This window comes from Nonomuraea sp. NPDC049421 (genome assembly GCF_040677005.1).
Taxonomy (GTDB): Bacteria; Actinomycetota; Actinomycetes; order Streptosporangiales; family Streptosporangiaceae; genus Nonomuraea; species Nonomuraea salmonea.
The window spans coordinates 224,915-281,869 of sequence record NZ_JBFAQA010000009.1 but is presented as its reverse complement, the minus strand read 5'-3'; the positions used below and the strand labels follow the sequence as shown (position 1 = coordinate 281,869).

Sequence of the window (56,955 nt, the reverse complement as noted above, 5' to 3'; positions counted from 1 at the left end):
CGTGCACGTCATCGGGGCCGACCCGATGTGCGCGATCGCGGTACGCGACCCGGCGCTCGCGCCCGAGGCGGTCACCGTACGCGTGCGGCCCGAGTCGATCACCGTCGAGCCGGCCTGGCGGCCGCCCGGCGAGGCGCCGAAGCTGAAGCTCAAGGGACGCTGGGCCGAGGAGGTCGCCGAGCTCACCGCGCGGACCGCGGAGCGGCGGGCGGCGGAGCTGTCGGCCGGCTACGGCGAGGTGCCCGAGCTGGACGGCAGGCCGGTCACCGACCCCGTCGAGTGGCCCGACCAGGCCGTGCTGACCTGCGGCTCCTCGGTGTTCGTGCTCACCTCGATCGAGCCGAAGGACGCGCACCTGGCGCCGCGCACCGAGGGCGGCGTGGCCTACAACCGGCCGCCCCGGCTGCGCAGGCCGGAGCCGCAGCGCACGTTCGTCAAGCCGAAGGCGCCCACCAGGAACGAGGGCATGCGGCTGCAGCTGCTCGCCGCGTGCCTGCCCGCCGTGCTCGGGCTGACGCTGGCGATCGCGCTCAAGCAGTGGTACTACCTGCTCGTCGCCTTCATGACGCCGATCATCATGATCGGCCAGTGGTGGAGCGACCGGCGGCACGGCAAGAAGCAGTACAAGAAGGCGGTCAAGGAGCACCAGGAGGAGGTGCGGGCGTACGACGAGGCCGTCGAGCGGGCCCGAGCCGCCGACGAGGCGGCTCGCCGGGCCGACGCGCCCGACCCGGCCCAGGTCCTGCTGACCGCGACGGGGCCGCGCCGGCGGCTGTGGGAGCGCAGGATCCACGACTCCGACGCGCTGCGGCTGCGCGTGGGCCTCGCCGACCTGCCGGCCGACCTGGAGCTGTCGGAGGAGCAGGGCGGGCCCATCGACCCGCCCGTCTGCCGCTCCGTGCCGGTGGCGCTGCCGATGCGCCGGCTGGGCGTGGCGGGCGTGACGGGCCCGCGTACGGCGGCGACCGGCCTGGCCGGCTGGCTGATCGCGCAGGCGGCGACCCTGCACAGCCCGCGCGACCTGGCCATCGTGGTGGTGTCGGCGCACGCGGACGCCGAGCGGCGCTGGGGCTGGCTGCGCTGGCTGCCGCACTGCACGCCGCAGGCAGGTCAGGAGTGCGTGGCGCTGGTGGGCACCGACCCCGAGTCGGCCGCGCGCCGGGTCTCGGAGCTGGCCGCGCTCATCGACGAGCGCCAGAACACCGCGATCCCCGAGCTGGGCAAGGTCCCGACCGGCTGGGACGACCTCGGCGGGCCCGAGAAGCCCACGTTCTCCTCCTACGACGTGCGCCCGTACGACGTGCTGGTGATCCTCGACGGCGCCCAGGTGCTGCGCGGCCTGCCGAACATGCCGCAGGTGCTGCGGCAGGGGCCGCGCGCCGGGGTGTTCACGCTGGCCATCGACGAGGACCAGCGGCTGCTGCCCGAGGAGTGCCAGACGGTGGCCGCGTGCGGCGACGACGGGCTCGTCCATCTGCGCGGCGGCGGCCTCGACGTGATCGGTCCCGTCCTGTCCGACCGGGTCTCGCCCGCCTGGTGCGACCGGCTGGCCAGGGCCCTCGCCCCCATCCGCGACGTGAGCAGGGACGACCCCGGCGGCAACCTGCCCGACGCGGCCCGCCTGCTCGACCTGATGGCCATGCCGGCGCCCTCGGCCGTGGAGCTGGCCGCCAGGTGGGGGAAGCGGGGCAGCACGAAGGCGCTGATCGGGGTGGGCCCCGACGGCCCCTTCTCGGTGGACCTCAAGCTCGACGGCCCGCACGGGCTGATCGCCGGCACCACAGGCGCGGGCAAGTCGGAGCTGCTGCAGACGCTGATCTGCTCGCTGGCCGTGGCCAACAGGCCCGACCAGCTCACGTTCGTGCTCATCGACTACAAGGGCGGGGCGGCCTTCAAGGAGTGCGTACGCCTCCCGCACACGGTCGGCATGGTCAGCGACCTGGACGGCCACCTGACCCAGCGGGCCCTCGACTCGCTGGCCGCCGAGATCAGGCGCAGGGAGCGCCTGCTGCTGTCGGCGGGGGCCAAGGACATCGACGACTACGAGGGGCCGGGGCTGCCCCGGCTGGTGCTGATCATCGACGAGTTCGCCGCGCTGGTGGCCGAGCTGCCCGACTTCGTGACGGGCCTGGTGGACATCGCCCGCAGGGGCCGCTCGCTCGGCATCCACCTGATCCTGGCCACCCAGCGGCCGGCCGGCGTGGTGACGGCCGACATCCAGGCCAACACCTCGCTGCGGATCGCGCTGCGGGTGACGGAGCCGGCCGAGTCGGCCGACGTCATCGACCAGCCGGACGCGGCGCACATCTCCAAGAACACGCCGGGCCGGTGTTACGTGCGCTCGGGCGCGGGGGCGGCGGTGGCCGTCCAGACCGCCAGGGTGGGCGGGCGCGGCCCGGTGGCGGGCGGTGAGCGTGAGGCGGCCCGCGTACGGGTGCTCGACGTGGGCTGGCGCGCCCTCGGCAGGCCGCTGCCGCCGCCCCCTCAGGGTGACGAGGAGGACGCCGCCACCACGGACCTCACGCTGGTCGCCGACGCGCTCATCGAGGCCGCCGAGCTGGCGGGCGTGCCCGCGCAGCCGAGCCCGTGGCTGGAGCCGCTCCCCGACCGCCTCGTCCTCGACCTTCCCGCAGGCCCGCCGGCGCAGGACGAGGAGGTGCGGCCGCTGCCGTTCGGGATCACCGACCGGCCGTGGTCGCAGGACCGCAGCCCGCTGGCGCTCGACGTGGCGCACGGCGGTCACCTGCTCGTGGCGGGGGCGGCGCGCAGCGGGCGTTCGACGGTGCTGCGCACGATCGCGGGCTCGATCGCCGCCCGCACCTCCCCCGACGACGTGCACGTGCACGCGGTGGACTGCGGCTCAGGCGCGCTGCTGCCGCTGGTGGCGATGCCGCACTGCGGCGCGGTCATCACCCGCGACCAGCTCGACCGCATGGAACGGCTGCTGAACCGGCTGAAGACCGAGGTGGGCCGGCGCCAGCAGCTGCTGGCCGAGGCCGGGCACGCCTCGCTGGCGGAGTACCGGCAGGCGGGGCACCGGCTGCCGTGGCTGGTGTTCATGCTGGACCGCTGGGAGGGCTTCGTGGCCGCGTTCGAGGGCTACGACTACGGCAGGCTCATCGAGTCGCTGCTGCAGTTGCTGCGCGAGGGCCCCGCCGTGGGGCTGCGCGCGGTGGTCACCAGCGACCGGTCGGGGCTGCTCGGCCAGGTGTCCACGGTCTTCGACGACCGGCTGCTGCTGCGGCTGTCCGACGCCGCCGACTACGGCCTCGCGGGGTTCCCGCTCAAGGGCCTGCCGTCGGTGCTGCCGCCGGGCCGGGCGCTGTCGATGGGCGAGCACGGCATCGTCGAGCACCAGATCGCGCTGCTCGCCGCCGACCCGGCGGGTCCCGCGCAGGTGGCGGCGCTGCAGGGGCTGGCCCGCGAGGCGGGCCCGGCCGCAGGACGGCGTTGGGGTGCGGGCGGTCCGCCGCTGCGGGTGGACGCGCTGCCGCTGCGGATCACCGCCACGCAGGCGATGGAGCTGGAGCCCGGCTTCAGCCGGCCGTCGCCGCTGTGGGCGCTGATCGGCGCGGGCGGCGACGCGCTCGCGCCGCTGGGCCTCGACCTGCTGGCCCAGGGCCCCGGCGCGGTGGTCGCCGGGCCGTCCCGCTCGGGGCGCTCGTCGGTGCTGGTGACGGCCGCCCGGTCGCTGATCGCGCAGGGCACGCCGGTGGTCGCCGTCGTGCCCAGGCGCAGCCCGCTGCGGGACCTGGAGGGGGCCGTGGCGGTGCTGGACGGCGAGGCCACCGACCTGGCGGAGCTGGTGGCCGACCTGCGCGACTACGTGGTGCTGGTGGACGACGCCGAGCTGATCAACCCGGACGGGCCGCTCGGCACGGCGCTGGAGGAGGTGCTGCGTTCCGGGCGGGACGGCGACCACGGGCTGCTGATCGCGGGGACGACAGGGGACCTCGCGGTGGCGTACCGGGGGTTCGTGGCGGAGACGCGCAAGGCGCGTACGGGGGTGCTGCTCGCGGTGCAGGGGCAGACCGACGGGGACCTGTTCACGATCCGGCTGCCGCGCGGCGCGACGGGCGGGCCGCAGGGCCGCGGCTTCCTGGTGACGGCCGGGACGATCACCCCGATCCAGGCGGCCCTGCCCGACGAGTGACCCCGCCGGTGCGCCCTCTATATCGACAAAAATCGACTCATTCGGGTTAACATCCTGCGAAACCGCTAGCCGGGTCGATCATCGAACTGGCAGGCTTCGGTGCCGTGCGTAAGAAGATCCTCATCGCGAGCGCGTGTGCCACCGCGGCACTCCCCCTCCTCTGGACGACCCCCGCCTCGGCCGTCTCCACGGCGAGCGCGGCCGCCGCCGGCGTCACCTACCAGCTTCCCTTCCCCTGTGGGGAGAAGTGGGTGGGCAGCAGCAAGAGCTCCGCCCACACCGCCGGTTACGAGATCGACTTCAACGGCAGCGCGACGGACGGGGACGCCGACCTCGGCCGTACCGTGGTCGCGGCGGCCGCCGGCAAGGTCGTGATGTCGGAGTACCGGACCGCCGACGGCTTCGGCAACGTCATCAAGATCCAGCACTCCGACGGCACGGTCACGCTGTACGCCCACCTCAACAGCCGCTCGGTCGCCAAGGGCGCGAGCGTCAAGCAGGGGCAGAAGATCGGCACGCTGGGCAAGTCGTCGGCCAAGTACAAGATGGCCGCGCACCTCCACTTCGAGGTGCGCACCTCCGCCGGCAAGATCGTTCCGGCCACCTTCAACGGCAGCAGGTTCGGCTACCCGAACGCGACCGTGACCTCGAAGAACTGCGGCGGCGGCAGCGCGCCGACCACGGGCAACAAGACCGGCGGCGGCGGTAACCCGTACACGGCGCCCCAGGTCTGCGGCTCGGGCTTCAAGCAGATCGACTCGGCCTCGCTGGGCAGCCAGGGCCGGGTGGCGCTGCTCTACAACGCCTCCAACGGCCAGAACTGCGTGGTCGCGCTGCGCAACAGCTCATCGGGCAAGGCGTCCATGACCGCCTACCTGGAGGTCAAGGGCAAGAAGCGGGCGATCGACAAGGGCAGCTTCCAGTACTACGCGGGCCCGGTCCGCGCCAAGGCGCTGCGCACCTGCGTCAAGTGGGGCGGCTCGATCGGCTCCGCCAAGTACGACAGCCCGTTCGAGCACTGCTCCTGACATCCACGTTCATAGGGATGTTCACGGCAGTGTTTGCTACAGGGCCCTGCCGTCTCAGCGATACCTGAGGGGCTGCTGAGACGGCAGGGCCTTTATGCTGATGCGCGGGTTTCGTCGCAGGGAGGTGCCGTGCAGACCAAGAAGGACCTCTACCAGGCCCACCGGCTGCAGCAGCAGCGGCTCGGCATGGCCCTGTTGCAGGCCGAGCCCGACGTGGCCGAGCCGCCCACCCGGCGGCAGAACGTCGCCACCTTCGGCGGCATCCTGGTCGCGGTGCTGATCATGGCGGTGTTCGGGATCTGGGGATTGATCAAGCCGGGCAACGCCACCGATCTCACCGACCCCGGGCAGCTGCTGGTCGAGGAGGAGAGCGGCGCCAAGTACATCTACAGCGAGCAGCAGCGGCGGATGCTGCCGGTCGCCAACTACGTCTCGGCGCGGCTGGTGCTCGACTCCGCCGAGATCACGACCAAGACCGTGAGCGCGGCCTCCCTGGCCGACTACGCGCGCGGGCCGCTCATCGGCATCTCCGGGGCCCCCGACTCGCTGCCGGTCAAGGAGAAGCTGGTCAAGGCGCCCTGGTCGGTGTGCGTGGTGGAGGGGCCCGACAAGCTCGTCGGGAGCAAGTCGTACACGAGCCTGGTGGGCGGGCAGGACGTCGGCGGGCGGCCGATCGGCGGGGACGCGATGGTGGTCTCCGACGGCCGCCAGAACTGGCTCATCTGGGGCGAGCGCCGCATGCGCGTGCCCGCGCACGGCGTGCGCGCGCTCAACGCGCAGCCCCGGCAGGTGCCGGCGGCCTGGCTCAACGCACTGCCCGTCGGCCACGACTTCGACGGCCCGCGGGTGCAGCAGCGCGGCAAGAAGATCCGCAGCGGCGGCAAGGTGGCCGCGACGGTCGGCCAGGTGTTCACGGTGCCGGCCGCGCAGGGCACGCCGGCCCGCTACTACGTGCTGCTCGCCGACGGTCTCGCCCCCATCTCCCCCGTGCAGGCCACGCTCCTGCTGGAGAACCCCGAGAGCAAGAAGGCGTACGGCAGGGCCGCCGTCCGGGCCATCCCGATCGACGCCGCCTCCGCCAACGCCTCACCCTCGAAGACGAACGTCATGGACACCTCGCTGCCGCAGACCATGCCCAAGGTGATGGGCGTCAACGGCTCGGTGCCGCTGTGCATCGTGTACGGCGCCACGCAGGCCGGCTCGCTGGCCACGAAGGTGACGGCGGGCAGCAAGATCCCGATTCCCACCCCGGCGAGCTCGGCCGTGCAGGGCCAGTACGACCAGATCCTGCTGCCGCCGGGCAGCGCCGTCGTGGCCGGGCTGCTGCCGGGCGAGGGCCAGATCAACGCGGTGACCAACGCGCTGTCCCTGATCACCGACCAGGGCGTGCGCCACCCGCTGCCGTCGGGCGACGTGCTGGCCAAGCTGGGCTACGACGCGGGCGACGTCGCGCCGGTGCCGGCGAGCATCATGCACGCGATCCCGCAGGGCCCCGCCCTGGACCCGGCCGCCGCCTGGACGCCGCTGACGGCCGGAAGCAAGTGACGCGGGCCCGGCTCAGACGCCCACGTTCCCGAGCATGCCCAGGTCGGGCTTGGTGGCGCCCGCCTTGGCGAGCGGGGACTCGGTGAAGTCCACCTCTTCCACGTCGTACTGGATGGCTCCGTCGATCAGGTCCGGCGTCTTGGTGGGGACGGCGTTCATGGCCAGCAGATCCTTGCTGGCCTGGTTATAGACCACACCCGCCGCGCCCACCGCCATCGCGACCCTCAAGATGACCTTGCGGTGTTGCGTGAAGATCCTCAAAGCCGTCGCGTGGATCTTCACCACGGCCTTCAAGACGCTTTGCATGACGGCGATGCGGGCGGCCGGATTGAATGTGGAGGCGACCACGAGCGCCGCGAACCCGGCAAGAGCGCGGGCGATCCACTTGAAGAACTGCAGCACCCAGTGGGAGATATGGGCCGACGCCTTGAGCGTCTGGCCGCAACCCTCCCTGTTCCTGTCGAGCGTCTCCAGCTTTCGATCGAGCTCTTCCGCCCTCTTCTGGAACGTCGTGTAGGCCTGGCCCTTCCAGTCCTGCTTGCCGATCTCCGCGACCATCCGCTTCAGCTCCGAGCGCAGGACCGCGAGGTCGCCGGCGCCGCCGGCAGCGCTCGGCGACCCCTTCGAGTCGGCGACGGGTTTCACGCCGACCGGGGTCGCGTCGAGCCACTGGTCCGCGGCCCGGTCCTGCTCGGCCGGGTCCATCGTGACCATGGCCATGAGGGCGACCAGCGGCCGCGCGTACGGCATGACTGTCGACGCCACTCCAGCCATGCCCAGGGCGACCAGGTACTCGTTGCGATCCGACTCATAGGCCATGCGCTGCTACACCTCCTCGTTGCGGATGACGGCCGGGCCGTGTTCCTCGTCGAAGCCCCAGGCGCTCTCTTCCTCGCTGAGGTACGGGCCGCCCTCGCCGTTCTTCTCGTCCCGGTTCATGGCACCGGCGCCGCCGCCCATGGGCGGCGGGTAGAGCGGCATGCCGGAGTTGAGCGCCTTGGAGATGCTGCCGGGCGGCGCGCCGCCCAGGGCGCCGCCGACGCCACCGCCGCCGCCTATGCCGCTCTCGGGAACCAGGCTCGTCCGCGGCATGGTGTTCGTGGTGCGCGGGTCGAAGGCGTTGGGGTCGGGGATCCGGGTCTGCGGGATCTGGTTGGCGAGGTTGCGGTCGATCCCGGCGAGGTCCGAGGTCGCGGGCTGGTCGAGACCCTTGAGGTCGGGGTCCGGGATGTTCGGGTCCGGCACGTTCGGATTAGGGATGTTCGGGTTCTGCGCGTTGGGGTCCGGCAGGTTCGGGTCCGGGACGTTCGGGTTGGGTATGTCCGGGTTCTGCGCGTTGGGGTCCGGCAGGTTCGGGTCCGGCACGTCCGGGTTAGGTATATCCGGATTCTGCGCGTCCGGGCCTCCGGGGCCGGGGATGTCCACACCAGGGGTGCCGGGGCCGTTGATGTCATCCATGCCCGGCACGTCCGGGCCGCCGGGTGTCTTCAGGTTCGGGTCCAGCGGGCCGATGTTCTTCATGTCACCGGGGCCCTGGGGCATCTTGATGTCCCCCGGGCCACCGGGGTTCTTGTTCTTGGCCTTGCTGGCCTGCTCCGCGGCGTCGACGTTCTCCGCGATCTGGTTGATCGCGGCCTCCCAGGACTCCAGCACCTGCCGGCCGCTCGCCAGCGCGTCGGCGGCGCCGTCGCGGACGTTGCGGTGCACGACGTTGAGGCCGCCCCCGATCACGCCGAACGTCAACGGGCTCATGTCGATGGCGCGGGTCTTCTCGCTCAGGTCGCCCATGGCGGGGGCGTAGCTCCCGACGTTCTTGCCGAGGCTGCGCACCTTCTCCGGCTTCATGTCGAGCTCGGGATCCTTCTTGAAAGGATCGACGGCACTCCCGAAGCTGCTCAGAGCCGAGGAGAACGGGTCACTAGCGGCCGATGGATTCGCCATACGCCCCCCTTGTCACATCAAGCACATACGTTATCTGGCAAACCGGCACCATCCACCCCATTGATATGGAAAATTGACGTGATCACGTGCGACCCTAGTGATCGATGTTCACTACTGTGACGACCATGCCGACAGTGCGCGGTCGGCGGTAGTAAGCCGACCAGCAAGGAAGGAGAGCCTGTGGGCGCCGAACCGCAGACTCAAGTAAGCCAAGCCGATCTCGTCGCGGCGGTGCAGCGTATCGAGGACGCGGCCATCCGGCTGCGTACCATCCAGCGCAACCTCGACACCGCGGGCGTGGAACTCAAGCACAACTGGGTCGGCCAGTCGGAGGCGGCGTTCGACGCCGTGCACAAGATCTGGCACCAGCGCATGGACAGGGTGCTGCAGAGCCTGAAGACCCTGGCCGAGAACATCACGACGAGCAACAGGAACTACGTCCAGTTCAACCAGGAGCGCGAGGAGGCGACCAACAGGATCGCCGCCGCGATCAACGCTGGATTCAACGGCCGGACCTGACGCACTCCAGGAGGACAGCATGCCTGCAGACGACATCTTCGACGTCACAAAGGTCAATTTCCAGGGCCTGGGCAAGGGCGAGGAAGCCTTCGCCAAGGCGTTCAACGACATGGTCACCTGCCTCGACGAGCTCGAGCGCGACCTGCTGGCCAAGAGCGCGATCTGGCAGGGCCAGACCAAGACCGTCTTCGACGAGGTCCGCAAGCTCTGGGAGCTCGAGGCCAGGGACATGTCGCAGTTCGTGGAAGCGCTGAAGTCGAACATCAACGTCACGAACATGAACATGCAGCAGGTCGAGATGATCAACAGCCGGATCTTCGACCACAAGTAAGACCCAGGCGATCTCGCCGGGGCCCTGACAAAGGGGGAGCATGGGCACCGATCGTGGAGTGGACCTCAGCAAGGAAGCGATCAAGGCGGCACGGAGAGACCTGCTCGAGGCCCTCAAGCAGCTGGCCCCGGAGAAGGCCGGCGATGGCGTGTCGCCGGCCTTCGCGCCGCAAGGGGGCGTCAACCAACTGACCACCGACTCTCAGGCCATGTACGGATTCTGGCCGGCCGCGATGGGTTTCCAGGCGAGCGCCAACAACGGCATCGCCGCGGTCACCACCTCGTACGACAACATCGTCACGCAGCTGAAGAACGCCATCGACCTCCTGGAGGAGGCTGTGGGCGGCTACGACGAGGTCGAGAAGGACAGCTCCGAGCGCTCGAACACGATGCGGGTCTGATGGCCGAGCAACAGCAACCGATCAGGACGCAGATCGATCAGTCCGAGTTCGAGGGCGCGACCACGCAGCTGGTGCGTGAGACGCTCACCGCCAACAAGCCGGAGCTGCTCCGCACGGCGGCGGGTGAGCTGATGACCGCCAAGAAGCGCCTCGACAACCTGGTCGAGGTGCTCGACAAGCACCTGCGGGCGCTGGACGCGCGCTGGACCGAGGGCGATGACGCCAAGATCGTCAAGAAGGCGCTGCGCAAGCTGCGCGACTCGGCCGCCGACGTCTCCACGACGATCAGCGCCCAGCCCGCGGACGCCAAGCAGTGCCCCACGAACCCCTCAGGCGTCGCCCCCGCCCTCCTGCTGCAGGCCCACACGCTGGCCGCCTACAGCGGGAGCAAGCTGCCCGAGACGCCCGACAGAGACGTCTCCTTCCTGGAGGCCGCCTTCCAGGGAGGGACGACGGGAGCGGGCGTGGGTGCAATCGGCGGCGCGTTCTTCGGCGGCGTGGGCGCGGGACCCGGCGCGGTGATCGGCGCCGTGTTCGGCACGGTCGCGGGCGGCGTCACGTCCCTCTTCACCGACGGGCCCTTCGCCAACCTCGTCGGCGAGTCCAAGGACGAGAAGGACAGGCGGCTCGCCAAGGAGCACATCCGGCTGCTCAGCCAGGCCACCGCGGCGAACAACCAGGTCTTCCCCGCCCAGTTGCGGACCGACATCCCGCTGTTCGGCCTGGGTCCGGGCGACATGCCCAAGACGCCCTATGGCGCCGGCCCCGACATCCGCAACGTCGGTTACAACCCGAAGGACACTGACCTGGGCGAGTTCGCTCCGCCCAACCAGGACGGCCTCTACGACCCGAGCCAGCACCAGATCCCCGGACTCGGCGGCGTGGGCGGCCTCGGCGACGGCCAGAACGGCACGGGCCAGAACGGCACGGGCCAGAACGGGACCGGGCTCGACGGCATCGGCTCCGACGGCGCGGGACCCGGCGGCGCGGGACCCGGCGGCACCGGCCTCGACGGCGCGGGCCAGGACGGCACCGGGCTCGACGCCACCAACGGCGCGAACATCCCCAGCGGCACCGGAGTCGACGGAGCCGACCTCAAGGGCCCCGGCACCCCGAGCGGCACCACGCTGGCCGGCCTGCCCGACCCGTCCCAGCTCGGCGGCCTCCCGAACCCCAACACCGGCCTCAACCCGCCCACATCCACCGGGATCGGCACCGGCTACGCCGGCGGCCCTGGCGGAGGCGGCGCCGGTGGTTACGGCGCCGTGGGCGGCGCCCTCGGCGGACCGGCCGGTGCGGCCGCCATGCGCGGGCTGGGCGGAGCCGGCCTCCCGATGGTGCCGATGATCCCGCCGAGCGGCCAAAAGCAGGAGGAGAAAAGGAGCGAGATGGGGCGCAGCGCGTACGTGTGGGACGAAGAGGACTACTTCACCAGCGACGTGCCGACCATCGACGCCAACATCGACGGCGGTACGAAAGGCAGAGCATGAGACCGGCTGAGAACAGCTCTCCGGTGCCCGAACTGGAGCTGGCCAAGGACTTCCCCGGGCTGGAGGACGACGGGCGCGGCCCGTACATCGACCACTCGGAGGTCAGGGCCGTCGTCTCGCGGCTGCGCGAGCAGCTCGGCTCGCTGTACGGGAACCAGCCGGCCAGCATGAGCGCCACCTGGAGCGGCCCCGGCACGGTCGGTGAGGTGGCCGGGCTGGGCAACGTCGGGCCGGGCGAGACCGGGCCCTGGGAGGTGGCCAGCAGCTTCGGCTACAACACCGCCCGCGCGTACGAGGTGTTCGGCGACAGCTACACCAAGCTCGTCGACTACGTCGAGAAGTGGGCGGAGGCGGTCGAGCGGGCCGTCTCGAACTACGAGAAGGGTCACGCCGACAGCAGTGCGTGAGAAGCGGCAGGGATGAGAGATGGCCGATCAGTGGGAGCCCATCAGGATCTACAGCTACCTCGGTGAGAGCAGGCCGGACCTGAGCGTCACCAGGGAGCGGGTGGTCAGCTATCTGAACGGCGCCGACCCGGACAGCGTCGAGAGGGCGGGCAAGAGCTACGTCGAGGCGGCCAAGCTGATCAAGGGCGAGGGCGGTGTCCAGGGCGCGCTGATGAAGGCGGCCAAGGACCTGTCCGAGGTCTGGAGCGGCGACGGCGCCAAGCAGGCGCTGAAGGCCCTGCGGCTGCTGCACGCCAGCGCGGGAGCGCTGGGCGAGGCCATGCAGAAGACCGGCGAGCCGATGCAGAAGTACGCCGAGCGGGTCCGGCACTACCGCTCGACCGTGCCCGCCCCCGCGGGCAACCCGGAGCAGAACTCCGGCGGCGGCATGACGAACGGCGGGCCCAGCGGCGAACCCAGTGGTGAGACGGCGCCCCCGGTGATCCAGGGCGGCGGCGACGGCGGTGGCTCCGGCCGCACGGGCTACGCCCCCCTGGACGCCGACGCCGACGAGCGGGCCAGGAAGCACCTGGAGAGCCTGAACAACGAGATCGCCGACATCAACGCGCGGATCGCCGACGGGCTCGCGTTCGAGATGCCGACGATCAACCCGCTGACCGTGGACACCCAGCCGGCGAACAAGCTGACCGCGCCCACGGTCACCGACCTGTCCAACGGCAACGGCGACGGGCGCTGGAACGGCGGCACGTCCGATCCCGACGTCACGGCGGGCTCCGGCGACAGGACCGGCTCAGGCTCGACCGGCAACGGCACCGGACCCGGCTCCGACGGCACCGGCGACGGCTCAGACGGCACGGGCAAGGGCGACGGCACCGGCAAGGGCGACCAGGGTGACGGCACGACCCAGCCGCAGGATCCGGGCGGGCAGGGCCAGGACGACCCGTCCACGGGCGACGACCCGGCGAGCCAGCAGCCGGGCACGGAGACCCCGCAGCAGGACCAGCCGGGCGGCCAGGACCAGGACCAGCAGCAGGACGTGCCCCCCGTCATCACCGCCGAGGACTCGGGGACGGATCTGGCCCAGACCACGACCCAGCCGCCGGCCACGACCACCACCCCGAACCCGTACGCCACGACGCCGAACCCCTACACCGCGACGCCGCCAGGGGTCCTGCCGACCACCCAGCCGCCCGGCGGCGCCCCGTTCACCGGCGGCGGTCCCACGGCCGGCGGCCCCTGGTACGGCGCCGGCGGGTCCGCCGCCACCAGCCCCGCCGTGCTGCGCGGCACCGGCCATTCCGGTCCCGGCCTCGTGGGTTTCCCGCCGGGCGCCATCGGCGCGCAGGGACAGGACGACAGCGGCGAGCAAGTCAGGGAGTACTACGACTCCGAGACCGACATCTGGTTGCCTCCGGTGCCTCCCGGCCCGGAGAAGCTCGGCTGAGGAGCCGGCCGGGTCCCGCGAAGGGACCCGGTCAGCCCTCCATCCGGTTGCGGATGCGGACCAGCTCGCCCATGACGTCCTCGAAGGTGCGGTTGTAGGCGGACTCGGCCCGATGGATCATCTCCATCGCGCCGTTGGGGTCACCGGCCCAGCGCATCGGGTTGTCCTCGCCGAACAGGTCCTCCATCACCTCCGAGGTCTTCCGCTGCAGATCGGCGGCGGCCTCCGTGAACGCCTGCTTGATGCGCGCGGCCAGCTCGCCCGAGGACAGGCGCATGGCCTTGGGATGCAGGATCACGTCCTTCAGCCCCGCGGCGACGAACTCCACCGTCACCAGGCCGTCCTCGTCCTGCCCCGTGCCGACGATCTCCTCCATCGCGGGCCCCAGCTCGGCGATGCGGGCCATCTGGGCCTCGTTCTTCTTCAGCAGCTCGTCGACGTCGACGCCGCTGAAGTCGAAGTCACGATCCATCATGCTCTCCCAACTCTCGGTACGGTGCTCAGCCGGACAGGCCGCGAATCCAGACGTAGACGTCGAGCACGCCCAGCGCGAGCGGGAACAGCGCGACGAGCAGGATGACGTCCACGATCTCGCCCGCCCGGCCCCAGAACGGCGACAGCCGCCCCGACGGCAGCCACAGCCCCAGCCCGACGACCAGCATCGACAGCCACAGCAGCGCCATCACCACGGCCGCCGCCGCCACGGTGCCCGAGCCCGCGCTGAGCATGACGGCCATCGTGCCCAGCCCCCCGAGCCCCGAGCACAGCAGCCAGAGCCGCTGCCCGAGCCCGCCGAAGACGCGGGCGCGCAGCAGCAGCACCAGGCAGAGCACGGCGGCCATCGAGCCGGACATCCAGCCGGGCTCGGCGACCAGGAAGGCGAGCGCGCCGATCGCGGTCATGGCGATGCCGGCCACCATGCCGGTGGCGTACCTGCTGGCCTGGGCGGTGCGGGCGAGGATGCCGTCGCTGTCGATGCGCTGGTTGTCGGCGCGCAGCTCGTCGGCGTTGGTGGGCAGCGGAGGCAGCGGCACTCTGGCGATCTTGAACGACAGCGTGGGGATGAGCGGGCTGAGCGCGATGAGCACGGTCACGGTCATCGCGGCGGTGCCCGCGGCTGGCACGCCGAACACCATCACCATGCCGGCCGCGATCGCGCCCGCCACGGTCGCGATGGCGGTGCCGAGGAAGCCGGCCACGCCGTCGGCGACGACCGTGCCGCCGATCGTGGCCACCAGCGCCGTACACGTCAGGGCGGCCAGCAGGTGGGGTGCGCCGACCCCGGCCAGCGTGGAGCCGCTCATGAGGCCGTACAGGCCCGCGAGGAAGGCGTACGGGAGCGCCGCGTAACCGATCAGGGCGCCGGCCGAGGAGTCGCCCACGGCCCTGGACAGGGCCGCGCTGACGCCGATCAGCAGCAGCGCGAGCATGCCCGCCACGACGGTCACGCCGAGCGGCTCGCTGCCCGACAGGGCCAGCGCGGGGACGCCGAGCACGAGCAGCACGGAGGCGGCCCCCGCGCCCAGCGTCCTGGTGTGGCGGCCCTCCCACTTGCCGGTGTTCTCCGAGACGCCGGTGGCGACCACGTCGGCCACGTCGTCGTAGAGCGCGGGCGGCAGCTGGGCCTCGCGCGGGCGCAGGTAGAGGATCTCGCCGTCCAGCACGCCCAGCGCGGTCAGCGTCTGCCCGAGGTCGAACGGCGCCCCGCCGAGCCGCTGCAGCACCCATCCCGGCGCGCCCGCCGCGTCGCCGCCCGCCTCGCCGACCGCGCGCAGCAGGCCGGGCAGAACGTGCGGCAGCGGTACGTCGGCCGGCAGCGCCAGGTCCACCCTGCGGCGCGGCGCGACGATCGTGACGTGGCACAACGGCGCCAGCGGCATGTGCGGCCGCGGCTGCCCGCCCTGCCCGGCGGGGGGCGCGGGCGGTATGGGCTGCATCGGCTGCATCGGCTGGTGGGCGAGGGAGGTCACGACCACTCCAATGACTGGCTGGCTAAATCCGACATGGCGAACATATAGGGACGGTGTGTCTGGTAAGAAAGTGTCTCAGGTGACAGGAGGGTTGTCCGCCCAGTGAGCATCGTTGTCGTACGGCGGCCGGAACGCCGCCCGAGTCCTCAGCCACCGCGCGGAGAGATCCTGCTGGAGTCGCCGCCCGAGATCCCAGAGGTGCAGCCGGCCGGACTCACCGGAATCCTGATGTACGTGCCCATGCTGGCCGGCGGCGCCGCCATGGGCCTGATGTTCACCGCGGGCGGCAACTCCAACCCCATCATGTACGTGGCCAGCGGCCTGTTCGCGGTCTCCATGCTCGGCATGACGGTCGGCCAGCTCGGCCGCAACTCGGGCGAGCGCAAGAACCGGCTGAACGGCCTGCGCCGCGACTACTTCCGCTACCTGGGCCAGATCCGCAAGCGCGTCCGCAAGGCCGCGATCCAGCAGCGCGAGGCCCTGGAGTGGAGCGGCCCGGCACCCGACACGCTGTGGTGGGTGGCGATGGGCCCGCGCCTGTGGGAGCGCAGGCCGCGCGACGACGACTTCGGCACCGTACGGCTCGGCACCGGCGTGCAGAAGCTGGCCGTGCAGCTCGTCCCGCCCGACACCAAGCCCGTCGAGGACCTCGACGCGCTGACCGCGGGCGCGCTGCGCCGCTTCGTCAGGGCGCACTCCACGGTGGCCGGGCTGCCGGTCGCGGTGGCGCTCAACTCGTTCGCCAGGATCCGGCTCACCGGCGACCAGCGGGCGATGCGCTCGCTGGTCAGGGCCATGATCGCGCAGCTGGTCACCTTCCACTCCCCCGACGACATGCGGGTGCTGGTGTGCGCGAGCGGCGAGTGGATGCCGCACTGGGACTGGGTGAAGTGGCTGCCGCACGCGCTGCACCCCGACGAGGTGGACGCGGCGGGCAAGGTGCGGCTCATGGCCGAGAACATGATCCACCTCGACCAGCTCGTGGGCGACGAGCTGAAGGAGCGGGCCAGGTTCCGGCCGAACACGGCGGCCGACGCGCTGCCGTACCACGTGGTGATCGTGGACGGCGGGCACGTGCCGCACGACTCTCAGCTCGGCACCGACGCCATCCAGGGCGTCACCGTCATCGACCTGTCGGACGCGACGGGACCGGTCGAGGAGGCCGCCACGCTGCGGCTGGACATCCAGCCCGACGGCTTCCACATGGTGAAGCTCGACCACGCGGGCAAGCGCTCCACGACCCGGCTGGGCGACCCCGACCGGCTCGACTACGCCAGGGCCGAGGGGCTGGCCAGGCAGCTCGCGCCGCTGCGGGCCTCGGCCGGCTCCGACGGCGACGCCCAGGACGTGCTGGGCAGCAGCATGACGCTCACCGACCTGCTCGGCGTCGGCGACCCCGCGGTGCTGCAACCCGCCGTCACCTGGCAGCCGAGGGCGGGGCGCAACCGGCTGCGGGTGCCGATCGGGCTCGGCGCCGACGGCCGCGTGGTCGAGCTGGACATCAAGGAGTCGGCGCAGGGCGGCATGGGCCCGCACGGGCTGGTCATCGGCGCCACCGGCTCCGGCAAGTCGGAGCTGCTGCGCACGCTCGTGCTCGGCCTGGCGGTCACGCACTCGTCCGAGATACTCAACTTCGTGCTCGTCGACTTCAAGGGCGGCGCGACGTTCCTCGGCCTGGAGACGCTCTCGCACGTCTCGGCCGTCATCACCAACCTCGAAGACGAGCTGCCGCTGGTCGACCGCATGCACGACGCGCTGCACGGCGAGATGGTGCGGCGCCAGGAGCTGCTGCGCGCGGCCGGCAACTACGCCTCGCTGCGCGACTACGAGCGGGCCCGCGAGCAGGGCGCCGACCTGCGGCCGATGCCGACGCTGTTCATCGTGCTGGACGAGTTCAGCGAGCTGCTGGCGGCCAAGCCGGAGTTCATCGACCTGTTCGTGATGATCGGCCGGCTGGGCCGCTCGCTGGGCGTGCACCTGCTGCTCGCCTCGCAGCGGCTTGAGGAGGGGCGGCTGCGCGGCCTGGACACGCACCTGTCGTACCGGATCGGCCTGCGCACGTTCTCGGCTATGGAGAGCCGGGTCGTGCTGGGCGTGGCGGACGCGTACGAGCTGCCGTCCGCGCCGGGCAACGGCTACCTGAAGTTCGACACGACCGGCATGACCAGGTTCAAGGCCGCGTACGTGTCGGGCGCCCACCAGTCCGACCCCGCCACGTCGGGCGCCGCCGACGGCCAGGCCCCGATCCGCGAGGTCGTCGAGTACGGCCCCGCCTACCTGCCGCTGCCCGAGATCCCCGAGCCGGAGGAGCCCGAGGAGGACGAGGAGCCGGAGCCGGCGGCCGCCGGTCAGCGCAGCCTGCTCGACGTCGTCGTCTCCCGCCTGTCCGGGCACGGCCCGGCCGCGCACCGCATCTGGCTGCCGCCGCTGTCCGAGCCGCCCACGCTGGCCCACCTGCTGCCGCCGCTGTCCGTCACCCCCGAGCACGGCCTGTCCACGACCGGCTGGCAGGGGCGTGGCAAGCTGCACGCCGTCGTCGGCATCGTGGACAAGCCGTTCGAGCAGCGGCGCGACCCGTACTGGCTGGACATCTCCGGCGCGGCGGGACACGTCGGCGTGGCGGGCGGCACGCAGAGCGGCAAGAGCACCGTGGTCCGCACCCTGGTGACCGGCATGGCGCTCATGCACACCCCGCGCGAGGTGCAGTTCTACTGCCTCGACTTCGGTGGTGGCGCGCTCGCCTCGCTGGAGGGCCTGCCGCACGTCGGCAGCGTGGCCACCCGGCTCGACGGCGAGCGGGTCCGGCGTACGGTCGCCGAGATCGCCGGCATCCTGGAGCGGCGCGAGCGCGAGTTCGGCGAGCAGGGCATCGAGTCGATGGCCGCCTACCGCCGCATGCTCCAGGAGGGCACGATCGAGGGCGACGGCTGGGGCGACGTGTTCCTGGTCGTGGACGGCTGGCTGACGCTCAGGCAGGAGTTCGACTCGCTGGAGCCGACCATCACCGACATCGCGGGCCGCGGCCTCGGCTACGGCATCCACCTGGTGGCCGCGACCAACAAGTGGTCGGAGTTCCGGCCCAGCATCCGCGACCTGTTCGGCACCAAGATCGAGCTGAAGCTGGGCGACGCGTACGAGTCGGAGGTCAGCAGGAAGCAGGCGATGGCGGTGCCGGAGAGCACGCCGGGCCGCGGCCTGACCAAGGACGGCTTCCACTTCCTGTCGGCGCTGCCCAGGATCGACGGGGTCCAGAACTCCTCCGACCTGGCCGCCGGGGTCAGGGCGCTGGTGCAGGCCGTACGCGAGTCGTGGCAGGGCCCGGTCGCGCCGCCCGTACGGCTGCTGCCCGCCGTCCTGCCGGTCTCGGCACTGCCCGAGGACCCCGACCGCATCCCGATCGGCATCGACGAGGCGTCGCTGTCGCCGATGGCGCTCGACTTCGACTCCGACCCGCACTTCGTGGTGTTCGGCGAGAACGAGAGCGGCAAGTCCAACCTGCTGCGGCTCATCTCCGAGGGCCTGGTCAGCAGGAAGGAGCCCAGCGAGGCGATGCTGATCGTGATCGACTACCGGCGCTCGCTGCTCGACTCGGCCGTCACCCCGCACCGCATCGGCTACGCCGCCTCCAGCGCCGCCGCCGCCAGCCTCATCAACGACGCCAAGGAGGCGCTGCTCAGCCGCCTCCCTCCGGCCGACCTGACGCCCGAGCAGCTGCGCGACAGGAGCTGGTGGCAGGGCTCCGACCTGTACCTCATCGTGGACGACTACGACCTCGTCGCCACCTCGGCCAACCCGCTGCACCCGCTGGTCGACCTGCTGCCGCAGGCCCGCGACATCGGCCTGCACCTGGTGCTGTCGCGCCAGATGGGCGGCGCCAGCCGGGCCATGTTCGACCCGGTCATCCAGCGGCTGAAGGACATGGCGACGCCCGCGCTGCTCATGTCGGGCAGCAAGGACGAGGGTTACCTGTTCGGCAACGTACGCCCGCAGCCGCTCCCGCCCGGCCGCGGGCACCTGGTGGACCGCCGCTACGGCTCGCGCCTGATGCAGACGGCGTTCCTGGACGCAGAAAGGGGGACCGACCTTGGCCGACCTTGACATCCATCTCTCCGCGCTCGACCGGTGCCGCACCGCCATCAAGAAGGCGGCGGGCCAGTACCAGGAGACGCTGACCGAGCGCAATCCCGGCGAGCTGACGTACGACGCGGACGGTGAGGTGCGCAACAATCGCACCCCGGTCAGCGCCGACACGTTCGGCCACCTGCCCGGCTCGGCGGAGCTCGCGTCGGCGGCGAACAGCGTCTGGTCGGCGCTCATCGGCGAGATGGACGAGGCGCGCAAGAAGCTCCAGGGCACCGAGCGCGGCCTGAGCGACGTCGAGGAGAACATCCGCGCGGCCCACCGGGCCACGTCGTGAGCGTCGCGCACCTGCCGGGCGGCGCCGCGCTCGACGAGATGCTCCGCAAGGTGACCGGCAAGCCCGGCGGAATCGACAAGATCGCCGAGCAGTGGACGGCGTCGTCGGGCGACATCGCCGAGTTCGCCGGAGCGCTGTCCTCTGCGGTCAGGAACGTGGACGCCGCCTGGAACGGCCGCTCGGCCAAGAGCTTCGACGACTACATGCGCAAGTACGGCACCGCCGCCGAGAGCCTCAAGACGGCACTGAACGACTGCGCCGCCGCGCTCGAGTCCGCCGCGTCCGCGCTGCGCGAGTCGCACACCGAGATCTCCTCGATCTGCCGCGACCTCAGCACGAACGCCGCGAGCTACCGCACCCGGTACATGAACGAGCACCCCGACGCCACCGAGGCGGACGTGCGGCCCGGGCTCGCCGCGCTGGTGGAGCAGGCCAAGAAGGACGCCAAGCCGTGGGTGGACGCCGCCGAGACGGCCGTCTCCAAGGCCAAGAAGAACATCGACGAGCACCTGAAGAACCGCCGGCTGACCTTCCACGCCATCCCGGACGTGACCACCCAGACCTTCACCCCCGAGAAGGGGCGCAAGCTCGACTGGGTGCCCGACCCCGACTACCAGACGGAGGGCACCTCCGTGCAGGGCGGGCGCGGCAAGGAGCTCGGCGCCGGCGCGCCTTCCGGCGGCTTCGGCGGTTACGGCCCCAGCGGCGCGCCACCGTCCGGCGGTGCGACGGCGCCGCCCGAGCGGGTCAAGGCGTGGATCGAGGAGGCCGTGAAGATCCTCGCCGACGCCGGCGTGCCCGCCTCCAAGATGAACGTCGACGACATCTGGCGGATCATCCAGCACGAGTCCGGCGGGAACCCGCACGCCATCAACACCTGGGACTCCAACGCGGCCAACGGCACCCCGTCCAAGGGCCTCATGCAGACGATCGACCCCACGTTCAACGCCTACGCCATGGACGGGCACCGCGACATCTACGATCCGGTGGACAACATCATCGCCGGCGTCCGGTACGCGATCTCCCGCTACGGCTCCGTCTCGAACGTGCCCGGCCTCGTCGGCACGACCTACGTCGGCTACTGACGCGGACGCCCCCGGGGCCGCAGGGGCTCCGGGGGCGTCGTCGTCAGGCGGGGCGGGTCAGCCGCAGTTGGCCCAGCCGGTGCTCGTGCTGCCCGAGCCGACGTAGCCGGAGATGCGCACGCACTTGCCCTTGGCGCTCACCTTCACCGGGCCGGCGTAGTACTCGAAGCTGCCGTTGTCGGACTGGCTGCCGCCGCCCTGCGCCTCAAGGGTGACGCCCATCGACGTGCTCTTGCCGACGTCCGCCGTCTTGATGGTGACCGCGCAGTTCTGGCCGGTGCTGTTGTTCCACAGCTGGTACGTCACCCCGCCCGAGAACGAGGCGGACCGCTGCACCGAGAAGCCGGAGCCGCACACCTGCGTGGCCGTGTACGGGTTCTTGACCGGCGCGGCCGGCTTGGCCGTGGTCTTCGTCGGCTGGGGCTTGGCCGTCGTCTTCGTCGGCTGCGGCTCCTGCGTGGGCGTCGGGTCGGGCCGCTTCGTCGGCGTCTTGACCGGCGCCTTGGGGGTGGTCTTGGTCGGCTTCGGCGTCGGCTGCACCGTCTTGGTGACGGTCGCCTTCGGCTTCGGCGCCTGCGTCTTCTGCTGCTTCTTGGTGGGCTGTGCCCGCTTCGTCACGGTCGCCGGCGGCTGCGTCGGCACCACGACCGGCGTCGTCGGCAGCGCCGACGGGGTGGTGGGCGCCGTGGTCAGCTCGGGTACGTCGGGCGTCGCCGACGACCACTCGGTGGGCAGCACCAGCGGCCCCACGTCGTTGGTGTCGTTGCTGGCCGCCCACGGGACGGTGGCCTCGGCGGTCGCCTGCGGGTTCGCCGGGTCGGTGCCCTGCGGCGCCGGGCCCGTGGCGGTGCCGCTGGGCGTGGGAATGCCGTCGGTGTTCTCCTGCGCCACCGAAGCGGGTTCGACCTGCTGGAGGCGTACGTAGCGGTTGGCGCCCCACAGGCCCACGGCGGCGACGAGCGCGACCGTGGCGACGGCGGCGATCAACGCCAGTGGCAGCCCCCTGCGGGGCGCGGGCGACGACGACCGCTCGATCCTGATCTGCGCGGGCGGCTGCGGCGGGTCCGCCTCAGGCGGCCCCCACATGGTGCTCTCCGGCATCACGGGCCGCCCCTGCAACTGCGGGGGCGCCTGCGACTCGGGCCCGCCCTGCTGATGCGGTACGGGCACATTCGCCCCCGGCCCCTGCGAGCCAGGCCCCTGCGGCCCCGGCCCTTGCGGCCCCTGCATCCCAGGGCCGTGCATGCCAGGACTCTGCATCCCAGGACCCGGCACGGGCGTCCCCTGAAGCGGCGGCCCAGGAACGTGCGGCGGCGGCACGTGCGGCCCCGAAGGCGGACCCTGCGGGGGCAGATTCGGCCCGGAGAGCGGCCCATGCGGCGGCCCTTGAGGCGGCCCTTGCATCGGCACGCCCCCCTGAGGCATCCCCTGAAGGGGACCCCCCTGAGCGGGCACCGACGGATGGGGCCCCTGCGGCGGCACATGAGGACCGAACGGCGGCCCCTGCGGAGGTCCCTGAGGCGGGCCCTGAAGCGGCCCCTGCATCGGCGGCCCTTGCGGCGGCCCACCCGGCATCGGCAGCCGCGCGATCGTCACGCCTTCCAGCGGCGGCCCCTCAGGCGCACTCCGCGGCGCAGGCCCCTCACCCCCAGCCCCACCGGACCGGGGTCCGGGCGCACCGGCCTTGGACTCAGCCGCAACAGGCGCGCCGGCCTTGGACTCAGCCACCACTGGCGCGCCGGCCTTGGACTCACCTGCCACGGGCTCCTTGGGCTTAGGCCCATCCGCCACGGGCTTATCGGGCTTGGGCGCATCCTCTCCGGGCTTGGGCGCGTCCGCGACAGGCCCATCCGGTTTCTGCTCACCCGACTCGGACTGACCGGACTCCGCCGGCTGCGCCACCGGCTCGCCGGGCTTCGGCCCATCTGCGGCCGGCTTACCGGGCTCGCTGGGGTGCGCCGCGTCCGCCACCGGCTCGCCTGGCTTCGGCCCGTCCGCGGCCGGCTTCGGCGCTTCTGGGGTGGGGGCGTCCGTCTTCGAGCTGTCCGCGGCCGACGCGGCCACAGCCGGGGCCGGGACGACGGCTGCCGCGGCTGCTTCGGGCCTTGCCTCGGGCGTCTTCGGGGCGTCGCCGAGGACCTGCATCAAGGCGCTGTAGGTCGTCGGGCGGGAGCCGACCTCCCTGGTCAGGGCCGACAGCAGGACGCGGCGGAGTGGCTCGGCCGTGATGCCGACGTCGGGGTCGCCGTTCAGGGCGGCTTCACGGTCGGCGAACGGCGGGTGGCCGGTGCCCGCGTACACGATGGTGGCGGCCCAGGCGAAGACGTCGGCGTAGGGGCCGTACGGGCGGCCCTCCAGTTGCTCGGGCGCCTGGTAGGCGGCGTCGCCGACCGGGTCGCCGATGGCCGCGTCGGTGACGCGCGGGCCGTCGGGCCCGAGGATCACGTTGTGCGGGGTGAGCGAGCGGTGGGCCAGCCCGGCGAGGTGCACGGCGGACAGCGCGGTCAGCACGCCGACGGCCACGCGTTCGAGCGCGTCCCCGGTCAGCGGCTCGCCGTCGGCGACGGTTTCGGCCAGGCTCTTGCCCTCGACGTACTCGCGCACGACGTACGGCCGGTCGCCGTGGTGGCCGGCGTCGAGGACGCGGGCTACGTACGAGCTGGAGACCCGCTTGGCCCCCAGGTACCGATCAGGCTCACGCTCGGACTCCGGCTCGGCGGGGAGCAGCTTGATGGCCACCTTGGGCGCGTCCTCGGACTCGCGCCCGAGGAAGACTGCCCCTCTCGGCCCCTCTCCCAGCAGCCCGACAATGCTGAAAGCGCCGATCCGCTCTGGATCCCCAGGGCGCAAAGGGTGCATGCCCAAACCTTTCACCAGCAAAGCATGAATTGATCACATTCAACCAGATCTGTCACATCAGCATCAGGCGTTTCGGACGGCCGTCAACAAATCGTTGTGCCGTTTCCTTGCACCCGTAGTTACGGCGCCGTACAGATCAGCTGGACAGATCAGGTCGGCCGCCCGGGACGCCAGCCCCTCCGCCGGCCCATCGGGATCACCACGCGCATCGCCACCACCAGCAGCGCCAGCCCGATCGCGCAGGCCGCGACGAGCACGGCCAGATCGATGGCCTTCTCGTCCACGGGCGGGGCCTTGGTCACGGCGCTGCGCGGCAGCGGGGTCGGAGGGGGCGGCGCGACCACGGGCGCGTTGGCGGGCTCGAACGGCAGGATCGCGCTCACCGCCAGCATCGGGTTCACCATGCCCGCCCCCTTGCCCGCGCCGGTGGCGCCGTCGGCGGTGGCGATGATGCGCCGGCGTACCTGCGCCTGGTCGAGGCTGGGATGGCGGGCCCTGACGAGCGCGGCGACGCCCGCCACGTACGGCGCCGCGTAGCTGGTGCCGTCGAGCCCCTTGGCGTAGGCGCCGCCCGGCCAGGTCGAGGTGACGTCCTGGCCAGGCCCGATCACCGACACGGGCGTCTTGGTGTTGGAGAACTCGGCCAGCGTGCCTTGCGGCCCGGCCGCGCCCACCGCGAGCACGCCGTCGTAGCTGGCCGGGTAGGCGGGCGACGGGGTGCCGTCCTGGCGGGAGATGTTGCCGGCGGCGGCGACGATGACCGCGTCCTTGGCGAGCGCGTACCGTACGGCCGTTTCGAGCGCGGGGTGGTCGAGCGTCCTGCTCGACACGTTGATGACCTTGGCGCCCTGGTCGGCGGCGGCCTTGATGGCCTTGATGAGCAGCTGCGTGTCACCGTTCTGCTCGGTGTCGGTGAACTTGTACGACAGCAGCCGCGCCCCCGGCGCGACGCCGTGGAACAGCACGCCCTTGACGTATTGGGCGCCGATGATGCCCGCGACGGCGGTGCCGTGACCGACGCAGTCGCGGTAGCCGGAGCCGACGAGGTCGGCCTTGCCGCCCAGGCGGAGCTGCGGATGAGTGAGGTCGACACCGGTGTCGATGACCGCGACTGGTACGCCCGCGCCGGTCGACAGCGACCAGACGCCCTTGGGGTCGAGCCGCTTCTGCGCCCATGACTCGCCGACCTCCAGCTGCCCCCTGGGCGGATTGCAGTCGGGGGCGGCCCCAGCGGCGGCCCCAGCGGCGGCCCCTTGGACGGCTGGGGCGAGGGGAGCCTGCAAGGCGAGCACGCTGGCCAGGAGGACGCGACCAATCATGGAGAAAAAGGGTAGCCCGCCCGATTCGCCGCAAAGTTACGTTCGGCCAGAGTCCCTTTCACGGCGGGTCCCACGGGTCAACGGTAAGAAGCCCCGGCCGCTTCGCCAGGGCCTCTTCCGTTGATCATTTCGTGGCGGACTCGATGTTCTGCCGGTAGGTCCCGATGACCCGCGAAGCCTCCTGAAGCTCCTCGGTCATCCGCTGGAATGCCGTGCGGTAGTTCTGCCACGCCTGCTGGAAGCGCTGCGCCCCAGGACCCGTCCACGCCGTGCCGACCTTCGCGGCCTCGCGGTCGAGCGCGGTCATCGTCGTACGGACCGCCTCCGACTGCTGCGTGAACTGGCTGGACATCTGCTGCATTTCCGCGGGGTCGCCGCCGAGCATGCTCTGGCTCATGCATACCTCCTGGAACTTGTGAAAGCGCCCTCACACTAAGGAAGGGCCACCGCCCGTCGCCGGAGATATGCCGAGCGGCTATGGTCTACCCGAGGATTGTTCGGATCGAAAGGGAGGCCGCCAGCGCCTCCGAGAAGCCGGGACGACCAGCGGCGATAGGGTTCTCTTCCCGGCCGACCGGGAGCCGGGCGCGTCCCGGGGCAGCTGCTCGACGCGAACGACGGCAGGCACGTGGAGCCGCCGAACCTAGCAGGAAGGACGAAGGCCGGTGCGGAAGGTTCTGATCGCCAACCGCGGCGAGATCGCCGTACGAGTGGCCCGCGCGTGCGAGGACGCCGGCATCACCAGCGTGGCCGTCTACGCCGACCAGGACCTCGACGCCCTGCACGCCAAGGTCGCCGACGAGGCGTACGCGCTGCACGGGCAGACCCCGGCCGAGACCTACCTCGACGTGGACAAGCTCCTCGACATCGCCCGCCGCAGCGGTGCCGACGCCGTCCATCCCGGCTACGGCTTCCTCTCCGAGAACGCCGCCTTCGCCCAGGCCGTCATCGACGCGGGGCTGGTCTGGATCGGCCCGCCGCCCGCCGCGATCGCCGCGCTCGGCGACAAGGTGCAGGCCAGGCACATCGCGCAGAAGGTCGGCGCGCCGCTGGTCGCGGGCACCAAAGACCCGGTGAGCGGGGCCGCCGAGGTGGTGGCGTTCGCCGAGGAGCACGGGCTGCCGATCGCCATCAAGGCCGCGTACGGCGGCGGCGGGCGCGGCATCAAGGTCGCCCGCCGGCTCGAAGAGGTCGGCGAGCTGTACGAGTCGGCCGTCCGCGAGGCCGTGGCCGCGTTCGGGCGGGGCGAGTGCTTCGTCGAGCGCTACCTCGACCGGCCCCGCCACGTCGAGACGCAGTGCCTGGCCGACGCCCACGGCGACGTCGTCGTGGTCAGCACCCGCGACTGCTCGCTGCAGCGCCGCCACCAGAAGCTCGTGGAGGAGGCGCCCGCGCCGTTCCTCACCGCCGAGCAGGTCGAGGTCCTCTACGCCAGTTCCAAGGCCATCCTGAAGGAGGCGGGCTACGTCGGGGCCGGCACCTGCGAGTTCCTCGTCGGCCAGGACGGCACGATCTCCTTCCTGGAGGTCAACACCAGGCTTCAGGTCGAGCACCCGGTCAGCGAGGAAGTCGCGGGCATCGACCTCGTACGCGAGATGTTCCGCATCGCCGACGGAGAGCCGCTCGGCTACGACGACCCCGCGCTGCGCGGCCACTCGATCGAGTTCCGGGTCAACGCCGAGGACGCCGGCCGCAACTTCCTGCCCGCCCCCGGCACGCTGACCACGCTGCGCGCGCCGTCGGGGCCGGGGGTGCGGCTCGACTCCGGCTACGAGGCGGGCATGACGGTGCCGGGGACGTTCGACTCGCTGGTGGCCAAGCTGATCGTCACCGGCCGCACCCGTCAGGAGGCGCTCGAACGCTCCCGGCGGGCGCTGGCGGAGTTCGAGATCACCGGCATGCCGACCGTGCTGCCTTTCCACCGGGCCGTGGTGACGGATCCGGCGTTCGTGTCGGAGCCGTTCTCGGTGCACACGCGGTGGATCGAGACGGAGTGGGACAACCCGGTGGCGCCGTACGACGGGGACGTCGCGGCCGGCGAGGAGCCCGCCAGGGAGACGGTCACGGTCGAGGTCGGCGGCAAGCGGCTGGAGGTCGTGCTGCCCGCCGGGCTGGGCGCCGGGCTGGGCGACGCGGCCCCCGCGCAGGCCGCTCGCGGCAAGGCGCCGAGGCGCGCGGGCGGCGGCTCGAAGAAGCCGGCGGCCGGCGGCGACGCCCTGGTCAGCCCCATGCAGGGCACGATCGTCAAGGTCGTGGCCGGCGACGGCGACACCGTGAACGAGGGTGACACCGTGGTGGTGCTCGAAGCCATGAAGATGGAGCAGCCGCTGACGGCCCACAAGTCGGGCACCGTCACCGGGCTGACGGCGGCGGTCGGGCAGACCGTCACCTCCGGCGCGACGATCTGCGAGATCAAGGACTCCTGACGGTCCCTGATGGGGGCTTGGCCGGAGATCGACCCGACCGGGACCCAACCGGTGCCAGGCTGTTGCGCCACGGAGTGCTCCTGTGCGGCCCCGGACGGGTAGCGTGCCTCTTGAGGAACTTTGCCGACCGCCCATTCGTCCTCAAGGGCGAAGGAGGCTTGCTGCCCATGACCCACTCGCTGCGCCGAGCAGGGGCCGCGTTCGCGGCTCTGATCGCCGGTCTTATCGTCGTTCTTGCGCTGTCCCCTGCCGCCAACGCGGCGGCGCCACCGGATGCCGACACGGTCGTGTCCAACTGGAAGAAGGCGCCGCTCTATGTGGTGGCCGGCTCTGCCTTGTCGTCCGGTCAGGAGAGCGAGATCAACGACGCGCTCAAGGGCGCGGACACCAAGATCTACGCTGTGGCACTGCCCGACGGCACGATTGACCAGTCCAACATTGCGCCCTACATGAGCCAGCTCAGCTCCGCGCTGAGCAAGGCGGGCCGTCCTCGTGCGACCATCGCCGTCATCGACGGCCAGACCCTTTTCGCCGGATCCAACGCTCTGAGCAAGGGCCTGGCGGGCAACCTGGCCACCCGCGCGGTCAACGCCAACTCGGGCGACATCGTGGCCGGCATGAAGGACTTCACCAACCGCGTCGACATGGCCGCCAAGGGCGACCGTTCCGCGCTCGACTCCGGCAGCCAGGCCAACCCGGGCGCCGGCGGCACCGGGGCGCTGATCGCTCTCGGCGCGCTGGTCCTGGTCGGCGGTGGCGGCTACTTCCTCTACTCCAACAACAAGAAGAAGAAGCGGGCCATCCAGGAGGCCAAGGACCTCGCCGCGGTCAAGCAGACCGTCGAGGAGGACGTCACCAAGCTCGGCGAGGAGATCACCGCCGTCGACACCGACGTCACCCTGGCCGGCGAGGGCGGCAAGCACATCGAGGAGTGGCAGACCGCCCTCGACTCCTACGAGAAGGCCAAGACGCAGCTCGCCGCCGTGCAGCACGCCGACCAGGTCCGCGAGGTCACCCAGACCCTCGAAGACGGCCGCTACGCGCTCGCCGTGGTCAAGGCCAAGGTCAGCAACGAGCCGATCCCCGAGCGGCGTGCTCCCTGCTTCTTCAACCCGCAGCACGGCCCGTCCGTCCGCGACGTCCGCTGGGCCCCGCCCGGTGGCGCCGTCCGCGACGTGCCCGCCTGCAAGATGGACGCCGAGGCGATCGAGCGGGGCTTCGACCCGCAGATGCGTGAGGTCATGGTCGACGGCCAGCGGCGGCCCTACTACGACGCGGGTCCCGCCTACCAGCCCTACGCCTACGGCTACTACGGCGGCTTCGGCGACATCATGACCGGCATGTTCATCGGCACCATGATGGGCAGCATGCTCAGCGGCGGCTGGGGCATGGGCGGCTACGGCGCCGGCTACGCCGAGGGCTACTCCGACGCGGGCGGCGGCGGAGACTTCGGCGGCGGCGACTCCGGTGGCTGGGGTGACTTCGGCGGCGGAGGCGACTTCGGCGGCGGAGACTTCGGCGGCGGCGACTGGTGACCACCGGTCCCTGACCACAACCGAGAAGCCCCGGACCAGGTTTCCTGGCCGGGGCTTCTCGCTTTCCCAGGCCTGTTTTCTGGCCGGGGCTTCGTGCTTCCCGCGGACCGGTGGCCCGGCCGCCGGTTCTCGTTCGCGGTGGCCCTCCTCTACGGGGGCCCGGGTCACCCCTTCAGGGGCTGGTGGAAACGGACTGTGTTGCCCGCCGGGTCGCGGAAGGCGGCGTCGCGGACGCCGTAGGGCCGGTCGATGGGCTCCTGGAGGACCTCGGCGCCGGTGGCACGGACCCGTTCGAAGTCGGCGTCGAGGTCGTCACTGCTGAAGACGATCATCGGCAGCAGGCCCTTGACGAGCAGCTCGCGCAGCGCGTCACCTTCGGCCTCCGAGCGCCCCGCGTACGCGCTGGAGAGCACGATCTCGGGACCGCCGTGCACCGGGTCGCCCAGGGTCACCCACTGCTGCTGTCCGTCCCCGACGTCGCTGCGTACCTCGAAGCCGAGCCCGTCGCGGTAGAACGCGACCGCCTCGTTCATGTCGTCGACCGTGATGTGGCAGTACTGAAGTGCGAAAGTCATGACTGTCACGCTAGGCCGCACCACCCCGGCCGGGCTTCTCGAAACCTGACCGGTTGACGATCACCGAGGAAGGCACTTCCATGAACCCTGCAGACGTGGCGCTCGTCGTCATGGGCGGCCTGCCCGCCACCGGCAAGACCACGCTGTCGCGGCTGCTGGCCGGGCGGCTGCGTGCGGTGCATGTGCGGGTCGACACCATCGAGCAGGCGATCGTCCGTTCGGGCCTCGCCGAGCACCCGATCGGGCCCGCCGGGTACGTCGTCGCGTACGCGCTGGCCGAGGACCACCTGCGGCAGGGCCTCACGGTGGTGGCCGAGTCGGTGAACCCGCTGGCCGTCACCAGGGACGCGTGGCGTGAGGTGGGCGTACGCGCCGGGGTGCCGGTCACGGAGGTGGAGGTGGTCTGCTCCGACCAGGACGAGCACCGGCGGCGGGCGGAGTCGCGCCGGCTCGACATCCCGGGCCTGCGCCCGCCGAGCTGGCGGGAGATCGTGGAGCGCGCGTACGAACCGTGGGCCCGCGCCCACGTGACGATCGACACCGCGGGCCGCGGCCCCGAGGAGTCGGCGGGCGAGCTGCTGCGCGCGTTCGGGCGCGGCTGAGCCATCTCGGAATCGCTGTCAACCGTACGGGCCTCCCGGCCGGTATTCATCAGCGGAGGCGACGAGATGGAGACGCTGCATGGACGAGGGATTCGAGGAGTACGTGGCACACCGGCACGCACGCCTGTGCCGGATGGCCTACCTCCTGTGCCGGGACTGGGGCGCGGCGGAGGACCTCGTACAGACCGCGCTGGCGCGGGCCTGGCTGGCGTGGCGGCGCGTCGAGGGCGACCCCGACCCGTACGTCTACCGCATCATCGTCAACACGCACGCCACCTGGTGGCGGCGGCGCCGGCGCGGCGAGGTGCCCGCGGAGAGCCTGCCGGAGACGGCGGACCCGCGTGACCGCGCCGCGGAGGCGGACGACCAGGCGGCGTTGTGGGGCGCGATCGGCGCGCTGTCGCCGCGCCAGCGGGCGGTGGTCGTCCTGCACTACTTCGAGGGGCACACGCTGACCCAGGTCGCCGGCATCATCGGCTGCTCGCCGGGGGCGGTGAAGAGCCAGCTCAACCGGGCGCTCAACAAGCTCCGGATCGATCCTGACGTACGAAGCGTGCACGTGGAAGGGGCGCGGCGATGAGGCACACGGAGAGCGAGTTGGAGCGGCTGCTGGACGAGCGGAGCCGCAGCGCGCCGCCGTCCCCGGACCTGGGGGCGATCGTGCGGCGCGGCAGGCGGATCCGGCGCGGCAGGCGGGCGGCGTCGGCGGGCGCGGCGCTCGCGGTCGCTGCGGTCGCCCTCATGTACGGCCTCCCGTCTGCCCCGTCGCCGGCGCCGGTCGCGCGCCAGCCCACGGACACGGTCAGTCTCCAGCCGGAGCTCCCGCTGCCGGAGACGTTCCGGGTGAAGCTGGGCGACAAGGACTTCACCCTGCCCCTCCTCCACTCCGAGCGGTACGAGACCATGGGCGTCCCCCGGACGGTGACCTTCTCGCCGACCAGCAAGGACACCGCGCACATGGTGGTCTGCGACGACCCGCGGGCGTGGGTCGTCACCAGGAGCTCGCTCAAGGGCGGGGAGATGGGTGGCGGCGCCGGCAGGTGCGGCAAGGGATCGGGCGGGCATCACGACAAGCTGTCGGCCCCCGAAGGCTGGCTCGAACGCCCGCAGAAGATGCAGATCTGGGTCTTCCCCGCGGACGCCCCCATCGAGCGCGTGGCCGGCGAGGTCAAGGCGTGCCGGCCGGACATGAGCGAGGACGTCTGCGCGCGGCTGCGCGAGATGTCCCCGCTGATGTTCCCCGAGGTGCTCGAGCGGCTGTCGGCCGAGGTCGGCGAGCGCCCCGGCCGCTGGGCCGTCGGCATCTACGACCGCGCGGAGGAGGGCGAGTGAGCGTGCGCCTGTGGTGCCTGCGGCACGCCGAGTCGGAGAACGTCGTCACCCGCACGTCCGGCGCCCAGCCGCACGCCGAGCTGACCCCGCGGGGCCGCGACCAGGCGGCCGAGGCGGGCCGCCGGCTGCGCGGCGCGGGGATCTCGCACGTGTACGCGAGCAGCGCCGTCCGCGCCGCCACCACCGCCGGCATCGTCGCGGTGGTCGGCCACGTCGCCAGTCTGACCGCCGGGCTCGCCGTGCTGTGCGGGCTGGGCGGGCGCGTGTGGGGGGCGCCGCTGCCGCACGCGGAGCCGTTCGCCGTCGAGTGGGACGGAACCGCCTGGCGCTGCGGGAGCTGGCCTGCAGAATGTCTGATGTGATCTATCTTGCCGAGGCGGACCGGGTGGCCCTGCGGTACCTGTGCCTCCAGGACTTCGAGGAGCTCACGGCCCTGCACCGGGAGAGCGCCGACCTGCTCGCCCGGTGGATGCCGGGGCCGCCCATCGTCACGTACGCGGCCTTCGAGGCGTACGTGGCCAGGTTCGACGAGCCCGTGCACGAGGGATTCCTGATCTGCCGGCGCGACACGGGCGCGATCGTCGGCCGGGTCAACGTCAACAACATCGTCCGCGGCACCCACCAGTGCGGCACCATCGGCTACTCGGCGTTCGCCTCGACGACCGGGCGCGGCTACCTGACCGAGGGGCTGCGGCTGCTGGTGGGGCACGCGTTCGGGGACATGGGGCTGCACCGGCTGGAGGCCAACATCCAGCCGCACAACCAGCCGTCCATCGACCTGATCAAGAGGGTGGGGTTCCAGCGCGAGGGGTTCTCACCGAACTTCCAGTACATCGACGGTGCCTGGCGCGACCACGAGCGGTGGGCGATCACCGTGGAGATGACGTGAGGGAGACGGCGCGTGTCCTGCTGCTCGACGGGGCGGACAGAATCCTGCTGTACCGGGGGCTGCTGCTGCAGGTGGACGAGCCCTCGTACGCGTGGTTCACGCCCGGCGGCGGCATCGACCCCGGCGAGAGCCCGAGCGAGGCCGCCGCCCGCGAGCTGCGCGAGGAGCTGGGCCACGTGGTGCCGCCCGGGGCGCTCGGGCTGGTGGTGGCGACCAGCGAGGGCGGCTGGACGGTGGGCGGCCGCCGGCACCACGCCCGCGACCACTACTTCCTGCTGCGGGTGGACGGGCTTGAGGTGGACGACTCCGGCATGGACGACGACGAGCGCGCCTCGACCGACCGGTTCCAGTGGTGGACGGCGGCCGAGCTGGCCCGCGCCGACGAGCCCGTCGTCCCGTCGGGGCTCGCGCCCCTGGTCGAACGCCTCGCCGCCGGCGACCGCCCGGCCGCGCCGATCGTCCTGCCCTGGCACCTGCTCTCAGGGTGATGGGGGTTGATCACGTGAAGGGGCGGCGTGGCAGGATCGGTGCGTGACCTTCGCGCCGCTGCCCGAGACCGCCGCCTGGCGGCACGTGACCGCCCGTACCGGCTTCGAGGTCGCGTACTTCCGCCCGCATGAGGGCGGGCATCGCATCGAGGGCTGTACGACCGCCGTCGAGGACGGCCGTACGTGGGCGGTCGACTACACGATCGAGGTCGACACCTCGTGGACCACCCGCCTGGCCAGGGTCACCAGCCGCACGGTGACCGGCACCCGCCGCACGTTCCTGGAGTCCGACGGCAGGGGCCGCTGGCAGGTGGACGGCTCCCCCGCCCCCGACCTGGACGGCTGCCTCGACGTCGACCTGGAGTCCTCGGCGATGACCAACACGTTCCCTGTGCACCGCCTCCGCCTGGCGACGGGCTCAGGCGCCCCGGCCCCGGCCGCGTACGTCCGCGCCCTGGACCTGTCCGCGGAACGCCTCGATCAGCACTACACCCGCGCGGGCGACGACACCTACGATTACGCGGCACCGGCCTTCGAGGTCGCCTGCCGCCTCCACTACGACCCTTCGGCCCTCGTGCTCGACTACCCCGGCCTCGCCACCCGCGCGCTCTAGTTCGACGGGAGGAGGGTGCCCAGGGGGCCGAGGTCCAGGTTGAGGTCCTCCGGGGTGAGGTCGAAGCGGTCGCAGAGGTCCTCCATGGCCTCCTCCAGGCGCATCAGGGTGACGCCCAAGGTCTCGATCTGCTCGTCCGTCAGGTTGCCCTCCTCCATGCGGCGGACGCACTGGCGTTCCACGAGCTGGCGGATCAGCTCGATGAGGGTCAGGACGAGGCGGGACAGGTCGCGCTCGACCGTCTCCGAGTCGGCGGCGATGCGCCAGCGGGGCTTGTCCGCGCTCACGTCAGGTCCTCCCTTCGAGCTCGTCGACCGAGGCGATCAGGGCGTTCAGGGAGATGCGGACGATGTCGATGTCGGCGATCGACAGGACCAGGTCGCCGGTCAGCACGACGCCGCCCGCCAGCAGCCGGTCCAGCAGGTCCACCAGGGCGATCCGTTCGGGCGGCAGGTCGTCGGTGGCCACCATGTCCCGTACGTGCGTGGTCACGTCGTCTCCATGACCGTGAACGAGTAGGGCGCCCATGGGCCGGTCAGGCGGATCTCGACGCCGTCGCCGCCGAGGGTGCCCGCCAGCTCGGCGAACTCCGTGGCGCGGGCCTCGTCCACCAGGTAGGCGCCGTTCAGCAGCATCCAGTCGTGGCGGCCGGACAGGCGCGGGTCCTGGGGGCGGTGGCGGCAGCCGTCGGCGGCCAGGGCCGACAGCGTGCGGTGGATGTGGTCGGCGCGGCGCAGCGCCTGCTTGCGGAGCTGCTCCCGGCCGCGCAGGCTCGCCCTTCGCCGCTCCAGGTACGCCCGCCCCGGCCGCCCGTACGTCCCGTCGTCGCGGCCATGCCGAGCGCATGACGCCCCCGCGTCCTGCGTCTCGGGCTCTTCGCTTTGTGCCGCCTGCCCGCCGGAGACGGGGGTGTAGACCTTGACGCCCCATTCGTTGCGGCCCGTGACGTGCGACAGGACGCGGTGGAAGGTTGTTCCGCGGCGGGTCAGGAGGTCTTGGACCTGGTCGTCGCCGGCGTAGACCGTGACCAGGCGGACCGGGGCGGTGGTGGTGGCGGCGGCGATCGTGTCCACGACGCGGTGGTGGGCGCGGGCGGTCTCGGCCAGCCAGTCGAGGTCCTCAAGGCTGCGGCGCAGCGGCTCCTCGCCGAAGGTGTCGAACGGGACCGAGCTCACGTACGCCACCAGACCGTCGTGTTCGATCGTGCGGACGGGCGCGCCCGCCACGCCGGCCGGGGTCGAGAGGGGTTCGCGGGCGACCGCGTACAGGTACGTTCCCTCAGCCACCGACTTCCTCCCGTCCCTCGGCGACGGCCAGGCGGCGGCGCAGACGGCGGTTCTCCTCGACCAGTTCGCGGTCGCGTCCGGACAGCCAGGGGTCGTGCGCCCACCAGTCGATGCCCAGCTCCCTGGCGGTGTCGACGGAGGCGATCAGCAGCCTGAGCTTGATCGTGAGGAGTTCGATGTCCAGCAGGTTGACCCGGATGTCGCCGGCGATGACGATGCCCCGGTCGAGGACGCGTTCGAGGATGTCGCCGAGGTTGGCGGGCTCGCGGTTGGCGGGGCCCGACCCGTACGTGGGGCGGACGACGGGACCGGAGGTCATCACGCCTCCCCGAAGTCGGCGTTCGACCGCCGGTAGCGCCGGATCCTCCGATATGACAACAAGGTGCCCTCCATATCCATCTCCACCCGGTAGAGGGCGAGCATGTCGCCCGAGGACGGGATGCGGCGGTCCTCGACGAGCTCGACGTCCACCAGCCAGCCGTCGTCCGCCGGGACGACCGAGGTGACGCCCTCCGGTTCCTTCTTGGTCAGGTCGGCGATGTGCTGCATGCCGGCCTCGCCCGCCGACGCGGCGTCCAGCACCTCGACGACCTCCGAATCGTCAAGCTCCTCGGTGTCCGACCCCTCGGCGCTCACCTCCGGCTCACCTCCCCATCGCCAGTCGCAGGACCTCTTCGATGGCCCGGCGTTCCTCTTCCTCTGAGATCTCGCCGGCCCGCCTGGCCGCCTCGATCGCCTCGAGCCGCCGGCGTACGGCGGCCGGGTTGCGCAGCTCGCGTTCCGCCTGGTCCTGGATCATCTCGGCGAGCCTGACCAGCCCGCGCACCGGCGCGAGCGGCCAGGTGAAGATCAGCGAGATCAGCCCCACGCGCCGTACCCCCTTCAGCCCTGCGCGACGACGAAGTCGTACGGCGCCATCGGCCCGATGAGCCGCAGCTCCACGCGGCCCTCCCAGCGCTCGCCGAACTCCTTCAGCGCCCGCTCCAGGTCCTTCCGCTGGTCGGACTTGACGAGCAGGGCGACGTGGGCGGCGTCCCATTCGTGGGACGGCTCCCTGAGCGAGGCCTGCAGGTAGTAGCCGGACAGGCCGTCGAGCAGCAGGCGGGTGTCCATGTCCCGCTTGGCCTCGACGGAGGCGGTGATGATCTCGCCGAGCCTGATGCGCTCGTTCCGGGTGGCGTCCTCGGAGGTGCCGCGGATGGCGTCGCGCAGACCGGCGGCCTCCGGGCTCTCGGCGAGGATCTCGGTCAGGACGGGCCCTTCGGCGTAGCGGCCCTTGACGACGTACTGGGCGCTGCCGGCCAGCTCGTCGAGGGCGGCCACGAAGTCGTCGTGGTGCGGTGCGAGCAGCTCGTCCACGACGGCGCCCGTGTCGGACAGCACCGCCCCGAACCGGAACGGCAGCACGGGCCCCTTGGCGGCCATGCTGTCCAGCAGCTCCTCGTGGGCCAGCAGGTCGTCGGGGCGGCCGAGCGGCTTGTCCACGTTCACGCCGCTGACGACGGCCGCGATCTCGCCGTGCTTGACGAGCCGCACCTCGCCGGGAGGCTCTCCCAGCCCCTTCTGGTCGCGGCTCACCTCGGTCTCCGCCGGGACGATGCCGTAGACGTACGTGGCGAGGTTCTGGATCTCCTGGGTGGCCTGGCCGGTCCCGGAGACGTTGGTCGAGCGTCCCATAACGCTTGCTCTTCCTCTCACTTGAGCCGCATCTTCCTGGTGGGGGCGCTCCGGGGTTCCTTCTTCTCCTCCGCCTGCCCGGTCTCTTCGTCCGACCCGCTCAGCTCGCGCTGCTCCTCGCTTTCGACCACGCCCTGGATGGTGTCCTGGCCGGAGCCGCCGCCCTTGGCCAGGCCGATGGCCTCGGGCAGACTCTGCTCGCTCTGGGACATGTCCAGCCGGTTGGCGGCCTCGGCGAAGCGCAGGTAGGTGTCGACGCTGGCCACGACGACGCGCGCGTCGATGGTCAGGATCTCGATGCCGACGAGGGACACCCGGACGTAGGCGTCGATCACGAGCCCCCGGTCGAGGATCGTGTCGATGACGTCGGCGAGGCCGGTGGGGCCCCGCCCGCCGCCCTGCCCGGCCGACGCCGGCTGCACTGACGTAGTCATAGTGTGGTTCTCCCTCCGCCTCACCCGGCCTGCCCGGTGAAACCGACACGGAACCACATACGGCCGAAAACCGGACAGATTTGGGGTACGCCTCGCTTACATGCGGTTACCCACCGCGAATATTGAGGTGCGAGGGTGTTTACCTCAGCTGCTCGCGCGTACGGCCAGCTGCGGCGGCAGCAGCGTCGAGTCGGGCACCACACGGCCCTCCAGCTTGTCCATGACCAGCCTGACCGCCTCCCGGCCCACCTCCTCGGCCGGGATCAGCACGGAGGTCAGCGGCGGGCTGGCCCGCTCGGCCACGTCGTCGGGGCAGATCGCCACCACCGCCACGTCGTCCGGCACCCGGCGGCCGAGCTGGCGCAGCGCGGCCAGCACGTGTCCCACCGCCGACTCGTTGTGCACGACGAGCCCCGACAGGCCGGGGTGGTCGAGCAGCAGGTCGCGGACGGTCTCGTACACCTCGTCGAACGTCTCCTCGCAGGGCAGCGCGACGCCCTCGATGCCGTGCGTGCCCAATGCCTCGACGAAGCCCTCACGGGTGCGGGTGGCGAAGCCGGTGCCGCGGTCGTAGACGACCGAGGGGGCGCCGAGCAGCGCGATCTCCTCGTGCCCGCGCTCGGCCAGGTGCTCGACGCAGCGCGCACCGGCCGCGCGGAAGTCGAGGTCGACGCAGGTCAGCCCGGCGGGCTCGGCCGGGAAGCCGATGAGCACGCTCGGCTCCGGCAGCTCGCGCAGCAGCGGCACCCGCAGGTCGTCCAGTTCGACGTCCATCAGGACGAGCGCGTCCACGAGCGCGCTGGCGGCCACCCTGCGGATGCCCGCCGTGCCCTCGTCGGCGGTCAGCAGCAGCACGTCGTGGTCGAAGCGGCGGGCCGCCGTCACGACCGCGCTGGCGAAGCGCATCAGCACCGGCACGTGCATGCCGGCGCGCAGCGGCAGCACGAGCGCGATCACGTTGGAGCGCTTGCTGGCCAGCGCGCGGGCGCCGGCGTTGGGGTGGTAGCCCAGGGCGCGGACGCTGTCGAGCACCCGCCGCCGGGTGTCGGCCGAGATCGTACGCTTGCCGCTCAGCACGTACGACACCGTGCTCACGGCCACGCCGGCGTGCTTGGCCACCTCCGCGATGGTGACCGTGCGCCCGCTCAAGCCCCGGCTCCGAGCTCGATCACCGTCAGCGTCACGCCCTCGTTCTCGAACACCACGTACAGATCGTGCACCCCGTCCACGCCTTCGAGGGAGACCGGAATGGCCTGATGGTCGTACCGGCCGGTCCTGGGCACGGGGAAACCGGCCGGCGCCGGGCCGTGCAGCGGGTCGCCGAGCCGTACGGTGATCATGCCGCCCTCGGTGCTGCCCGCCCTGGCCAGGCAGGTCGTGACGCCGGTCAGGTCGACCTCGCGGAACAGGATCCAGGCGCCCTCGGCGTCGGAGCGCACGGCGTCGCCGTCCAGCCGGCTCGCGTCCACGAACGTGATCGCGTCGTACTCGTCGTGGCAGGCGGCGCGCAGCGGCCCGCGCTGCGGCGGCACGACCTCGCCCTCGACCTCGAAGCCCGCGCTCAGTTGCAGGTCGGTGGCGCTGCGGCCGACCATGAGCCGGTGCGGCGCGCGCTCGACGACGAACCTGCCCCTCGTGACGTCCCAGAACGCCAGCTCGGAGACCGGCAGCCGCAGCTCGACCGTACGGCTCTCGCCCGGCCCCAGCCGCACCTTCTCGAACCCGCGCAACCGGCGCAGCGGCTGTTTGACCCGGGAGCGCTGCTGGTGGGTGTAGAACTGCACGATCTCGACGCCGGGCCGCGACCCGGTGTTGGTGACCGTCACCTCGGCGTGCACCACGTCGCCGTCGAGGCGGACGCGCAGCCCCGTGTAGCCGAACGTGGTGTAGCTCAGCCCGTGGCCGAAGGGGTGCAGGGGGACGCCGCGGAAGTACTGGTAGGTGGCGTCGGAGGCGATGATGTCGTAGTCGAGCAGGTCGGGCAGCTCGTGCTCGGAGCGGTACCACGTCTGGGTCAGCCTGCCCTCGGGGTCGGCGTCGCCGAACAGCACCTCGGCCAGCGCGTGGCCGTACTCCTGGCCGCCGTGGGCCGACCAGAGCACGGCGGGCAGGTCACCGGTCGTCCAGGTCAGCGGGTAGCCGCTGGTGAGCACGAGCACGGTGCGCGGGTTGGCCTCGCGCGCGGCCCGTACGACGGCGTCCTGCGCGGGGGCCAGCGCCAGCGTCAGCCTGTCCTCGGTCTCCCTGCCGTTGACCAGCGGATGGTCACCGGCCACCACGATGGCCACGTCGGCCTCCGCGGCCAGCCTGGCGGCCTCGGCGGTGCCGCTCCTGACGACGTCCATGGCCAGCCAGACGGCCTGGTCGGCGTCGTCCACCAAGCGCAGCACGCCGTCGTCGGCGGCGCCGACGTAGCAGCCGGTGGAGATGTGGCGCAGGGCGAGCGTGCCGCGCGGCCGCTCCTCCATGCGGAATGTCTGGCGCACCTCCCACCCGTTCGGCCCCGGCTGGTCGTTGACCAAGGTGGTGCCGTCCACCGAGACGAAGCGGCCGGTGGTCACGGAGCGCAGCGCGTACGCGCCGCCACCCCAGTCGAAGACGTCGAACAGCCCCGCCTCCTGCGCCCCCGCGCTGAGCGGCCCGCCGGCCGGGTCGGCGGCGACCGGGCCGGACTCGGCGGTCAGCGTCACCCGGTCCACCGCCTCGCAGAACACGGTCTCGCACCGCTCGGCCAGCCCGGCGCGGGCGGTGACGGCGTACGGCAGGGTGCCGCTGTACCAGTCCTCCATCAGCGTGTCGCCGAGTTGCCCGAGCACCGCGACCTTGCGGACGTCGCGGAGCGGCAGCAGCCCGTCGTTCTCCAGCAGCACGAACGAGCGCCGCGCCGCCTCCCTGGCCAGCATCCGGTGCTCGGTGCAGTTGACGACGGAGTCGGTGACGTCGTCGTACGGCGTCGCCGGGTCGAACTCCCCCAGCCGGAACCTGATGGCGAGGGCGTGCCCGGCGGCCTGGTCGATGTCCTGCTCGGTGAGCAGCCCCTGGTCGAGCGCGGCACGCAGGTGGCCGAGCGTGGCCTGCGCGCGGTCGTCGTCCTGAGTGAAGCTGTCGAGACCGGCCCTGACCGCGTGCGCGTACGCCTCGGGCAGGGTGTCGTGGTAGCCCTGGAGCGCGGTGAGGTTGCCCGGCGCGTACGCGTCGCTCACCACCAGGAGGTCCCCCGGGGCCCAGGCGCGCAGCACCTGCCCGATGAGCGGGCTGAGGTGCGCGGGCCGCCCGTTGACCAGGTTGTACGACGGCATGACGGCCACCGCGGCGCCCGACTCGATGGGCTGCTTGTAGGCGGGCAGCTCGTACTCGTGCAGCACCCTGGGGGGCAGGTTGCTGGAGGTGGTGCAGCGGTCGGTCTCGTTGTTGTAGGCGAGGAAGTGCTTGAGCGTGGGCGCGGTCTTGAGCACGGCCGGCGGCCCGTCCTCGTCGGGAGCGCTCCCACCGAGCCCGCGCGCGTACGCCGTGGCGAGGACCGAGGTCAGCCACGGGTCCTCGGAGTACCCCTCCTCGTTACGCCCCCACCGAGGGTCGCGCAGCGGGTTGACCACCGGCGCCCACACGTTGAGCCCCGCCCCCGCCGGGTCCTTGTGGTGACAGGCCACCACCTCGTCGCCGGCCGCCGCGCCCACCCGGTGCAACAGATCAGGGTCCCAGGTCGAGGCGAGCCCGATGGCCTGCGGGAAGACGGTGGCGGGGCCGAGCCAGGCCAGGCCGTGCAGCGCCTCGGTGCCCGTACGGAAGGGGCCGATCCCCAGCCGCTCCACCGGTGCCTGGTACTGGTGCAGCAGGCCCAGCTTCTCCTCGATGGTGAGCCTGCGCAGCACGTCGCCGATCCGGTCGTGAAGGGGGGCCGCTGGGTCGCGGAAGGGGGGTTCTTGCATGATCATCCCTCTGAGAGTGTCGAAGCGCTTCGACGACCGGCCTGGGGAAGTTACGCGGAAATTTCAGTGGATTGACTGAAGGGTGCACGCCCATGTGACCAAGGTCAAGGGATTCGCGCCAATCCTCCTGGCAATCTTCCCGAATCGATCGAGTCGAGCACCCGCGCCGCGCCCCCGAGCGCCGCCGCGTCGTGCCCCAGCGTCGAGGCCACGACCTCGGGCGCTCCCGGAGCGACCACCCGCCTGCCCAGCTCGTCGTGGACGGCGGGCAGCACCCACGGCGCCAGCGGGACGTAGTAGCCGCCGAGGATCACCACCGCGGGGTCGAGCAGGTTGGCCAGGATCGCCACGCCCTGGCCGAGACCCGTGCCGACCGAGGTGAGCCGGGCCAGCGTGCCGGGATCGCCGGAGCGCGCCTGGCGGACGACCTCCTCGATCTCGGCCTGCGTCTCGGCCGGCGACAGGTCCTTGCGCAGCACCGCGCCGATGCCGGCCACCGCCTCCAGGCAGCCGCGCCGGCCGCAGTGGCAGGCGGGCCCTTCCGGGTCGAGCTGCACGTGGCCGATCTCACCGCTGTAGCCGAGCCCGCCCCTGCGCAGCCGGCCGTCGAGGATGATGCCGGCGCCCACGCCGACGCCGCCGCTGAGGTAGACCAGGTCGGCGGCGCCCGCGTAAGGGCCGAAGCGCTGCTCGGCCAGGGCCGCGAGGTTGGCGTCGTTGTCGACCTGGATGGGGAAGCCGGGGTCGCGCAGCGCCTTGGCCAGGTCGCCGCCGAGGTCGGCGTCGTGCCAGCCGAGGTTGGGCGCGAGGCGTACGGTGCCCTGCACGTCGACCAGGCCGGGCACGGCCACGGCGAGGCCGAGCACCTGGCGCTCCTCCTTGGCCATGCGGTTGACCACGCGCCGGACGATCGCGCCGACGCCCGCCACGCTCTGACTGACCGAGTCGCCGCCGGAGAACGCCCGCCGCCAGGCCAGCAGCCGCCCGCCCGCGAGGTCGGTGGCCACGGCCGAGACGGTGTCGACGCCGATCTCGACCCCGATGGCCGCGTACGGCGAGCCGTCGAGGACGAGCATCGTGGCCGGCCGGCCGACGCGGTTCTCGGTCAGCCCGGTCTCGCGCACGAGCCGGCGGTCGATGAGGTCGGCGACCAGGCTGGAGACGGTCGCCTTGTTGAGCCCCGTGGAGGCGGCGATGTCGGCGCGCGAGCACGGCGCGTGCTCGCGGACGAAGCGCAGCACGACCGCGAGGTTGGTGGCCCGTACGTCGGCGAAGTCGGCCGGCTGAGGGCCGGTCGTAGAAGTGATCAATATCAGCCCCGTTCCCGCCAAGAAGTGATCCCAGCATGCCGCATCGCCGGCTTTCTCCACCAACCGGAGACCCGCCGCTGCGGCGGTCCGTCGTGCGGGTTGCTCATCGGCACCAACCTGTGACCGTCGCGATCCCTTGTGGCTGCAGTCACACTCTACTAATTTGTTTGGTCGAAATACCAACTAATTGTAGGTGGGGCGCGGTCCGTGGTCCACCGCGGGCAGCGGGGTTCCGCGCCCCAGCGCCCATCCCATCCCATCCCGAGGAGTGACCCCCTCATGCCGACACCCGACCCGACCCGCCGCGCGTTCCTCGGCCTGGTCGGCGCAAGCGTCCTGGTGGCGGGCTGCGCCGAGAAGAGACAGGCGCCCCAGGGCACGGCCGTGGCCGCCGACAAGCTCAAGAGCCTGGTGCCGACGCGGGTGCCGTTCGAGATCCCCGGGCTGAAGCCCGACCTGCCCGCCTCCGAGTTCGTGCAGGCGGGCTTCCTGACCCGGCCGGCCCAGATGGTGCAGGCCGTCACCACCCCGCCGCTGACCAGCGGCAAGGAGGTGACCGCGATGACGCCGCTGTGGGGCACGGTGCCGCCCGGGCTCGGCAGCAACTCCTACTACGAGGAGGTCAACAAGCGGCTCGGCGGCGTCGTCCGCTTCAACATCTCCGACGGCAACACCTACGGGCAGAAGCTCAGCACCGTCCTGGCCAGCGGCGACGTGCCGGAGATGGTGATGGTCCCGGAGTGGGAGCTGATCAAGATCGGCCGTTTCACCGAGGCGGCCAACAAGCTCTTCGCCGACCTGGGCCCCTACCTGGCCGGCGACAAGGCCAAGGAGTTCCCGCTGCTGGCCAACTACGACACCGCGGCCTGGCAGTACGGCGTCTTCGGCGGCGTGCTCCAGGGCATCCCGTGGCAGAACGACCCGTACCCGTTCGCCACGTTCGTCCGCCAGGACATCATGAAGAAGCTCGGCCTCGAACACCCCAAGAGCGCCGACGACCTGCTCACGCTCGGCGCGGCGATCACCGACGCCAAGGGCAAGCGCTGGGCGTTCGGCGGCGGCATGGAGCAGGAGATCCAGCGGGCCTTCGGCGTGCCGCGCGAGTGGCGCAAGAAGAGCGACGGCACGCTGGAGTACAAGTACGAGACCGAGGAGTGGGCCGCCCACATCGAGTTCGTCACCAAGCTCTTCGAGGCCGGCCACGTGCACCCCGACGTCGTGGCCAACAAGGACGCCGACAACAAGGCCATCTTCGGCAGCGGCGAGATCGTCGTCTACCGCGACGGGCTCGGCGCCTGGCACGAGGCGCTCGGCCGCTTCCAGGCCGACAACCCCGACTTCGACATGCAGATCGTCGACCCGTACCCGGCCAAGCCCGGCGGGCGGCTCATCATGTGGCGCAACGAGCCCGCCAGCATGTTCATCTTCATCAAGAAGGGGCTCGGCGACGCCCGCACCCGTGAGCTGCTCGCGCTGTCGAACTGGGCCTCGGGGCCGTTCGGCACCCAGGAGTACGAGCTGTGCTACAACGGCGTCGAGGGCAGGCACTACACGGTCGAGGACGGCAAGGTCAAGCAGACCGCGCTCGGCCGCAAGGAGGTCGCGCCGACCTACCTGTTCCTGTCCGGCCGGCCCAACGCCAACGCGATGAGCCAGTACGACGGGCTCGTGCAGTCCATGTGGGACTGGCAGACCAAGGCGGCCGCGATCCTGGAGAACGACCCGTTCGTGGGCATCCGCGTGGAGCGGCCGTCGAAGATGGCCGGACTGGTCACGCCCACCGAGGACAAGATGCAGGAGATCTTCCGCGGCAAGCGGCCGATCTCCGAGTGGCCGAAGATCCTCAAGGACTGGCAGGAGCAGGGCGGCAACGAGGCACGCGAGTTCTACATGAAGGTCGCGCGCGAGAACGGGCGGCTGTGAGGGCGCCGAGGACGAGCGCGGGCGCAGACACGGGCATGGACACAGGCAAGACCGGGGGCGCGGGCACCGGCTCGGGGGCCGGCGCCGGCACGAGCACGAGCACGAGCCCCGGAACCGCTCCCGGCACGGCCACGGTCAAGCGGCCGCTACGCCGCCGCGCGCCCGCCGCCTACCCCGCGAGCGGGCTGTCGTGGCGGGCCAAGCTGCGCAGGGACTGGCCGTTGCTGGTGATGAACCTGCCGATGCTGCTCGTCGTGGTCGCCTTCTGGTGGATCCCGGCGCTCGGCAACGTCATCGCCTTCCAGGACTACAACCCGTACACCGACGGCATCCTCGGCAGCCCCGTCATCGGGTTCACCAACTTCGCGCTGCTCTTCGAGGACCCGCAGTTCCTGCGCGCGATCACCAACACCCTGTCGATCACGGCGTTCCAGCTCATCTTCTACTTCCCCGTGCCGATCATGCTGGCGCTGCTGCTCAACAGCATCGTCTCGGCCCGGCTGCGGGCGTTCGTGCAGGGCGTGGTCTACATGCCGTTCTTCTTCTCCTGGGTGCTGGTCGTCGCCATCTTCCAGCAGATGTTCGGCGGCGCGGGCCTGCTCGCGCAGATCCTGCGGGAGAACGGCCGCGAGGCGGTGGACTGGATGACGAACTCCGAGACGTTCATCCTGCTCATCACCTCGCAGACGATCTGGAAGGACGCCGGCTGGGGCGCGATCATCTTCCTGGCCGCGCTCAGCACCATCGATCCCAACCTGTACGAGGCCGCCGCCGTGGACGGCGCCCGCCGCTGGCGCCGCATGTGGCACATCACGCTGCCCGGCCTGCGCCCGGTGATCGTGCTGCTGCTGATCCTGCGCCTGGGCGACGCGCTGAACGTCGGGTTCGAGCAGTTCATGCTGCAGCGCAGCGCGGTCGGCAGCGAGGCGTCCGAGGTGTTCGACACGTTCGTGTACTGGTCGGGCCTGCGTACCGGAGACCTCGGGTACGGGGCGGCGGCCGGGCTGTTCAAGGGCCTGGTGGGACTGCTGCTGATCCTGGCGGCCAACCGGGTCGCGCACGCCATGGGGGAACGAGGGGTGTATTCGCGATCATGACGGCTTCGACCTTCGCACGCGGCAAGGGCCGGCCGGCCCGGCTGGCCCCCTGGGAGGAACGCCCGTCACCGGCCGGGCAGCTCGGCAAGGGCACGCTGGTGATGCTGATCCTGGTGGCCGTGCTCGGCCCGCTCTACACGATCGTGCTCACCAGCCTCAGCTCGTCGGCCACGGTGACCGCGGCCGGAGGGCTGGTGCTGGTGCCGGACGGCATCACGTTCGAGGCGTACCGGCAGATCTTCTCCGACACGGTGGTCAGCCGGGCGATCCTCGTCAGCACCGGCGTCACCGTCGCCGGGACGCTGATCAGCGCCGGGGTGAGCGTGCTGGGGGCGTACTCGCTGTCGCGGCCCGGCTCGTTCCTGCATCGGCCGCTGCTGTTCAGCGTGCTGCTGATGTTCGTCTTCTTCCCGGGCATCATCCCGGTCTATCTGATGGTCAGCGGGCTCGGGCTGAAGGACAGCTACTGGTCGCTGATCCTGCCGACGGCCGTGTCGGCGTTCAACGTGGTGGTGCTGCGCTCGTTCTTCATGAACATCCCGAAGGAGATCCTGGACAGCGCCCGCATCGACGGGGCCGGTGAGTTCCGCATCCTGTTCAGGATCGTGCTGCCGATGTCGAAGGCGGTCACGGCGGTGGTGGCGATGTTCTACGCGGTCGGCTACTGGAACGCGTGGTTCAACGCGATGCTCTACATCGACGACACCCGCAAGTGGCCGCTCGCGCTCATCCTGCGGCAGTACGTGGTCGACTCGAACCCGCTGCCGGCCGCCACCGCGGGGGTGACGGGGGACGCGCCGCCCACCCTGGCCATCAAGATGGCGATCGTGGTCATCGCGGTCATCCCCGCGCTCGTCCTCTATCCTCTGGTGCAGCGCCACTTCACCAAGGGGGTGATCGTGGGCGCGGTCAAGGGCTGAGCCCGCGGGTCAGGAGTAGAAGTGCATGACCAGGGCCAGGCCACCGAAGTGCACGAGCACCACGATCGTGATCAATGACACGAACACGAACTTCGCCGGGCCGTGCTCGAAGTGTTTGCCCTCCTCCAAGGGGCGCAGCTTGGCCTGGCGCTCGGCGATGCGCTCCTCGATCGGCTTGCGGTGGAACACGGGCGACGTCCCTTCAGGGGCGGGAGGGGTATCCTTAGTGGGCTATTAGTTGGTACACAAAGTAATTTATCAGACGCCCCGGGAGGTCCCGCCGCATGGAGCCTGTGACAGAGCCGACAGATCTCCTCGCGCTGGACCGTCAGGTGTGCTTCGCCCTCAGCATCGCCTCCCGCAGCGTCATCGCCCTCTACCGGCCGCTGCTGCAGCCCATGGGCCTGACCCACCCGCAATATCTCGCCATGCTGGCGCTGTGGCAGCACGAGCCGCTGTCGGTCAAGGAGCTGGGCGAGCTGCTCCAGCTCGACGCCGGGACGCTGTCGCCGCTGCTCAAGCGGCTCCAGACGCTCGGTTACGTCAACCGCGAGCGCAACGCCAGGGACGAGCGCTCCCTCGTCGTCACCCTGACTCCCGAGGGGCGGCGGCTGCGGGCCGAGGCCGAGAAGATCCCGCCCGCGATCGTCGACCGTCTGGGAATGAGCCTGTCCGAGCTCCAGGACCTGCACGCGGTGCTGAGCCGCGTGATCGAAGCCGCCCGCCCCTGACTCACTTCATCAGCTCGTACGCGGTGTACGCCGTCACGCCGTACGCGAGGTGCGGCACGACGTCGGACGCCCAGGAGGACGCGGACCACTCACGCGGATCCGTGATCCCGAGCGCCGTCATGGGCCCGTTCGACCCGACCATGGCCAGCGCCGTCAACGCCAGCACCCCGACCGGCCACGGAATCCGCCGCTTTGACGCGAGCACCCCGTAGCAGACCGCCGCCCCGGCCCCGGTGACGTACCCCACCAACGCCCCGAGCGCCTCCTTCCTGTTCTCGGCCTGCTCCTTCTCCCCGAGTCCCACCCCGCCCATCTCGGCCAGCTTCCCCACGGTCTCGGCCGGCGTACTACTGGCCGCCCGCGCCCTGACCGCCATGTCGAGGTACGTGACGAGATTGAGCGCACTGGTCCCAGCCGCCCCGGCGATGAGCCCTTTGACGAGTGTCTGCATGCACCTTCGACTACCCACTTGCCACAAAGAAGGCCCTCCTGCCCAAAACACCCCAGCCAGACAGGAGGACCAGCTCCACAACCGGACCCCACCCCCCTCCCTCAAAAGACCTCAGCCCAACACTCTCCTCCCCAAAAGGCCCTCAACCGGGCAGGAGGGCGAGGTCCCGGGAGCGGACCCCACCCCCCTTCCCCAAAGGACCTCAGCCCGGTCGGAGGGTCACTTCCTATGCGGGGGTGCAGGTCGCCGTGGGTCGGGTGTTTTCTCCTGTGGCGTTGAAGCCGAAGGACGTGGTCGCGCCCGGGCCGACGTTGCCGTTGTAGCCGGCGTTGGTCACCGTGACGGACGCGCCCGACTGAGTGGGGGTGCCGCCCCACAGGTTGGTGACCCGCTGGCTGTCCGGCCAGGTCCAGGTGACCTTCCAGCCCGAGATGGCGCTGGTGCCGGTGTTCTTGACGGTGACGTTCGCCTGGAAGCCGCCGGGCCAGGAGTTGCCGGGCTCGTAGGCGGCGGTGCAGCCGGTTTCCGGGCTGACGGTGGGGGTGACCGAGACCGTCGGGGTGACCGAGACCGTAGGAGTGACGGTGACCGGCGGGCCGGTGCGGTCGCCGTAGATGATGCCGCGGCCGTTCGTGCCCAGGTAGACCCGGCCGTACACGCGCGGGTCGCCGGTCAGCGCCTCGCCCATGTTGCCCCACTGGTGCTCGTCGTCGTTGATGCGCAGCCAGCTCGACCCGCCGTCGTCCGAGCGGTACAGGCCGGTGACGCCGTCGATGGTGGCGACGGCGAAGACCGCCTGGTAGGTGGCCCCGGGCGCGGCCTTGCCGAAGCCGACGTTGACCGCGTTCGTGATGCCGGACAGCTTGGTGAAGGAAGCCCCGCCGTTGGTGGAGTGCCAGATGCCGCCCTCACCGGCCACCCACAGGTCGCCCTCGGCCCCGGGCACGGCCTTGAACTTGCCGGTCGTGGGCAGACCCGTGGCGGCGGTGGCGGTGAACGTGGCGCCGCCGTTGGTGCTGCGGTAGAGGCGGCCGCCGCTGAGGCCGTAGAACGTCATCGGGTTGACCCGGTCGGACTCCACGACCGCGTCGGTGGGCAGGCCGGACGCGGTCTGCCAGGAGTTGCCGTACCCGACGGAGTAGACGGGCGTGACGCCCTTGGGCGCCCACACGAAGCGGGAGCCGTCGGCCGCCGCGGCGACCGTGCCGCCCTCGTTGACGCCGCCCGGCTCGGTGCCCTGGAACCAGTTGGCGCCGCCGTCGGTGGAGAAGGCGACGTGGCTGTCGTTCGGACGGTCGGCGTCGGTGAAGTTCCCGGCCCTGACCATGATCGACGGCGCCTTCTCGGCGTAGTCGAGGCTGGTCGTGGAGGTGAAGGTCGGCTGGGTGAACATCATGGACGGGACGGCGTCCAGGTCGGTGTGCCGGAAGCCGGCGATGTCGCCGAGGCCGCTGATCAGGGGCGCGCCGCTGGGCGGGCTGATCAGGTCGAGGACGGCGGTCTCCTCCAGGCCCCTGGCCATGGGCCGGATCGTGAACTTGCCGCCGGAGTCCCACTGGGTGAGGTTCTCGGTGCCGTAGATGGTGGCGCCGGTGCCGTACATCATCCGGTCGGAGTCGAACGGGTCGATCTCCAGCGACTCGGTCATCCAGCCGAGCTTGGACGTGACCTCGGGCGGCTGCGGGTTGGTGCCGAAGGTCAGCCAGGGGTTCTCGGAGATGTTCATGGTGTAGCGGAACGAGCGGTCGGGGTAGGAGGTCCAGTCCCACACCCGGGTCCAGGTGGCGCCGGAGTCGGTGGAGCGGAAGAAGATGACGTCGGGCCACCAGGAGATCTGCGTGGCGACCATGATCGTCTCTGGGTTCTGCCGGTCGATGGTCAGGCCGCTGTAGCCGAAGTAGTCGTCGGAGCTGGACGACGGCACGGGGCTGATCTGGGTCCAGGCGCCGGTGGCGGTGGCGTAGCGCCACACGTCGCCCTTGCCCCCGTCGTACGGCCCGCCGGTGTCGCTGGTGGCGATGTACAGGTAGCCGTTGACCGTGTCGAGCACGCCCTTGTGGGCGATGTAGCCGGTCGGCTGCCCGGCCAGGCGCGACCAGGTGGCGCCGCCGTCGGTGGTGCGGTAGACGGTGTTCTCCTTGTCGGCGACGCCGACGTAGATGGTCCTGGTGGCGCTGCCCGAGGTGGACGAGCGCTTGTCGAAGGTCACCCAGACGACGCCGGGCCGGTGGCTGAGGTAGCCGTTGGGGTCGTTCGGATCCTGGGCGTAATCACCGGCGTTGGGGAAGCTCGTCACCTTCGCCCAGGTGGCGCCGTGGTCGGTGCTGCGCCACAGGCCGTTGCCGTTGGGCGCGCCGAAGTACAGGACGCGGTTGTCGTTGGGGTCGACCGACAGCGCCTCGCCCATGCCGCGGCCCGGCATGTTGCCGCCCAGCTTGAACGGCAGCGGCGTGGCCTGCCAGGTGTCGCCCTTGTCGGTGGAGCGCAGGATGGCGCCGTTGTTGGGATCCCAGCTGTTGGTGTACATGCCGACGGCGGCGTACACGCGGTTGGTCTGGACGGGGTCGGTGGCCAGGCTGATCACGCCGTTGTAGCCCCACTTGTCCCAGCCGACCCAGTCGAGCAGCGGGGTCCAGGACTTGGTGGACTGGTTCCACCGGTACGCGCCGCCGATGTCGGTGCGGGCGTAGAGGAGGTTGCGCTCCGTCGGGTTGAAGACGATGCCGGGGACGAAGCCGCCGCCGTCGATCCGTACGTTCTTGAACGCGTACGGATCGGAGGCGACGGCCGAGACGGGTGACATCCGCACCACGGCCGCCATGAGCAGGACGGCGGCGGCCGTGAGCATGACAAGAAGCCTTTTTCGCATGCGCGGCTCTTCCTTTCCTGGCGCCCGCTGGAGGGCGCACCAAAGGCGTCGATGACCGCCATGCACGAGCAGAATGCGAGACCCTGACCGTCGCCGCGCCTTCGCGCATGAGCTTTTCAAGAAGGCTCACACACCCGCGCACCGACGGTCAATAGTTTGGACGTACGACGAATTAACCAGCGACAGGAACGCTGTTCACAGGCCGTTCGGAACGCGCGCCGAGCGCCGCCCACAGCGCGATCGCGATGTAGACGAGCTGCTCGGGGATCCGCTCGGCCAGCGGCGAGGCGATCGAGGTGCCGGCGATGGCGGCGTAGATGTTGGCCGGCAGCAGCCCGACGAACAGCAGCGCCAGGCAGATGCCCGCGGGCCGCCTGAAGCGGGCGAGCACCAGCCCGGCCGCCCCGGCCAGCTCCAGCACCCCGGTCAGATACACCACGAACCCGGGGAACGGCACGAACGGCGGCACCATGGCCACCATGTCCCCGTAGTTGGGCATGAAGGTCACCCCGGCCGGCACGAAATGCGCGCTCGCCGTCATGACCAGCATCACGGCCAGCCCGTGGGCCGCGCTCACCCGCCACGTGCCGAACCGGCCCACGCCGAGCGCGCCGAGCCCCCTGAACGCCAGCGTGGCGACCAGCAGAACGATCAATGTCACGAGAGCCCCCATTGGATAGCACTACTACCTACTAATTAGATAACACCACTATCCATAGGAGTGCAACTCCTTAACGGATCCGGTTCTTCGGCGGCGGTGCGACGCTCACCTTCGACCCCCACCCGGTGTAGGTGGTCACCATCTGGAACCGGCCGTCCGTGGGCACGTTGTCGACGGCCTGGCGCGAGGTGACGAGCTTGCGCGGCAGATCGTCAGGGCCGAGCGTGAGCGCGTACGTCAGCACGGCGTCCCCCGCCCCGCCGCCGAAGGGCATGCTCGCCCGGAACCACGGCGACACCTTCCGCAGCGTGGCGTAACCGATCTTGCCGGAGTACGTGCGGCCCTTCTTCCTGCCCTTGAGCAGGACCTTCAGCGTGGCCGGCTCCGCCGGGTTCACGAGCTGCCCGTAGCTGCCCGTGTAGGAGCCGGTCGAGCCCAGGGGCTCCTTGGCGAACGTGCCGTCGCCCGGGCTGAACACGTCGACCCGGTGGGTGGTCCAGCTCTTCCCGCCGATCCAGATCGTACGGCCGCCGTCCACGGCGTACAGGCGGTTGAAGACGCCGCCCGAGTACTTCTTGACCTGGGCGGTGATGTCGGAGGCCGCGATGCCCTTCTCGCCGAACCGCCACTTACCGGTGCGCCGTAAGAACGTCGTGGTCCCGGAGTCGTTCACCAGGGACGTGGCGTCGCGGAACTTGACGCCCCTGCCCGGCTTGATCGTCTTCTGGAGTGCCTTGACCGGGTCGGCCGGGGCGGCGAGGGCGGGGGTGGCGGCCATGGACACGGTCATGGCCGCCGCCACTGCGGCTCCTGCGATCTTCCGCATGGAGTTTCCTTCCTTCGGGAGATCGCAGAGTCTGCCGGACCTTGATCACGACCGGGTGAACGCGAAGTCCTTGATCCGCAGGTCGCCCTTGAACACCACGTACAGGTCGCCTGAGCCCGCCTTCGCCGTCGCGGTCACGTCCGCGTACTGGTAGATCCCGCCCGTGGCGGGCACCTGCACGGTCGCGAGCAGCGCGCCGGTCGGCGAGCCGCGCCGCACCTCGAACGAGCCGCCGCCGGCCGAGGCCACCGACGCCGTGAGCCGAGAGCCCCACGACGCGCGGGTGAAGGCCAGCCAGTCGCCGGCCGAGCCCTCGACGACCTCGCCGCTCACCTTGCTCGCGTCGGCGAAGGCGACGCCCGCGTAGTCGTCGAAGTCCATGGCCCTGGTCGGCTTGGTGAGGTCGCGCACGGGGACCGTCTCGCCGGAGACGCGCAGCGTCGTGGACTGGCGGATGCGGTCGGAGGCGGAGCCGACGAGCACGTCGTGGGTGGCCTTCTCGACCGTCCACTTGCCCCGGGTGTGGTCCCAGACGGCCAGGTCCGCCTTCTTCAACAGGAAGCTCACCGTACGGCTCTCCCCCGGCTTGAGCGTCACCCGCTGGAAGCCGCGCAGTTGCTTGACCGGCTGCGCGAAGCGCGAGCCGCGCTGGTGGGTGTAGAGCTGCACGACCTCGTCGCCGGTCACCTTGCCGGTGTTGGTCACCTTCACGCTCACCTTGTCGCCCTGCACGCGCAGGCCCTGGTAGCCGAACGTGGTGTAGCTGAGGCCGTGGCCGAAGGCGTAGAGCGGCTTGTCCTTGTTGTAGAGGTACGTCATGCCGGTCTTGACCAGGTCGTAGTCCAGCAGGTCCGGCAGGTCGTCGCCGGCCGGCCAGGTCTGGGGCAGCCGCCCGCCCGGGTTGACGTCGCCGAACAGCACGTCGGCGATGGCGTGCCCGGTCTCGGCGCCCGCGTGCGTGGTCCACAGCAGCGTCGGTGCGTCCACGGTGACCGGGTAACTGGTCTCCAGGACGACCACCGTGCGCGGGTTGGCCTTGCGCACGGTGTCGATCAGCCGCCGCTGTCCCTCGCCCAGCTTCAGCGTGTCGCGGTCGTGGAACTCGCGGCCCGCCACGAACGGGTGGCTGCCCACCACCACGACCGCGACCTGCGCCTTCTTGGCCTGCGCCGCGGCCTCGGCGATGCCGTCGGAGACGACCTCCTTGGCGAACGCGGCGGCCTGCGCCTTGGGCACCAGACCGAGCGTGCCCTCAGGGGTGACGCCCACGTACGCGTCGGGCAGCGCGAACCAGCTCTCGACCGTCTCGTAGCCGGCGTACCTGATGAGGTAGGCGCCGCCGGGCTGCTTCTCCAGGGCGAACTGCTGGGAGACGTACCAGCCGTCGGGCTCGGCGTCGTCGGTGTCGAGCGAGCGCCAGTCGCCGCCGAACAGCCTGCCGTTGCCGGCGTTGCGCAGCGTGGAGACGCCGCCGGTCCAGTCGGTCAGGTCCCACTGGGAGGCCGCGGTGGGCGCGGTGTCGGTGAGCGCGGCGTTGTCGTCGGGCCCGGTGCCGGTGGCGGTGAGGTACTTGCCGCTCTCGACGTGCTTGAGCGCGATGCGCTCCAGCCCCTCGCCGGTCGTCACGCCGGGCACCCGCTCCTTGATCCCGTCGAGCGGCGTCACCTGGTACGGCAGCTGCCCCGAGTACCAGTCCCGGTAGAGCTTGCCGGCCAGCGGCCCGACCACGGCCGCCGACTTCGGCCTGCCCAGCGGCAGCACGCCGGAGTTCTTCAGCAGCACGGCCGCCTTCGCCGCGGTCACGCGGTTCAGCTTCTGGTTGGCGGCGCTGTTGATCACGTCGGCGCCGATCTTCCTGTACGGCCCGCCGTCCGGGTCGAAGTGCCCGAGCCTGGTCCTGATCGACAGCACCCGCCCGACGGCCTTGTCCACGTCCGCCTCGGTGATGCGGCCCTGGTCGAGTGCCGCCCTGAGGTTGGTGACCAGCGGCCCGATGTCGCTGCCGTCGATGGTGAAGCTGTCGAGCCCGGCCTTGAGCACGGCCGCGAACGCCTCGGGCTTGCCCTCGTAGTAGTGCTCCAGGTCGGTGAGCGCGTGCGGCCCCCAGGCGTCGCTGACGTTGTAGAGCGTCTTGCCGGTCCACGACCTGACGACGGTGTCCAGGTCGGGGTTGACGTGGTTGGGCCGCCCGTTGACCAGGTTGTACGACGCCATCACCCCGGTCGCCGCGTCGGCCGAGATCGCCGCCTTGAACGCCGGCTCGTAGTACTCGTGCCTGAGCTTGGGCGTCAGGTTGGAGGAGGTGAGGCTGCGGTCGGTCTCGTTGTTGTAGGCCAGGTAGTGCTTCAGGACGGGCGCGGTCTTGAGGTAGAAGGGGTTGTCGCCCTGGAGGCCCTTGCCGTACGCGGTGGACATGGCCCCGGTCAGCAGCGGGTCCTCGGAGTAGCCCTCCTCGTTGCGGCCGGCCCTGGGGTCGCGCAGCAGGTCCACCACGGGCGCCCACACCTGCAGCCCCCACAGGACGGGGTCGGTGGCGTTGTAGCCGCGCGCCTCGTCGCCCACGGCCGAGCCGACCCGCTTGACCAGCTCCGGGTCCCAGGTGCTGGCCAGGCCCACGGCCTGCGGGAACACCGTGCCGCTCGCGAACTTCTGGTTCCAGTTGTCGTCGAGGTGGTTGGACCAGGCGACGCCGTGCAGGGCCTCGGTGCCGTTCTTGTGGTAGCCGATGCCGAGCCGGGGGATCGCGGGCTGCGACTGGTGCAGCAGGCTGAGCTTCTCGTCCAGCGTGAGCCGGCCGAGCAGGTCGGAGACCCGCTGGTCGAGCGGGAGTGCCGGGTTCTGGAAGGGGTGGCTCGGGTCGGCCTGGGCGGGCGCGGCGAGCAGGGACGCGCCCAGGGCAAGGGTGGCTAATAACGGGACTTTTCGCATCTTGGAATCTCCATCACTTGATGGCGCCGACCGTCACACCTCGGGTCAGCGTGCGCTGGAAGATCAGGAAGAAGGCGACCGCCGGCAGCACGCCGAGCAGTGCCGACGCGCTGGACATGGTGGCGTCCATGTACCGCTCCCCTTGCAGGATCCCGAGCGCCACCGGCACGGTCTGGGTGTCGTTCGAGATCAGGAAGATGAGCGGCAGGAAGAACTCGTTCCAGGTCCAGATGAAGAAGAAGATCAGCAGGACGTTGATCGTCGGCCGGCTGATCGGCACCACGATCCTCAGCAGCGCGCGCAGCCGCCCCGCGCCGTCGATCGCCGCCGCCTCCAGGATCTCCTTCGGGAACTGGCCCAGCACCGCGCTCAGCAGGTACGTGCCGAACGCCGCCTGGATCGCGGTCATCACGATGATCACCGCGAGCTGGGTGTCGTACAGGCCGGCGGCCTTGGCCAGGTAGTACAGCGGGTAGGCCAGCGACTCCTGCGGCAGCGTGTTGGCCACCAGGAACAGCACGAGGATCCACAGCCGGCCCTTCACCCGGCCGATGCCCAGCGCGTACGCGTTGAGCACTGACAGCACGACCGCGAGCACCGCCACGGACGCGCTGATCAGGAAGCTGTTCCAGAGCTTGGTGCCGAACTCCGCCCGGTTCCAGAAGTCCACGATGCCCTGGAGGTAGAGCCCGTCGGGCAGGCTCAGCGGCCCCTGCGAGCTGTACTCGGCCGGCGACTTGATCGCGTTCATCGCCACGATGACGAACGGGAAGATCATCACCACGGCCAGCACGACGAGCGCGAACAGCACCGCCCACCGCCCGGGGCCCCTCATGACTCACGCTCCTGCACCCGCAGGAACAGGAACGTCACCACGATGATGATCAGCGCCAGCACGGTGGCGATCGCCGAGCCGTAGCCGACGTTGCTCTTCTGGAAGAAGTTCAGGTACGAGAAGTACGACGGCACCATCGTCGCGTTGCCGGGACCGCCCCTGGTCAGCACGAAGATCGGCCCGAACACCTTCAGCGCCGCGATCGTGCACGTCAGCAGCACCACGAAGATCTCCGGCCGGATCTGCGGGATCGTGATGTGCCAGAACTTCCGCCACCACGAGGCCCCGTCGATCTCGGCCGCCTCGTAGTAGGACGGGTCCACCCGCTGCAGCCCGGCCATGAAGATGACCACCGGGTAGCCGAGCTGGAACCACACCATGACCCCCATGACCGTGGCCAGCGCCAGGTCGGGGTCGCCGAGCCAGTCGAGGTCGAGGCCGAGGATCTGGTTGACGGCGCCGTACGAGGGGTGCAGCATCCAGCCCCACACCACGCCCGCCACCGCCACCGGCAGCACCTGCGGCAGGTAGTACATCGCGCGCAGCGCCGAGGCCGTGCGGGTGCCGAACCTCCTGCCGATGTAGTCGAACAGAGCCGCCGCCAGCACCAGCCCGATCGCGGTCGGCACGATCGCCATCGCCACGATCAGCCCCACGTTGTGCTGGAACGACTCCCAGAACCGCTCGTCGGCCAGCAGCCGCGTGTAGTTGTCGAACCCGATCCAGCGCGGCGTGCCCACCCCCGACCAGCGGGTGAAGCTCGCCCCGACGTTCATCACGAACGGCACGACGATGACGGCGAGGAACAGCAGCAGGCTGGGCACCAGATAGAGCCAGTAGCCCCGCCTGCTGCTCGTACGTACGCTCATCTAGTTGCCCAGGTCGGCGAGGTTGTCCTCGTACGGCCCGGCGATCTCGTCCAGCACCTGGGCAGGGGTCTTGCTGCCGTTGATGAGGTTCTGGACGCCGGCCACCAGCACGTCGTAGTAGCCGGGCGCGGGCCAGTCGGGGTAGAAGGCCAGGCCGTCGGCGGCGGTCAGCTTGTTGAAGGTCTCGATGAGCTCCTTGCTCTTCTCGTCGGTGATCGCGCCGGGGTCGGCGGCCACGGGGACGCCGCCCGAGTTGCCGAGCAGGTTCTGGATGTCCTTGCTCATGGTGATGTCGATGAAGTCGTACGCGAGGTCCTTGTTCTCGGAGTTCTCGGGCACGACCCAGAGGTTGCCGCTCGACCCCGGCGACATGGCGGCGCCGGGGAACAGGAAGTGGCCCCACTCGAAGTCCTTGATCTCCGAGGCGAAGCGGCCGTACCACCAGCTCCCGCTGATCACCATGGGGAACTCGCCCTTCATGAAGGCCACGCCCATGTCCTCGGCCTTGAGTCCGGCCGAGTTCTTCGCGATGTAGCCCTTCTTCACCCAGTCGGCGAACGTCTCGGCCCCGTAGGTGAACTCGGGCCCGTGGAAGTCGACCTTGCCCTTGTAGAGCTGGTACGACTCCATCCACGGCTTCTGCGCCTTGGTCAGCGCGAGCTGGTAGAGGATCTGCTGCGCCGGGTACTCGGCGCCGGCGTTGGCGAGCGGGGTCACCCCGGCCTTGACGAAGGTGTCCAGCGCGGCGGTGAACTCCTCGTACGTGGCCGGCACCTCGACCTTGTGCTTGGCGAAGAGGTCCTTGTTGTAATAGACCATCACGAACTCGCCGTAGTTGGGC

General features: G+C 71.1%; 52 protein-coding genes and 1 pseudogene (2 of these 53 only partly in view). 25 read left to right on the top strand and 28 right to left on the bottom strand.

The genetic code is table 11. The features are described from left to right. The 3 genes from AB0K18_RS18340 to eccB all read left to right on the top strand — a co-directional run. On the top strand, positions 1–4,153 hold the 3' portion of the coding sequence (locus AB0K18_RS18340) for an FtsK/SpoIIIE domain-containing protein (protein ID WP_364915305.1). The gene continues 485 nt to the left of window position 1, outside the view; 4,153 of the gene's 4,638 nt are visible here — the last part of the coding sequence; the start codon falls outside the window, past its left edge; it ends in the stop codon at positions 4,151–4,153. Positions 4,154–4,257: 104 nt separating this feature from the next. Continuing rightward, entirely contained in the window at positions 4,258–5,181 is a 924-nt protein-coding gene (locus AB0K18_RS18335; protein WP_364915303.1) for a M23 family metallopeptidase, read from the top strand. 129 nt (positions 5,182–5,310) lie between these two features. Further along, a complete protein-coding gene (eccB, locus tag AB0K18_RS18330; protein ID WP_364915301.1) occupies positions 5,311–6,726 on the top strand; it encodes a type VII secretion protein EccB in 1,416 nt (471 codons plus the stop codon). A 12-nt stretch (positions 6,727–6,738) separates the two neighbouring features. On the opposite strand, the gene AB0K18_RS18325 is transcribed toward eccB, so the two are convergent. Both AB0K18_RS18325 and AB0K18_RS18320 read right to left on the bottom strand, forming a co-directional pair. After that, on the bottom strand, positions 6,739–7,545 hold the full coding sequence (locus tag AB0K18_RS18325) for a WXG100 family type VII secretion target (protein WP_364915299.1): 807 nt from the start codon (positions 7,543–7,545) through the stop codon (positions 6,739–6,741). A gap of 6 nt (positions 7,546–7,551) precedes the next feature. After that, positions 7,552–8,667 (bottom strand): hypothetical protein, encoded by a 1,116-nt coding sequence (locus AB0K18_RS18320; RefSeq protein ID WP_364915297.1) that lies wholly within the window; start codon positions 8,665–8,667, stop codon positions 7,552–7,554. Between the two features lie 180 nt (positions 8,668–8,847). Between AB0K18_RS18320 and AB0K18_RS18315 the strand changes: the two genes are divergently transcribed. The 6 genes from AB0K18_RS18315 to AB0K18_RS18290 are packed head-to-tail and all read left to right on the top strand — an operon-like array spanning position 8,848 to position 13,258. Next, complete coding sequence (locus tag AB0K18_RS18315) at positions 8,848–9,186, top strand: WXG100 family type VII secretion target (RefSeq protein WP_355411184.1); 339 nt, start codon at positions 8,848–8,850, stop codon at positions 9,184–9,186. Positions 9,187–9,205: 19 nt separating this feature from the next. Further along, a complete protein-coding gene (locus AB0K18_RS18310; RefSeq protein ID WP_345396304.1) occupies positions 9,206–9,517 on the top strand; it encodes a WXG100 family type VII secretion target in 312 nt (103 codons plus the stop codon). 40 nt (positions 9,518–9,557) lie between these two features. Further along, complete coding sequence (locus AB0K18_RS18305; RefSeq protein ID WP_364915295.1) at positions 9,558–9,917, top strand: hypothetical protein; 360 nt, start codon at positions 9,558–9,560, stop codon at positions 9,915–9,917. Further along, positions 9,917–11,407: a hypothetical protein gene (locus tag AB0K18_RS18300; RefSeq protein WP_364915293.1), complete on the top strand. Its 1,491-nt coding sequence runs from the start codon at positions 9,917–9,919 to the stop codon at positions 11,405–11,407. The genes AB0K18_RS18305 and AB0K18_RS18300 overlap by 1 nt, the downstream gene beginning before the upstream one ends. Continuing rightward, positions 11,404–11,814, top strand: a complete 411-nt coding sequence (locus AB0K18_RS18295) for a hypothetical protein (protein WP_364915291.1) — start codon at positions 11,404–11,406, stop codon at positions 11,812–11,814. Before AB0K18_RS18300 ends, AB0K18_RS18295 begins: the two co-directional genes overlap by 4 nt. A 19-nt stretch (positions 11,815–11,833) precedes the next feature. Continuing rightward, positions 11,834–13,258, top strand: a complete 1,425-nt coding sequence (locus AB0K18_RS18290; RefSeq protein ID WP_364915289.1) for a hypothetical protein — start codon at positions 11,834–11,836, stop codon at positions 13,256–13,258. A gap of 31 nt (positions 13,259–13,289) precedes the next feature. Here AB0K18_RS18290 and AB0K18_RS18285 read toward each other — a convergent pair whose 3' ends face one another. Together AB0K18_RS18285 and eccD are read right to left on the bottom strand one after the other, a co-directional pair. After that, complete coding sequence (locus AB0K18_RS18285; protein ID WP_364915287.1) at positions 13,290–13,733, bottom strand: YbaB/EbfC family nucleoid-associated protein; 444 nt, start codon at positions 13,731–13,733, stop codon at positions 13,290–13,292. Positions 13,734–13,758: 25 nt separating this feature from the next. Next, positions 13,759–15,228, bottom strand: coding sequence for a type VII secretion integral membrane protein EccD (gene eccD, locus AB0K18_RS18280; RefSeq protein WP_364915285.1), 1,470 nt, complete (start codon positions 15,226–15,228; stop codon positions 13,759–13,761). A 102-nt stretch (positions 15,229–15,330) separates the two neighbouring features. On the opposite strand from eccD, the gene eccCa reads away from it, so the two are divergent. The 3 genes from eccCa to AB0K18_RS18265 are packed head-to-tail and all read left to right on the top strand — an operon-like array spanning position 15,331 to position 20,730. Then, positions 15,331–19,326, top strand: a complete 3,996-nt coding sequence (gene eccCa / locus AB0K18_RS18275; RefSeq protein ID WP_364915283.1) for a type VII secretion protein EccCa — start codon at positions 15,331–15,333, stop codon at positions 19,324–19,326. After that, entirely contained in the window at positions 19,313–19,645 is a 333-nt protein-coding gene (locus AB0K18_RS18270; RefSeq protein WP_364915281.1) for a hypothetical protein, read from the top strand. Before eccCa ends, AB0K18_RS18270 begins: the two co-directional genes overlap by 14 nt. Next, a complete protein-coding gene (locus AB0K18_RS18265) occupies positions 19,642–20,730 on the top strand; it encodes a transglycosylase SLT domain-containing protein (RefSeq protein ID WP_364915279.1) in 1,089 nt (362 codons plus the stop codon). Before AB0K18_RS18270 ends, AB0K18_RS18265 begins: the two co-directional genes overlap by 4 nt. Positions 20,731–20,787: 57 nt before the next feature. Here AB0K18_RS18265 and AB0K18_RS18260 read toward each other — a convergent pair whose 3' ends face one another. The 3 genes from AB0K18_RS18260 to AB0K18_RS18250 form a co-directional block, all read right to left on the bottom strand. Continuing rightward, complete coding sequence (locus AB0K18_RS18260; RefSeq protein ID WP_364915278.1) at positions 20,788–23,589, bottom strand: protein kinase; 2,802 nt, start codon at positions 23,587–23,589, stop codon at positions 20,788–20,790. Between the two features lie 149 nt (positions 23,590–23,738). Beyond that, positions 23,739–24,908, bottom strand: a complete 1,170-nt coding sequence (locus AB0K18_RS18255) for a S8 family serine peptidase (protein ID WP_364915276.1) — start codon at positions 24,906–24,908, stop codon at positions 23,739–23,741. A gap of 124 nt (positions 24,909–25,032) precedes the next feature. Next, the gene (locus AB0K18_RS18250; RefSeq protein WP_345396257.1) at positions 25,033–25,305 is read right to left on the bottom strand and encodes a WXG100 family type VII secretion target; all 273 of its coding nucleotides are present in this window, start codon (positions 25,303–25,305) and stop codon (positions 25,033–25,035) included. Positions 25,306–25,573: 268 nt separating this feature from the next. Here AB0K18_RS18250 and AB0K18_RS18245 point away from each other — a divergent pair, with 268 nt between their 5' ends. Both AB0K18_RS18245 and AB0K18_RS18240 read left to right on the top strand, forming a co-directional pair. Then, positions 25,574–27,334: a biotin carboxylase N-terminal domain-containing protein gene (locus AB0K18_RS18245; RefSeq protein WP_364915274.1), complete on the top strand. Its 1,761-nt coding sequence runs from the start codon at positions 25,574–25,576 to the stop codon at positions 27,332–27,334. 167 nt (positions 27,335–27,501) lie between these two features. Continuing rightward, positions 27,502–28,869, top strand: coding sequence for a hypothetical protein (locus AB0K18_RS18240; RefSeq protein WP_364915272.1), 1,368 nt, complete (start codon positions 27,502–27,504; stop codon positions 28,867–28,869). A 164-nt stretch (positions 28,870–29,033) separates the two neighbouring features. Here the strand turns inward: AB0K18_RS18240 and AB0K18_RS18235 are convergent, their stop codons facing one another. Then, complete coding sequence (locus AB0K18_RS18235; protein WP_364915270.1) at positions 29,034–29,444, bottom strand: VOC family protein; 411 nt, start codon at positions 29,442–29,444, stop codon at positions 29,034–29,036. Between the two features lie 80 nt (positions 29,445–29,524). On the opposite strand from AB0K18_RS18235, the gene AB0K18_RS18230 reads away from it, so the two are divergent. From AB0K18_RS18230 to AB0K18_RS18200, 7 genes are all read left to right on the top strand, one after another. Then, a complete protein-coding gene (locus AB0K18_RS18230; protein WP_364915268.1) occupies positions 29,525–30,046 on the top strand; it encodes an AAA family ATPase in 522 nt (173 codons plus the stop codon). 79 nt (positions 30,047–30,125) lie between these two features. Beyond that, positions 30,126–30,626: a SigE family RNA polymerase sigma factor gene (locus AB0K18_RS18225; RefSeq protein WP_364915266.1), complete on the top strand. Its 501-nt coding sequence runs from the start codon at positions 30,126–30,128 to the stop codon at positions 30,624–30,626. Then, entirely contained in the window at positions 30,623–31,378 is a 756-nt protein-coding gene (locus AB0K18_RS18220) for a hypothetical protein (protein WP_364915264.1), read from the top strand. The genes AB0K18_RS18225 and AB0K18_RS18220 overlap by 4 nt, the downstream gene beginning before the upstream one ends. Next, on the top strand, positions 31,375–31,740 hold the full coding sequence (locus AB0K18_RS18215; RefSeq protein WP_364915262.1) for a histidine phosphatase family protein: 366 nt from the start codon (positions 31,375–31,377) through the stop codon (positions 31,738–31,740). The genes AB0K18_RS18220 and AB0K18_RS18215 overlap by 4 nt, the downstream gene beginning before the upstream one ends. Continuing rightward, a complete protein-coding gene (locus tag AB0K18_RS18210) occupies positions 31,737–32,267 on the top strand; it encodes a GNAT family protein (RefSeq protein ID WP_364915260.1) in 531 nt (176 codons plus the stop codon). Before AB0K18_RS18215 ends, AB0K18_RS18210 begins: the two co-directional genes overlap by 4 nt. After that, entirely contained in the window at positions 32,264–32,755 is a 492-nt protein-coding gene (locus tag AB0K18_RS18205; protein ID WP_364915258.1) for an NUDIX domain-containing protein, read from the top strand. Before AB0K18_RS18210 ends, AB0K18_RS18205 begins: the two co-directional genes overlap by 4 nt. 43 nt (positions 32,756–32,798) lie before the next feature. Beyond that, positions 32,799–33,368, top strand: a complete 570-nt coding sequence (locus AB0K18_RS18200; RefSeq protein ID WP_364915256.1) for a putative glycolipid-binding domain-containing protein — start codon at positions 32,799–32,801, stop codon at positions 33,366–33,368. Here AB0K18_RS18200 and AB0K18_RS18195 read toward each other — a convergent pair. The 11 genes and pseudogenes from AB0K18_RS18195 to AB0K18_RS18145 form a co-directional block, all read right to left on the bottom strand. Beyond that, positions 33,365–33,655: a gas vesicle protein K gene (locus AB0K18_RS18195; RefSeq protein ID WP_345396215.1), complete on the bottom strand. Its 291-nt coding sequence runs from the start codon at positions 33,653–33,655 to the stop codon at positions 33,365–33,367. The two genes, AB0K18_RS18200 and AB0K18_RS18195, sit on opposite strands and share 4 nt — an antisense overlap. A gap of 1 nt (position 33,656) precedes the next feature. After that, a complete protein-coding gene (locus tag AB0K18_RS18190) occupies positions 33,657–33,860 on the bottom strand; it encodes a gas vesicle protein (protein WP_364915254.1) in 204 nt (67 codons plus the stop codon). Next, the gene (locus AB0K18_RS18185; protein WP_364915252.1) at positions 33,857–34,654 is read right to left on the bottom strand and encodes a GvpL/GvpF family gas vesicle protein; all 798 of its coding nucleotides are present in this window, start codon (positions 34,652–34,654) and stop codon (positions 33,857–33,859) included. The genes AB0K18_RS18190 and AB0K18_RS18185 overlap by 4 nt, the downstream gene beginning before the upstream one ends. Continuing rightward, the gene (gvpJ, locus tag AB0K18_RS18180; protein WP_345396206.1) at positions 34,647–34,973 is read right to left on the bottom strand and encodes a gas vesicle protein GvpJ; all 327 of its coding nucleotides are present in this window, start codon (positions 34,971–34,973) and stop codon (positions 34,647–34,649) included. Before gvpJ (AB0K18_RS18180) ends, AB0K18_RS18185 begins: the two co-directional genes overlap by 8 nt. Next, the gene (gene gvpO, locus AB0K18_RS18175; RefSeq protein ID WP_364915250.1) at positions 34,973–35,290 is read right to left on the bottom strand and encodes a gas vesicle protein GvpO; all 318 of its coding nucleotides are present in this window, start codon (positions 35,288–35,290) and stop codon (positions 34,973–34,975) included. Before gvpO ends, gvpJ (AB0K18_RS18180) begins: the two co-directional genes overlap by 1 nt. Positions 35,291–35,297: 7 nt before the next feature. Beyond that, entirely contained in the window at positions 35,298–35,522 is a 225-nt protein-coding gene (locus AB0K18_RS18170; RefSeq protein WP_345396200.1) for a gas vesicle protein GvpG, read from the bottom strand. Positions 35,523–35,536: 14 nt separating this feature from the next. Continuing rightward, positions 35,537–36,331 (bottom strand): GvpL/GvpF family gas vesicle protein, encoded by a 795-nt coding sequence (locus AB0K18_RS18165; RefSeq protein ID WP_364915247.1) that lies wholly within the window; start codon positions 36,329–36,331, stop codon positions 35,537–35,539. A 227-nt stretch (positions 36,332–36,558) separates the two neighbouring features. Next, positions 36,559–36,765 (bottom strand): annotated as a pseudogene (gene gvpJ, locus AB0K18_RS18160) (gas vesicle protein GvpJ); the annotation flags it as partial. Positions 36,766–36,909: 144 nt separating this feature from the next. Next, positions 36,910–37,914 carry a LacI family DNA-binding transcriptional regulator gene (locus tag AB0K18_RS18155; RefSeq protein ID WP_364555016.1) on the bottom strand — a complete coding sequence of 335 codons (1,005 nt, stop codon included), beginning with the start codon at positions 37,912–37,914 and terminating at the stop codon, positions 36,910–36,912. Next, complete coding sequence (locus tag AB0K18_RS18150) at positions 37,911–40,700, bottom strand: glycoside hydrolase family 3 C-terminal domain-containing protein (protein WP_364915245.1); 2,790 nt, start codon at positions 40,698–40,700, stop codon at positions 37,911–37,913. The genes AB0K18_RS18155 and AB0K18_RS18150 overlap by 4 nt, the downstream gene beginning before the upstream one ends. Before the next feature lie 98 nt (positions 40,701–40,798). Next, on the bottom strand, positions 40,799–42,004 hold the full coding sequence (locus tag AB0K18_RS18145) for an ROK family transcriptional regulator (RefSeq protein WP_364915243.1): 1,206 nt from the start codon (positions 42,002–42,004) through the stop codon (positions 40,799–40,801). Positions 42,005–42,283: 279 nt separating this feature from the next. Here AB0K18_RS18145 and AB0K18_RS18140 point away from each other — a divergent pair, with 279 nt between their 5' ends. From AB0K18_RS18140 to AB0K18_RS18130, 3 genes are read left to right on the top strand one after another with little or no spacing between them, the layout of a single operon-like run. Further along, positions 42,284–43,927, top strand: a complete 1,644-nt coding sequence (locus tag AB0K18_RS18140; protein ID WP_364915241.1) for an extracellular solute-binding protein — start codon at positions 42,284–42,286, stop codon at positions 43,925–43,927. A gap of 35 nt (positions 43,928–43,962) precedes the next feature. Beyond that, positions 43,963–45,024: an ABC transporter permease subunit gene (locus AB0K18_RS18135; protein WP_364915239.1), complete on the top strand. Its 1,062-nt coding sequence runs from the start codon at positions 43,963–43,965 to the stop codon at positions 45,022–45,024. Beyond that, positions 45,021–45,944, top strand: coding sequence for a carbohydrate ABC transporter permease (locus tag AB0K18_RS18130; protein ID WP_364915237.1), 924 nt, complete (start codon positions 45,021–45,023; stop codon positions 45,942–45,944). The genes AB0K18_RS18135 and AB0K18_RS18130 overlap by 4 nt, the downstream gene beginning before the upstream one ends. 9 nt (positions 45,945–45,953) lie before the next feature. On the opposite strand, the gene AB0K18_RS18125 is transcribed toward AB0K18_RS18130, so the two are convergent. Continuing rightward, complete coding sequence (locus AB0K18_RS18125; protein WP_345396182.1) at positions 45,954–46,133, bottom strand: hypothetical protein; 180 nt, start codon at positions 46,131–46,133, stop codon at positions 45,954–45,956. A gap of 95 nt (positions 46,134–46,228) precedes the next feature. Between AB0K18_RS18125 and AB0K18_RS18120 the strand changes: the two genes are divergently transcribed. After that, a complete protein-coding gene (locus tag AB0K18_RS18120; RefSeq protein WP_364915235.1) occupies positions 46,229–46,675 on the top strand; it encodes a MarR family transcriptional regulator in 447 nt (148 codons plus the stop codon). A gap of 1 nt (position 46,676) precedes the next feature. Here AB0K18_RS18120 and AB0K18_RS18115 read toward each other — a convergent pair whose 3' ends face one another. The 8 genes from AB0K18_RS18115 to AB0K18_RS18080 all read right to left on the bottom strand — a co-directional run. Then, a complete protein-coding gene (locus AB0K18_RS18115; RefSeq protein WP_364915233.1) occupies positions 46,677–47,126 on the bottom strand; it encodes a hypothetical protein in 450 nt (149 codons plus the stop codon). 226 nt (positions 47,127–47,352) lie between these two features. After that, positions 47,353–49,974 (bottom strand): cellulose binding domain-containing protein, encoded by a 2,622-nt coding sequence (locus AB0K18_RS18110; RefSeq protein ID WP_364915231.1) that lies wholly within the window; start codon positions 49,972–49,974, stop codon positions 47,353–47,355. Positions 49,975–50,167: 193 nt separating this feature from the next. After that, a complete protein-coding gene (locus AB0K18_RS18105) occupies positions 50,168–50,656 on the bottom strand; it encodes a hypothetical protein (protein WP_364915229.1) in 489 nt (162 codons plus the stop codon). 70 nt (positions 50,657–50,726) lie between these two features. Then, positions 50,727–51,482: a hypothetical protein gene (locus AB0K18_RS18100; protein WP_364915227.1), complete on the bottom strand. Its 756-nt coding sequence runs from the start codon at positions 51,480–51,482 to the stop codon at positions 50,727–50,729. 45 nt (positions 51,483–51,527) lie between these two features. Continuing rightward, positions 51,528–54,410 (bottom strand): glycoside hydrolase family 3 C-terminal domain-containing protein, encoded by a 2,883-nt coding sequence (locus AB0K18_RS18095; protein WP_364915225.1) that lies wholly within the window; start codon positions 54,408–54,410, stop codon positions 51,528–51,530. A gap of 13 nt (positions 54,411–54,423) precedes the next feature. Further along, positions 54,424–55,245: a carbohydrate ABC transporter permease gene (locus AB0K18_RS18090; protein ID WP_364915223.1), complete on the bottom strand. Its 822-nt coding sequence runs from the start codon at positions 55,243–55,245 to the stop codon at positions 54,424–54,426. Continuing rightward, a complete protein-coding gene (locus AB0K18_RS18085; RefSeq protein ID WP_364915221.1) occupies positions 55,242–56,114 on the bottom strand; it encodes a sugar ABC transporter permease in 873 nt (290 codons plus the stop codon). Before AB0K18_RS18085 ends, AB0K18_RS18090 begins: the two co-directional genes overlap by 4 nt. Then, positions 56,115–56,955 carry the 3' portion of an extracellular solute-binding protein gene (locus AB0K18_RS18080; protein ID WP_364915219.1) on the bottom strand. Its footprint extends 473 nt past the window's final position, so the window shows 841 of its 1,314 coding nt (coding positions 474–1,314); the start codon falls outside the window, past its right edge; the stop codon is at positions 56,115–56,117. It lies immediately after the preceding gene.

Excerpts from the sequence above, each read along its gene's own strand:
- AB0K18_RS18235 (WP_364915270.1), bottom strand. The coding sequence starts at position 29,444 with ATGACTTTCGCACTTCAGTACTGCCACATCACGGTCGACGACATGAAC.
- AB0K18_RS18085 (WP_364915221.1), bottom strand. The coding sequence starts at position 56,114 with ATGAGCGTACGTACGAGCAGCAGGCGGGGCTACTGGCTCTATCTGGTG.
- AB0K18_RS18230 (WP_364915268.1), top strand. The coding sequence starts at position 29,525 with ATGAACCCTGCAGACGTGGCGCTCGTCGTCATGGGCGGCCTGCCCGCC.
- AB0K18_RS18150 (WP_364915245.1), bottom strand. The coding sequence starts at position 40,700 with ATGATCATGCAAGAACCCCCCTTCCGCGACCCAGCGGCCCCCCTTCAC.
- AB0K18_RS18135 (WP_364915239.1), top strand. The coding sequence starts at position 43,963 with ATGGACACAGGCAAGACCGGGGGCGCGGGCACCGGCTCGGGGGCCGGC.
- AB0K18_RS18120 (WP_364915235.1), top strand. The coding sequence starts at position 46,229 with ATGGAGCCTGTGACAGAGCCGACAGATCTCCTCGCGCTGGACCGTCAG.
- AB0K18_RS18290 (WP_364915289.1), top strand. The coding sequence starts at position 11,834 with ATGGCCGATCAGTGGGAGCCCATCAGGATCTACAGCTACCTCGGTGAG.
- AB0K18_RS18165 (WP_364915247.1), bottom strand. The coding sequence starts at position 36,331 with ATGGGACGCTCGACCAACGTCTCCGGGACCGGCCAGGCCACCCAGGAG.
- AB0K18_RS18100 (WP_364915227.1), bottom strand. The coding sequence starts at position 51,482 with ATGCGGAAGATCGCAGGAGCCGCAGTGGCGGCGGCCATGACCGTGTCC.
- AB0K18_RS18305 (WP_364915295.1), top strand. The coding sequence starts at position 9,558 with ATGGGCACCGATCGTGGAGTGGACCTCAGCAAGGAAGCGATCAAGGCG.
- gvpJ (WP_345396206.1), bottom strand. The coding sequence starts at position 34,973 with ATGACCTCCGGTCCCGTCGTCCGCCCCACGTACGGGTCGGGCCCCGCC.
- AB0K18_RS18240 (WP_364915272.1), top strand. The coding sequence starts at position 27,502 with ATGACCCACTCGCTGCGCCGAGCAGGGGCCGCGTTCGCGGCTCTGATC.
- AB0K18_RS18220 (WP_364915264.1), top strand. The coding sequence starts at position 30,623 with ATGAGGCACACGGAGAGCGAGTTGGAGCGGCTGCTGGACGAGCGGAGC.
- AB0K18_RS18300 (WP_364915293.1), top strand. The coding sequence starts at position 9,917 with ATGGCCGAGCAACAGCAACCGATCAGGACGCAGATCGATCAGTCCGAG.
- AB0K18_RS18295 (WP_364915291.1), top strand. The coding sequence starts at position 11,404 with ATGAGACCGGCTGAGAACAGCTCTCCGGTGCCCGAACTGGAGCTGGCC.
- AB0K18_RS18325 (WP_364915299.1), bottom strand. The coding sequence starts at position 7,545 with ATGGCCTATGAGTCGGATCGCAACGAGTACCTGGTCGCCCTGGGCATG.
- AB0K18_RS18090 (WP_364915223.1), bottom strand. The coding sequence starts at position 55,245 with ATGAGGGGCCCCGGGCGGTGGGCGGTGCTGTTCGCGCTCGTCGTGCTG.
- AB0K18_RS18250 (WP_345396257.1), bottom strand. The coding sequence starts at position 25,305 with ATGAGCCAGAGCATGCTCGGCGGCGACCCCGCGGAAATGCAGCAGATG.
- AB0K18_RS18260 (WP_364915278.1), bottom strand. The coding sequence starts at position 23,589 with ATGCACCCTTTGCGCCCTGGGGATCCAGAGCGGATCGGCGCTTTCAGC.
- AB0K18_RS18110 (WP_364915231.1), bottom strand. The coding sequence starts at position 49,974 with ATGCTCACGGCCGCCGCCGTCCTGCTCATGGCGGCCGTGGTGCGGATG.
- AB0K18_RS18140 (WP_364915241.1), top strand. The coding sequence starts at position 42,284 with ATGCCGACACCCGACCCGACCCGCCGCGCGTTCCTCGGCCTGGTCGGC.
- AB0K18_RS18255 (WP_364915276.1), bottom strand. The coding sequence starts at position 24,908 with ATGATTGGTCGCGTCCTCCTGGCCAGCGTGCTCGCCTTGCAGGCTCCC.
- AB0K18_RS18095 (WP_364915225.1), bottom strand. The coding sequence starts at position 54,410 with ATGCGAAAAGTCCCGTTATTAGCCACCCTTGCCCTGGGCGCGTCCCTG.
- AB0K18_RS18130 (WP_364915237.1), top strand. The coding sequence starts at position 45,021 with ATGACGGCTTCGACCTTCGCACGCGGCAAGGGCCGGCCGGCCCGGCTG.
- AB0K18_RS18115 (WP_364915233.1), bottom strand. The coding sequence starts at position 47,126 with ATGCAGACACTCGTCAAAGGGCTCATCGCCGGGGCGGCTGGGACCAGT.
- AB0K18_RS18320 (WP_364915297.1), bottom strand. The coding sequence starts at position 8,667 with ATGGCGAATCCATCGGCCGCTAGTGACCCGTTCTCCTCGGCTCTGAGC.
- AB0K18_RS18225 (WP_364915266.1), top strand. The coding sequence starts at position 30,126 with ATGGACGAGGGATTCGAGGAGTACGTGGCACACCGGCACGCACGCCTG.
- AB0K18_RS18310 (WP_345396304.1), top strand. The coding sequence starts at position 9,206 with ATGCCTGCAGACGACATCTTCGACGTCACAAAGGTCAATTTCCAGGGC.
- AB0K18_RS18285 (WP_364915287.1), bottom strand. The coding sequence starts at position 13,733 with ATGATGGATCGTGACTTCGACTTCAGCGGCGTCGACGTCGACGAGCTG.